Origin of the sequence: Streptomyces sp. NPDC012935 (assembly GCF_042900345.1) — a bacterium.
In the GTDB taxonomy this organism is placed as follows: Bacteria; Actinomycetota; Actinomycetes; order Streptomycetales; family Streptomycetaceae; genus Streptomyces.
The window spans coordinates 55180-107997 of record NZ_JBIBBC010000025.1 but is presented as its reverse complement, the minus strand read 5'-3'; the positions used below and the strand labels follow the sequence as shown (position 1 = coordinate 107997).

The 52818-nt window shown below is 68.9% G+C and carries 54 protein-coding genes (1 of these 54 only partly in view); 25 read left to right on the top strand and 29 right to left on the bottom strand.

The annotated features are described in order from the left end of the window. The 3 genes from ACFY5C_RS37990 to ACFY5C_RS37980 all read left to right on the top strand — a co-directional run. Positions 1 to 423: phosphate uptake regulator PhoU (locus ACFY5C_RS37990; RefSeq protein WP_389453849.1), on the top strand; the 423-nt coding region annotated here is incomplete at its 5' end. A 737-nt stretch (positions 424 to 1160) separates the two neighbouring features. Further along, positions 1161 to 2129 (top strand): alpha/beta hydrolase, encoded by a 969-nt coding sequence (locus ACFY5C_RS37985; protein ID WP_389453846.1) that lies wholly within the window; start codon positions 1161 to 1163, stop codon positions 2127 to 2129. Between the two features lie 151 nt (positions 2130 to 2280). Beyond that, the gene (locus ACFY5C_RS37980; protein ID WP_389453843.1) at positions 2281 to 2991 is read left to right on the top strand and encodes a DUF899 domain-containing protein; all 711 of its coding nucleotides are present in this window, start codon (positions 2281 to 2283) and stop codon (positions 2989 to 2991) included. A gap of 1366 nt (positions 2992 to 4357) precedes the next feature. Here the strand turns inward: ACFY5C_RS37980 and ACFY5C_RS37975 are convergent. Then, on the bottom strand, positions 4358 to 5263 hold the full coding sequence (locus tag ACFY5C_RS37975) for a helix-turn-helix domain-containing protein (protein WP_389453840.1): 906 nt from the start codon (positions 5261 to 5263) through the stop codon (positions 4358 to 4360). A gap of 450 nt (positions 5264 to 5713) precedes the next feature. Between ACFY5C_RS37975 and ACFY5C_RS37970 the strand changes: the two genes are divergently transcribed. After that, positions 5714 to 6661, top strand: a complete 948-nt coding sequence (locus tag ACFY5C_RS37970; protein ID WP_389453837.1) for a restriction endonuclease — start codon at positions 5714 to 5716, stop codon at positions 6659 to 6661. 917 nt (positions 6662 to 7578) lie between these two features. Then, a complete protein-coding gene (locus tag ACFY5C_RS37965) occupies positions 7579 to 8964 on the top strand; it encodes a HEPN domain-containing protein (RefSeq protein ID WP_389453834.1) in 1386 nt (461 codons plus the stop codon). Positions 8965 to 9348: 384 nt separating this feature from the next. Here the strand turns inward: ACFY5C_RS37965 and ACFY5C_RS37960 are convergent, their stop codons facing one another. From ACFY5C_RS37960 to ACFY5C_RS37950, 3 genes are read right to left on the bottom strand one after another with little or no spacing between them, the layout of a single operon-like run. Continuing rightward, positions 9349 to 9732, bottom strand: a complete 384-nt coding sequence (locus ACFY5C_RS37960; RefSeq protein WP_389453831.1) for a hypothetical protein — start codon at positions 9730 to 9732, stop codon at positions 9349 to 9351. After that, positions 9726 to 10154, bottom strand: a complete 429-nt coding sequence (locus ACFY5C_RS37955) for an ATP-binding protein (RefSeq protein WP_389453828.1) — start codon at positions 10152 to 10154, stop codon at positions 9726 to 9728. Before ACFY5C_RS37955 ends, ACFY5C_RS37960 begins: the two co-directional genes overlap by 7 nt. 46 nt (positions 10155 to 10200) lie before the next feature. Beyond that, positions 10201 to 10608, bottom strand: a complete 408-nt coding sequence (locus ACFY5C_RS37950; protein ID WP_389453858.1) for an NUDIX hydrolase — start codon at positions 10606 to 10608, stop codon at positions 10201 to 10203. Between the two features lie 107 nt (positions 10609 to 10715). Here ACFY5C_RS37950 and ACFY5C_RS37945 point away from each other — a divergent pair, with 107 nt between their 5' ends. The 6 genes from ACFY5C_RS37945 (at position 10716) to ACFY5C_RS37920 (ending at position 16366) form a co-directional block, all read left to right on the top strand. Beyond that, complete coding sequence (locus ACFY5C_RS37945) at positions 10716 to 11504, top strand: GntR family transcriptional regulator (RefSeq protein WP_389453825.1); 789 nt, start codon at positions 10716 to 10718, stop codon at positions 11502 to 11504. Between the two features lie 166 nt (positions 11505 to 11670). Beyond that, positions 11671 to 12027: a hypothetical protein gene (locus ACFY5C_RS37940; RefSeq protein ID WP_389453822.1), complete on the top strand. Its 357-nt coding sequence runs from the start codon at positions 11671 to 11673 to the stop codon at positions 12025 to 12027. Continuing rightward, complete coding sequence (locus ACFY5C_RS37935; protein ID WP_389453819.1) at positions 12027 to 14165, top strand: replication initiator; 2139 nt, start codon at positions 12027 to 12029, stop codon at positions 14163 to 14165. The genes ACFY5C_RS37940 and ACFY5C_RS37935 overlap by 1 nt, the downstream gene beginning before the upstream one ends. Then, entirely contained in the window at positions 14158 to 14385 is a 228-nt protein-coding gene (locus ACFY5C_RS37930; protein ID WP_389453816.1) for a helix-turn-helix transcriptional regulator, read from the top strand. The genes ACFY5C_RS37935 and ACFY5C_RS37930 overlap by 8 nt, the downstream gene beginning before the upstream one ends. Next, positions 14385 to 15641 carry a tyrosine-type recombinase/integrase gene (locus tag ACFY5C_RS37925; protein WP_389453813.1) on the top strand — a complete coding sequence of 419 codons (1257 nt, stop codon included), beginning with the start codon at positions 14385 to 14387 and terminating at the stop codon, positions 15639 to 15641. The genes ACFY5C_RS37930 and ACFY5C_RS37925 overlap by 1 nt, the downstream gene beginning before the upstream one ends. Before the next feature lie 536 nt (positions 15642 to 16177). Beyond that, complete coding sequence (locus ACFY5C_RS37920; protein ID WP_389453810.1) at positions 16178 to 16366, top strand: hypothetical protein; 189 nt, start codon at positions 16178 to 16180, stop codon at positions 16364 to 16366. Between the two features lie 86 nt (positions 16367 to 16452). Here ACFY5C_RS37920 and ACFY5C_RS37915 read toward each other — a convergent pair whose 3' ends face one another. Continuing rightward, complete coding sequence (locus ACFY5C_RS37915; RefSeq protein ID WP_062723775.1) at positions 16453 to 17214, bottom strand: phosphoglyceromutase; 762 nt, start codon at positions 17212 to 17214, stop codon at positions 16453 to 16455. A gap of 175 nt (positions 17215 to 17389) precedes the next feature. Between ACFY5C_RS37915 and ACFY5C_RS37910 the strand changes: the two genes are divergently transcribed. Continuing rightward, positions 17390 to 18652, top strand: a complete 1263-nt coding sequence (locus ACFY5C_RS37910; protein WP_389453807.1) for an MDR family MFS transporter — start codon at positions 17390 to 17392, stop codon at positions 18650 to 18652. A 104-nt stretch (positions 18653 to 18756) separates the two neighbouring features. Here ACFY5C_RS37910 and ACFY5C_RS37905 read toward each other — a convergent pair whose 3' ends face one another. Then, positions 18757 to 19200, bottom strand: a complete 444-nt coding sequence (locus ACFY5C_RS37905) for a DUF2000 family protein (protein ID WP_389453804.1) — start codon at positions 19198 to 19200, stop codon at positions 18757 to 18759. 49 nt (positions 19201 to 19249) lie between these two features. Here ACFY5C_RS37905 and ACFY5C_RS37900 point away from each other — a divergent pair, with 49 nt between their 5' ends. Continuing rightward, positions 19250 to 20056 (top strand): AraC family transcriptional regulator, encoded by an 807-nt coding sequence (locus ACFY5C_RS37900; RefSeq protein ID WP_389453801.1) that lies wholly within the window; start codon positions 19250 to 19252, stop codon positions 20054 to 20056. Here the strand turns inward: ACFY5C_RS37900 and ACFY5C_RS37895 are convergent. The 3 genes from ACFY5C_RS37895 to mshA form a co-directional block, all read right to left on the bottom strand. Further along, a complete protein-coding gene (locus ACFY5C_RS37895; protein WP_389453798.1) occupies positions 20035 to 21690 on the bottom strand; it encodes a glycosyl hydrolase family 28-related protein in 1656 nt (551 codons plus the stop codon). The two genes, ACFY5C_RS37900 and ACFY5C_RS37895, sit on opposite strands and share 22 nt — an antisense overlap. Before the next feature lie 154 nt (positions 21691 to 21844). Further along, on the bottom strand, positions 21845 to 22345 hold the full coding sequence (locus ACFY5C_RS37890; protein WP_389453795.1) for a YbjN domain-containing protein: 501 nt from the start codon (positions 22343 to 22345) through the stop codon (positions 21845 to 21847). Further along, positions 22338 to 23675: a D-inositol-3-phosphate glycosyltransferase gene (mshA, locus tag ACFY5C_RS37885; protein ID WP_389453792.1), complete on the bottom strand. Its 1338-nt coding sequence runs from the start codon at positions 23673 to 23675 to the stop codon at positions 22338 to 22340. The genes ACFY5C_RS37890 and mshA overlap by 8 nt, the downstream gene beginning before the upstream one ends. 411 nt (positions 23676 to 24086) lie before the next feature. Between mshA and ACFY5C_RS37880 the strand changes: the two genes are divergently transcribed. The 3 genes from ACFY5C_RS37880 to ACFY5C_RS37870 all read left to right on the top strand — a co-directional run bounded on the left by ACFY5C_RS37880 (position 24087) and on the right by ACFY5C_RS37870 (position 27884). Next, entirely contained in the window at positions 24087 to 24905 is an 819-nt protein-coding gene (locus ACFY5C_RS37880; RefSeq protein WP_389453789.1) for a class I SAM-dependent methyltransferase, read from the top strand. 239 nt (positions 24906 to 25144) lie between these two features. Further along, positions 25145 to 26227 carry an NlpC/P60 family protein gene (locus tag ACFY5C_RS37875; protein ID WP_389453786.1) on the top strand — a complete coding sequence of 361 codons (1083 nt, stop codon included), beginning with the start codon at positions 25145 to 25147 and terminating at the stop codon, positions 26225 to 26227. Positions 26228 to 26582: 355 nt separating this feature from the next. After that, on the top strand, positions 26583 to 27884 hold the full coding sequence (locus ACFY5C_RS37870) for a PP2C family protein-serine/threonine phosphatase (protein WP_389453783.1): 1302 nt from the start codon (positions 26583 to 26585) through the stop codon (positions 27882 to 27884). Positions 27885 to 28175: 291 nt separating this feature from the next. Here ACFY5C_RS37870 and ACFY5C_RS37865 read toward each other — a convergent pair whose 3' ends face one another. The 3 genes from ACFY5C_RS37865 to ACFY5C_RS37855 form a co-directional block, all read right to left on the bottom strand. Continuing rightward, the gene (locus ACFY5C_RS37865; protein ID WP_389453780.1) at positions 28176 to 28508 is read right to left on the bottom strand and encodes a DUF2516 family protein; all 333 of its coding nucleotides are present in this window, start codon (positions 28506 to 28508) and stop codon (positions 28176 to 28178) included. Between the two features lie 141 nt (positions 28509 to 28649). Continuing rightward, positions 28650 to 29342, bottom strand: coding sequence for a hypothetical protein (locus ACFY5C_RS37860; RefSeq protein ID WP_389453777.1), 693 nt, complete (start codon positions 29340 to 29342; stop codon positions 28650 to 28652). A 72-nt stretch (positions 29343 to 29414) separates the two neighbouring features. Next, complete coding sequence (locus ACFY5C_RS37855; protein ID WP_389453774.1) at positions 29415 to 30092, bottom strand: helix-turn-helix domain-containing protein; 678 nt, start codon at positions 30090 to 30092, stop codon at positions 29415 to 29417. A 207-nt stretch (positions 30093 to 30299) separates the two neighbouring features. On the opposite strand from ACFY5C_RS37855, the gene ACFY5C_RS37850 reads away from it, so the two are divergent. Continuing rightward, positions 30300 to 31190, top strand: a complete 891-nt coding sequence (locus tag ACFY5C_RS37850) for a GNAT family N-acetyltransferase (RefSeq protein ID WP_389453771.1) — start codon at positions 30300 to 30302, stop codon at positions 31188 to 31190. Here ACFY5C_RS37850 and ACFY5C_RS37845 read toward each other — a convergent pair. Then, positions 31155 to 32072: an MFS transporter gene (locus ACFY5C_RS37845; protein ID WP_389453768.1), complete on the bottom strand. Its 918-nt coding sequence runs from the start codon at positions 32070 to 32072 to the stop codon at positions 31155 to 31157. The two genes, ACFY5C_RS37850 and ACFY5C_RS37845, sit on opposite strands and share 36 nt — an antisense overlap. 452 nt (positions 32073 to 32524) lie before the next feature. Between ACFY5C_RS37845 and ACFY5C_RS37840 the strand changes: the two genes are divergently transcribed. Beyond that, positions 32525 to 33460 (top strand): NAD-dependent epimerase/dehydratase family protein, encoded by a 936-nt coding sequence (locus ACFY5C_RS37840; RefSeq protein ID WP_389453765.1) that lies wholly within the window; start codon positions 32525 to 32527, stop codon positions 33458 to 33460. 158 nt (positions 33461 to 33618) lie between these two features. Continuing rightward, positions 33619 to 34509, top strand: coding sequence for an NAD(P)-dependent oxidoreductase (locus ACFY5C_RS37835; RefSeq protein WP_389453855.1), 891 nt, complete (start codon positions 33619 to 33621; stop codon positions 34507 to 34509). Here the strand turns inward: ACFY5C_RS37835 and ACFY5C_RS37830 are convergent. After that, positions 34463 to 35014: an HAD domain-containing protein gene (locus ACFY5C_RS37830; RefSeq protein WP_389453762.1), complete on the bottom strand. Its 552-nt coding sequence runs from the start codon at positions 35012 to 35014 to the stop codon at positions 34463 to 34465. The genes ACFY5C_RS37835 and ACFY5C_RS37830 overlap by 47 nt on opposite strands. 202 nt (positions 35015 to 35216) lie before the next feature. Between ACFY5C_RS37830 and ACFY5C_RS37825 the strand changes: the two genes are divergently transcribed. Next, positions 35217 to 36056, top strand: a complete 840-nt coding sequence (locus tag ACFY5C_RS37825) for a nitroreductase/quinone reductase family protein (RefSeq protein ID WP_389453759.1) — start codon at positions 35217 to 35219, stop codon at positions 36054 to 36056. 22 nt (positions 36057 to 36078) lie between these two features. On the opposite strand, the gene ACFY5C_RS37820 is transcribed toward ACFY5C_RS37825, so the two are convergent. Both ACFY5C_RS37820 and ACFY5C_RS37815 read right to left on the bottom strand, forming a co-directional pair. Then, on the bottom strand, positions 36079 to 38082 hold the full coding sequence (locus tag ACFY5C_RS37820; RefSeq protein WP_389453756.1) for a HelD family protein: 2004 nt from the start codon (positions 38080 to 38082) through the stop codon (positions 36079 to 36081). Between the two features lie 51 nt (positions 38083 to 38133). Then, positions 38134 to 38772 (bottom strand): TetR/AcrR family transcriptional regulator, encoded by a 639-nt coding sequence (locus tag ACFY5C_RS37815; RefSeq protein WP_389453753.1) that lies wholly within the window; start codon positions 38770 to 38772, stop codon positions 38134 to 38136. A gap of 146 nt (positions 38773 to 38918) precedes the next feature. Between ACFY5C_RS37815 and ACFY5C_RS37810 the strand changes: the two genes are divergently transcribed. Continuing rightward, a complete protein-coding gene (locus ACFY5C_RS37810; RefSeq protein WP_389453750.1) occupies positions 38919 to 39080 on the top strand; it encodes a hypothetical protein in 162 nt (53 codons plus the stop codon). Positions 39081 to 39108: 28 nt separating this feature from the next. On the opposite strand, the gene ACFY5C_RS37805 is transcribed toward ACFY5C_RS37810, so the two are convergent. Next, entirely contained in the window at positions 39109 to 40194 is a 1086-nt protein-coding gene (locus ACFY5C_RS37805) for a phosphotransferase (RefSeq protein WP_389453747.1), read from the bottom strand. Between the two features lie 231 nt (positions 40195 to 40425). Between ACFY5C_RS37805 and ACFY5C_RS37800 the strand changes: the two genes are divergently transcribed. Next, complete coding sequence (locus ACFY5C_RS37800; RefSeq protein WP_389453744.1) at positions 40426 to 41220, top strand: HAD family hydrolase; 795 nt, start codon at positions 40426 to 40428, stop codon at positions 41218 to 41220. Here the strand turns inward: ACFY5C_RS37800 and ACFY5C_RS37795 are convergent. From ACFY5C_RS37795 to ACFY5C_RS37785, 3 genes are all read right to left on the bottom strand, one after another. Next, complete coding sequence (locus tag ACFY5C_RS37795; RefSeq protein ID WP_389453741.1) at positions 41189 to 42061, bottom strand: GntR family transcriptional regulator; 873 nt, start codon at positions 42059 to 42061, stop codon at positions 41189 to 41191. The genes ACFY5C_RS37800 and ACFY5C_RS37795 overlap by 32 nt on opposite strands. A gap of 327 nt (positions 42062 to 42388) precedes the next feature. Continuing rightward, positions 42389 to 43123, bottom strand: a complete 735-nt coding sequence (locus tag ACFY5C_RS37790; RefSeq protein WP_389453738.1) for an HAD family hydrolase — start codon at positions 43121 to 43123, stop codon at positions 42389 to 42391. A gap of 29 nt (positions 43124 to 43152) precedes the next feature. Continuing rightward, complete coding sequence (locus ACFY5C_RS37785; protein ID WP_389453735.1) at positions 43153 to 44031, bottom strand: winged helix-turn-helix domain-containing protein; 879 nt, start codon at positions 44029 to 44031, stop codon at positions 43153 to 43155. A 153-nt stretch (positions 44032 to 44184) separates the two neighbouring features. On the opposite strand from ACFY5C_RS37785, the gene ACFY5C_RS37780 reads away from it, so the two are divergent. Beyond that, positions 44185 to 44373, top strand: coding sequence for a hypothetical protein (locus ACFY5C_RS37780; RefSeq protein ID WP_328426642.1), 189 nt, complete (start codon positions 44185 to 44187; stop codon positions 44371 to 44373). Between the two features lie 38 nt (positions 44374 to 44411). Here ACFY5C_RS37780 and ACFY5C_RS37775 read toward each other — a convergent pair whose 3' ends face one another. Further along, positions 44412 to 45329, bottom strand: a complete 918-nt coding sequence (locus ACFY5C_RS37775; RefSeq protein WP_389453733.1) for a winged helix-turn-helix domain-containing protein — start codon at positions 45327 to 45329, stop codon at positions 44412 to 44414. A 175-nt stretch (positions 45330 to 45504) separates the two neighbouring features. Between ACFY5C_RS37775 and ACFY5C_RS37770 the strand changes: the two genes are divergently transcribed. Continuing rightward, complete coding sequence (locus ACFY5C_RS37770; RefSeq protein ID WP_328426638.1) at positions 45505 to 45684, top strand: hypothetical protein; 180 nt, start codon at positions 45505 to 45507, stop codon at positions 45682 to 45684. 225 nt (positions 45685 to 45909) lie between these two features. On the opposite strand, the gene ACFY5C_RS37765 is transcribed toward ACFY5C_RS37770, so the two are convergent. Together ACFY5C_RS37765 and ACFY5C_RS37760 are read right to left on the bottom strand one after the other, a co-directional pair. Then, positions 45910 to 47175: a GNAT family N-acetyltransferase gene (locus tag ACFY5C_RS37765; protein WP_389453730.1), complete on the bottom strand. Its 1266-nt coding sequence runs from the start codon at positions 47173 to 47175 to the stop codon at positions 45910 to 45912. Between the two features lie 151 nt (positions 47176 to 47326). Then, the gene (locus tag ACFY5C_RS37760; RefSeq protein WP_389453728.1) at positions 47327 to 47938 is read right to left on the bottom strand and encodes an aerial mycelium formation protein; all 612 of its coding nucleotides are present in this window, start codon (positions 47936 to 47938) and stop codon (positions 47327 to 47329) included. 159 nt (positions 47939 to 48097) lie between these two features. Here ACFY5C_RS37760 and dtd point away from each other — a divergent pair, with 159 nt between their 5' ends. Further along, positions 48098 to 48523 carry a D-aminoacyl-tRNA deacylase gene (gene dtd, locus ACFY5C_RS37755; protein WP_389453726.1) on the top strand — a complete coding sequence of 142 codons (426 nt, stop codon included), beginning with the start codon at positions 48098 to 48100 and terminating at the stop codon, positions 48521 to 48523. Between the two features lie 47 nt (positions 48524 to 48570). Here dtd and ACFY5C_RS37750 read toward each other — a convergent pair whose 3' ends face one another. The 6 genes from ACFY5C_RS37750 to ACFY5C_RS37725 form a co-directional block, all read right to left on the bottom strand. Then, complete coding sequence (locus tag ACFY5C_RS37750; protein ID WP_389453723.1) at positions 48571 to 49536, bottom strand: YgfZ/GcvT domain-containing protein; 966 nt, start codon at positions 49534 to 49536, stop codon at positions 48571 to 48573. A gap of 10 nt (positions 49537 to 49546) precedes the next feature. Further along, complete coding sequence (locus ACFY5C_RS37745; protein WP_389453720.1) at positions 49547 to 50026, bottom strand: Fur family transcriptional regulator; 480 nt, start codon at positions 50024 to 50026, stop codon at positions 49547 to 49549. Positions 50027 to 50042: 16 nt separating this feature from the next. Further along, positions 50043 to 50618, bottom strand: a complete 576-nt coding sequence (locus ACFY5C_RS37740) for an FABP family protein (RefSeq protein ID WP_389453718.1) — start codon at positions 50616 to 50618, stop codon at positions 50043 to 50045. Between the two features lie 243 nt (positions 50619 to 50861). After that, entirely contained in the window at positions 50862 to 51800 is a 939-nt protein-coding gene (locus ACFY5C_RS37735; RefSeq protein ID WP_389453715.1) for a hypothetical protein, read from the bottom strand. Then, positions 51797 to 52702 (bottom strand): hypothetical protein, encoded by a 906-nt coding sequence (locus ACFY5C_RS37730; RefSeq protein ID WP_389453712.1) that lies wholly within the window; start codon positions 52700 to 52702, stop codon positions 51797 to 51799. The genes ACFY5C_RS37735 and ACFY5C_RS37730 overlap by 4 nt, the downstream gene beginning before the upstream one ends. Continuing rightward, positions 52699 to 52818, bottom strand: partial view of a hypothetical protein gene (locus ACFY5C_RS37725; protein WP_389453709.1) — the 3' portion only. It continues 594 nt past the right edge of the window; the window shows 120 of its 714 coding nt (coding positions 595-714); the start codon falls outside the window, past its right edge — the gene reads right to left on this strand; it ends in the stop codon at positions 52699 to 52701. Before ACFY5C_RS37725 ends, ACFY5C_RS37730 begins: the two co-directional genes overlap by 4 nt.

The window sequence follows — 52818 nt, the reverse complement described above, 5'->3', positions numbered from 1 at the left end:
GGCGACCTGGCCCAGCACGTGGCGAAGCTCACGCGGCTGCGCTACCCGGAGCGCGCGATTCCGCAGGACCTGCACGCCACCATCCTGGAGATGGGTCAGCTCGCGCAGCGCCTGATGGCGAAGGCGGCCGAGGTGATCGTCACCAAGGACGTCGACCTCGCGCTCCAGCTGGAGCAGGACGACGACGCGATGGACCTCCTGCACCGCACCCTCTTCCAGCACCTGCTGGACGAGCGCTGGAAGCACGGCATCGAGACGGCGGTCGACGTGACGCTGCTCGGCCGCTACTACGAGCGGTACGCCGACCACGCGGTGGCCGTGGCCAAGCGTGTGGTGTTCCTGGTGACGGGTGAGCACGCCGATGAGCTGCAGCCCGACATCCAGCCGGACATTCAGCGAGTTTCGGACGCCGAGGGCGCCTGAGGCGCACTGGGCGGGCCGGGTACGCCGGGCGGGCGGGGCGTGCGGGAGTGCGGGGGCCCGGTCGGGGCGTGCGCGCAAGCCTCCGTGCGCCGTTGATGCGCCCAGCGGGGCGGGCATGGAATGGGCACAGGCACCAGCCCCGAGGAGGCACCATGGCCGAATCCCCCAGCACTCCCGGTACGACGCCCGACCCCGCCCAGGTACGCCCGACCGAACAGCCCGCCGACATCAGGAGCCTCCCGCTCGTCGCCGCGTGCGGCTGCGGCTCCGGCTGCGGGTGCGGGTGCCAGTCGGGGAATCCTTGCCAGTGCGGGTGAGGGTGACGTTGAGGGTGTAGGACGCGGAGGTAGCGCGGCGTATGGCGCCGCGGATCTGCCGCGGATCTTGTGTGTGGCGGTCAGGGCTCCGGTGCGGATTTTCGCGGCGGGGCCCATTGCCGTAGTGGCGGCCGCGCATGCACCGGGTTCGCGGGGTGGCCTGGCGCGGGCCGGGCCGGGCCGGCGCAGCGGGCGTGGACGGTGCCGAATACGCCTGTCCCTGCAGGCCCTGACCCTCGTCCGCCTCCGGTCGAGGGTTGCACAACGCGCGTCTAGGATGGGGCATATCGCCCCATCGAGGGCCAGACCGGGGCTCCGCCCAGAGCCCGGGCCCAGCGGCGGCTTCGACGCCCACAGGGCAGTCACTACGCGTCCGCCGCTCTTTACTTTGGGCTTCTCCGCACTGCCAGGAGCATTGCCATGACTGCTCAATCCGCCTCGATCATCCTGGAGCGCCCGGCGCAGGAGCTGGCCGACGCGACCTCGCACCATCCGTTCCTGTACGAGCTGAAGCCGGCCGAAGCACGCAAGGTCCTCGACGACCTGCAGGCCGCGCCGATCGACAAGCTGCCGGTCGACGAGGAGTGGATCACCGTACCGGCCTCGGTGGGCGACGTACGGGTGCGCATAGTCAAACCGCAGGGCGCCACCGGCACCCTGCCCGTCGTGTTGTACATGCACGGCGGCGGCTGGGTCCTGGGCAACGCCGCCACCCATGACCGCCTGGTACGGGAGTTGGCGGTCGGCGTCAACGCGGCGGTGGTCTTCGTGGAGTACACGGCCTCGCCGGAGGCCCACTACCCCGTGGCCATCGAGCAGGGCTACGCCACCGCACAGTGGATCAAGCGTGAGGGAGCGTCCAAAGGCCTTGACGCCGGGCGCATGGCAGTGGCCGGCGACTCGGTCGGCGGGAACATGACGGCCGCGCTCGCCCTGATGGCCAAGGAACGCGGCGACGTCAGCTTCGTGCAGCAGTCGATGTACTACCCGGTGACGGACGCGGCCATGGACACCGGGTCCTACGAGCAGTTCGACACCGGCTACTACCTCAGCCGCAAGGCCATGGAGTGGTTCTGGGACGCCTACACCACCGACCCGAACCAGCGCGCGGAGATCACCGCCTCTCCCAACCGCGCCACCACCGAGCAACTCGACGGCCTGCCGCCCGCCCTGCTGATCGTGGACGAGGCCGACGTGCTGCGCGACGAGGGCGAGGCCTACGCCGCCAAGCTGCGCGCAGCGGGTGTCCCGGTCACGACGGTGCGCTACGACGGCGCGGTGCACGACTTCATGATGATCAACTCGCTCAGCGAGACCAGGGCCACCCGAGCAGCCGTGGACCAGGCCATCTCGCTGCTGCGCGATGCCCTCGGGACCGCCGCCCGCTGACCGGACATGGGCGGCTGCACGGCGCTTGTCCGACGCCGTCGCACGCATGGACATGCGCGTCCCCGGTCGGGCGCGCAGAAGCGTCAGCATGACCGTCGCCCGTGGTGGCGATGGACGACGCCCGCACTCCCGACTGGAACTCGAGGAAACCATGACTCTGCAGCCGATCGTCCCGCCCGATGAGTGGGAGGCAGCTCGACAGGAACTCCTGGTCGAAGAGAAAGCGCTCATGAGGGAGCGCGACGCCCTCGCCGCGAAGCGTCGGCGGATGCCGTGGATGGCGGTGGACAAGGAGTACCGGTTCGAGGGCGCGGCCGGCGGACTGAGCCTGCTCGACCTGTTCGAGGGTCGTCGACAGCTGATCGTGTACCGGGCGTTCTACGCACCGGACGTGACGACGTATCCGTCGACGGGCGGCTCATATCCGGAGCGGGCGTGCGACGGCTGCTCGTTCCTCGCCGACCAGGTGGCGCACCCGGCACATCTCAACGCACGGGACACGACGTTGGCCTTCGTGTCGCGTGCACCGCAGGCCGACATTCGAGGGCTGCAGGAGCGCATGGGGTGGCAGCTCATCCCTTGGTACACCCTGACCGACGGCTTCGACACCGACTTCGGTGTCGACCAGATGCACGGGACCAACGCGTTCATCCGCGACGGCGACCGGATCTTCCGCACGTACTTCGTGTCCGACCGGGGCGACGAGCAGATGGGCAACACCTGGAACTACCTCGACATCACGGCGCTCGGACGACAGGAGGAATGGGAGGACTCACCGCAGGGCTATCCGCAGACGCCGCCGTATCTCTGGTGGAACTACCACGACAGGTACGGCGCGACCCCTATTGCGGAGGGGGATTAGGAGCCCAGGGCCCCCTCAGTGGGCCCAGGCCGTGAAAACGCCCCCGATCCGCGCCTATGCGCAGGTCGGGGGCATGATCACAAAAGCTACTTCTTCTTGCCCTGGGTCTTGTCGGGGATCTTGGTGAGCTGGATATTTGCTGTTCAGGGGCAGTGGGACCGTGCACCTGGTGGTCGTCATTGGTCGTCATTGGCCACTGTCGAGCGGCCTCGGACGGCCCAGAGACGGCCCAGCCAGCACCCTCATGAGCGTCGGCTTACCGCGATACGCAGCGCCTCGAACCAACCCATGAAGAGCCACCTCAGCCACCAGAACCAACCTCTGCGCCTACGTTGCGGCTGTGGTTCCGGACGCGCCGGCATGCGCGGAAGTTGGGGAGGAGTAGAGACACGTGGGCTTCGGCTTCGCCGGCCTCCACCACCGTGCAGATGGCAGTAGCCGTTCCATCCGGCCGGGTTTCCGCACGCTCGTCCCTGCCGTGTCACCCCAGCGCAACGCCCCATGAAGCGAGTCTGGCAGAGCCTGCGCGGGCAGGGGCGACTGTGGGGCAACTGCTTGCGGGAGCTACGGAGCCTCACACGCGGAGCCATCAGCTTGGGAAGCTGCGGGCATTCGCCGCTGGTTCAGGGGATGACCTTGGCAAACGGTAGAGCTCGGGCTTCCTCGGTGACTGCAGTGTTCACCGTGATTCCCCTCTGTTCCCCGCTCGATCTGGTGCGCTCGTGGTGCGCGGCGGCTGCACAGCTTGATCAGATTGCGTCATCAGGCCAGTCATCTCGGCATCGGTTGCCTTAGGCCAGAGACGCACAATGAGCGGAGCTGGCGAAGGGCCAATCAGTGGGTACGGTCACCGAGATTCATCCGGGTTCCACTGACGCGTTCGGTTCGTAGAGTGGCGCGCTGCACGTGGACGCCAGTAACCACGCCCGCTCTACGGTGGTGAGTCGGGAGCGGGGCCCCGAGGACCAGCCTCGGAGCCCTGGGCTCTGTCAGTGGTGCTGGGTCCACCAGATCACCGCACCCACAAGGGCGGTACCGCAGGCCGTGGCGATGCCCCGGACCAGTCCGAAGCCCGCGGTGCGGGCAAGGGCCCGCAGAGTGCGGCGACACCTGCGGGGGTGAGCCTTCGCGCTGGTGGCATGGATGTGGGTCGACCAGGTGGCGTAAGAGCCCGTAGGCTCGGGGAGATGCATGCTGATGGTTTCCTCCTTGGGAGTGGGCCGTCGGTTCTTCACATGGGCGGCTCCCTGCGGGAACAGGGGGCCGTCGCCTTCTGAGGCGGCGGCCTGTGCCGCATCTGGCTCGGACGGTGCCGGCCAGTGTCTTCGGCGCCGGTTGCGGTGTGTCGCTCCGGCGGGTTTGCGTGTCATGCTCCGCGCCTCGTGAATACGAGGCGCGGAGCGTTGAGATGCTTCGCGTGGCTGAGGGCGGTGGCGAGGATGCCCTCGGGGGTGAAGGCGCGTGCTTCTGCTTCGCGATCCTTTTTGTTGATGTTGATGTCGTATGGCGGCTTGAGGACGTAGAGGGTCCGCTCGGCGCGGCCGGTCGGGGACTCGCCGGTCAAGAAGGCCTCAGACATGTACTCGAGGAGGAGTCCGGCCTTCTTGAGATCGGCGATGCCGCGGCTGACGGTCGCGGGGGAGATCCCGTACCACTTCGCGAAGTCCTTGTTCTGGGGGAGGGCGAAGGCCCTCTTGCGCAGGCTCATCGCGATCAGCAGCATTCCCTTAGCAGGCATGCTGAGGGTGTTGTGGAGACCCTGCTCCCAATACTCGAAGGGCAGTTTGAAGTAGATGTCCTTGCGTGAGCCGCCCGAGGGGACCGTGTACGGGTCCTCGGAGCCGTCTTCGAGCCGCTTGGTGATGCGGGTCTTCCGTCCGTCGGCGGCAGTACTGATCAGCTTGAGCTGCTTCAGCTTGGCCAACTGTCGGGAGACGGCAGCACTTGCTGACCCGTTGGTCGCGAAGGAGATGCCGGTGGCGCGTCCCCACGTCTCGTACCGCTGAGTCACCCCGAAGTCACCACCAGCGGTGATTGCGTGGATCAGCAGGTAGAGGTCGAACGCGGCGGGGCTTCGGAGGAGCTTAGGGAGCGGACCCGGTTTCTGTCTCAGCACCGGTCCTGGTTCGGTGTCCTGGACGAATGCGCGCCGGATGGGGACGGCGCGGCCGTGGCGCTTGGAGTCCTTGAGGAGCATGCTGATGGTGTCGTCCTGCGAGACGGGTATGTTCCGGTCGATCACGCTGAGTTCGGACTTCTTGGCGAAGGTCATGCCTGAGATTGTGCGGTCTGCGGGCGGCCGTTTGCGTCCGGGTTTCCCTCCAGTTGGCGCGCCCTGACGACGGGTCAGCGAACGGTCTATGAAGGAAATTAAGAAAATGACACAGATATAAGCAGTGTCTGACCTCTACAGTCCAGGTCAAGCGCGCACAGGATCGAGTGATCGTTAACGCCTCAGAATTTGATCTATAACTCGTTTGGATCCTGACCTCTTCTAACAGTGTCGGAGTACTCTGTGCGGTTCGCAGGGACGGACGGGGCTCCGGCGAGGCGTCCCGGCGCCAGCTGCCCATCCTCGGCCTAGATCCTCGTGGTGCTGGCGCGGGGCGGATGGTGGGTCATCGAAGCCCTCTGGGATCAAGCCCTGTCATACGGGCTGGTCATCGACCAATCGCGCGGTACCGTGATAGGTCGGTCATCGTGCTTAAGGAGGAGGGGGACGGTGCCGCAGCCCAACAACCGCAGTAAGGCCATCCGCCCGGCCGCATACACAGCACTCGTCGAGGCGCTGACCACGATCTACTGGAACAAAGACCCTTTTGAGCTGTACGTCCGAGCGATGTTGGGGGACCACAGTGAGCTCCTGGCGCAGCTGAGCTTCCAGTCGTCCACCAAGCGGGAAGTGTCCGGCCAGTTGGTCAACCTGCTGCAAGCCAATGAAGCCCGGTACCTCGACCTTACGGTCGCACTCATGCTCGACATCGCCGACATGGAGACCTTCCCTAACCTGACTTCCCAGCAGGATGGCGAAGAGAAGGTAGCCAAAGCGACGGCGGCCGTAGCGGAGTTGAGGCGTTGGACTGCCAAGCAGCGTGAGGTCATCGCGGAGCATGAGGCACACGCGGTCGCCATCGCCGAGAGCGCCAAGCAAGCCCAGGACGGCCGAGCGCTTGCCCAGGCTCATGAGGGGTTGAAGCAACGGTTCATCGTGATGCACTCGGCTACCAACCCGCAGCAGCGGGGGCGGGACTTCGAGGGCTTCATCAACGAGTTGTTCGCCCTGTACGACCTGGAGCCGCGGGCGGCATACAGCTTGGACTATGAGCAGATCGATGGTGCGTTCTCTTTCGACACTGACCACTACGTCCTCGAAGCTAAGTGGTGGCAAGAAGCCATCGGCCGTCGGGAGCTGGACGTCTTCAAGAGCAACATCGAGCGTAAGGGCAAGAACACCCTCGGCCTCTACATCAGCATGAGCAACTTCACCTCGGACGCCCTGGCGGTTTACAGCCTCAGCACGCCGTTCATCACGATGGATGGGGGCGACTTCATGGCTGTGCTCGACCAACGCGTCCGCCTGGACGAACTGATGCGCCGCAAGAAGCGCCACGCGAGCGAGACAGGGCATTGCTTCCTACCCGTTTCCAAGATCCTCTCTGAGTCGGACTGAGCACTCCGCATCCTGCCGGGCCGGATGGCACCAGGAACAGGTGGCAGCACTGCCCACCATCCGTTTGTGCTGTCCGCTCGCCAGCCTGGGACTTGCAGCCCAGCGTCGATTACACGAGCCTCATGGACAGTTGAGTCAGAGGCGGACAGGCCTCGCTGGATCAACCACTCAGGCTCTGAGGATCGCGTTTGAATCCTGTGGCCCCGGTGTACATGCCTGCCTGCTGGGTGCCGAGCAAGGAGGCATCAAGCCCCCGCAGCGCTCAGCTTGGTTCTTCTTCGGGTGGTCGCTGGGCTGACCTGCGGCGGGGTGGCTACGGGGGTCTGGCTAGCCGACGACCCAGTCCCCGCCATCCCCCGCGGTTCCCCGCATGATCTGGCACGACTTCGTCCCGAACTACCGGCAGGATGGTATTGAGGTCTGGTGGGCTGGTCAGTTGTCCGATGGGAGCCGCTGACGGTTGCGCTCTGGGGACGCCGGCCACGGACTGGGAAGATGGGCCGCTGCTTGGTGGGGGGACATCAGATCGAGCACAGCCAGGCTGGTTCAGCCATACGACGCACAATGGTCCGCCATCCCATCTATCGTGACTTTCTGTGCCTTCTCGACATCAAGTGGCGTCGACGGGCATGTATACCCCGACGGGAGCTGATGGGGAGGCACGTTGGGCAGCTTCGTTGATGATGGGATGCCGGTCTCGCGCGAAGGCTGGCCCGACGGGGTCTTGGAGGCTCTTGAGCCGTTCACACAAGGCGATTTCGTCAACTTTCCAGACCTCGTGTTCCATCGAGCTCGTACAGTCCCGTCACGCGTACGAGCCGGAGCTATGCAGAGGGATCTGAAACAGCAATCCCTGTGCGGCCGATGCGCCGCGTGACGATGTGGCTAGCATCGCCTGCAGAAAAAGGAAGTAGGTAATGGCGTCTATGGACCACTCTCAGCATGAAGGAATTTGGTGGCTTCCTGAACAAGACATTCCTGGGCGTCCGGGCACTCTAATCCTCGACCGTGACGGGGTTCATCTAAACCTTCATGGGGATCTGCAAATAGAAGTCAAGGCGAAAAAGGGGTCGTCTAATTCGGGCCTAGATTTGACAGAGCACCCGGTGATCCACGGGGAGACGCGGAATGAAGTGGAAGTCACCCTATTTAACGCTCGGAAACAGAACACCTCGCACCGGTTAATTGGAGAAACGAGCTATCGCCCCGAACTGGCACTCCTGGGTAGCCACGTGCTGGATCCGAAGTTTTCTGAGGTTAGGGCAGAAATAGACCAACTTGTCGATTGGATGGATGCGCCGCCACTTAGTGAGCAGATGAAGGGAGGTCGCCCATCATTTGGTTCTCTTGACCTACTTCAGGCGCGAACGAATGACGCCGACGTTAGGGTTTTTGTTCATACGCCGGGCAGGTATTCTCGCAGACGAGTAAACGTCGAGCAGAATTGCCAGGTATCCATTGTTTCCGATGGGCCAATGGACTGGCGCAGCATGATTGATTCCCGGATCAAGCCCTTTCATGATTTCTTGATGCTAGCGCTAGGTACGCCTCTTGCCATGAATGGACTGTATCTTCGACCGTGGAAGAGTCGAGAAATATGTACGGCTTACATGCAGAGGCGGTACCTTAAACCTGGTAAGGAGTCGCTCACCGAAGGTTGGTGGAATGCCCCGGCGAGACTGGCTGGGGTGCCTACCCTTCTGACGGCGGAAGATCGAGACGTAAACTTGCCGGAACTCGTTTCCCGCTGGTACGAACTGCACAATGAATTGCGCGACGTAATGTCCCTTTTGATGGCTCCCTTCTATGCTCCGTTCATCTATTCGGAACACAGATTTGCATCTTACTTCCAGGCCTTGGAGGCGCTTCACGCCAAGTTCTACGAAGCAAGAGACACGGGCAAGGCGCTCCACGCTCAGCGTGTTGAAAAGGCCATAAAAGCGATGGGGGGTAAAGGTCTAGAAGAGGATACTCTCAGCTGGGTTAAGAATGTTCTTACGGGACGCAATGACAAGCCGCTGCGGCGACGAGTGCTGGAAGTGGTTGAATCAACTGAAGATGTGGGTGATTATATTCTCGGTGTCGCTCCGAACTTCGCAAGGAATGTCGTGCTGGGGCGTACTGCAGTTTCCCACGGAGGTGCCAAGCCTGTGGCCTCAGAAAGTCAATTCTGGCATGGCGAAGTACTGCTCTGGGTGATGCGGACTCGGATTCTTACCGAATCGGGTGTGCCGCACGTTTATAAGAAAGCGGTCAAGAAGGATGACTTCCGGTATGCGGTCAATCAGATTTCTGAAGTTTGAGTCGGCTCTCAAGAACTAAACCTGTACTAGGCAATTGAGGTCGGCGGAGCGGCTTTGGGGTGGCGCTGCTTTGGCGCGAGTGATCTTGGCCCCGTAAGCTTGCGGCGCGTCGGGCAGTCTGTGGACCTGCCCGGTAAAGCACGACGTTGGGGCCATGATCTGCGAGGCTCGCGCCAAAGTGGCTCCGTAAAGCCGTGGAGCCGACCGCCCCAACCACGATTTACCCCTTCTCTGGCATCAGATGGCTGATTGCTGTGTGCGCGGCACGGGCGCCGGCCGGGCTGGAGCGGGGCGGAGACAGGAGCGCAGGCCCGGCCGGGGGCCGGGCCGCGTGCCGGGGAGCGGAGCGAGCCGCCTTGAACCAGTAGAGAAAGTTGTAACTCACTAGGTCTGCTGGGGCTTGAAGTCCTCAGTGCAGGCTGGGAGTTCAACGCCCTGGCGGTGCGCCAATGGCAGGAAGAGCGCCGGGCGGATGGTCCATGTCACGCAGGTGTCGGCCTGGCTGACCCTCACCTTGCAGGGCTCTGCCCGTAGCAGCGCCTGCCTCGTCTCGACGCGGCCGTCATAGAGCCAGTCCCACGCGTCGTCGCAGGCCTCCGGGTCCAACATGGGCGTAATCGTGCGGAGGATGATCGCGACCCATCGGTCTGCCTGAACCGCCGTGTCGGCGCCGAAGGACGCGACGAATGCCGGAGGTTGGCCGCCCGTGACGTCTTCGGTCCAGCACTCGCACCAGAAGCCGCGTCGGAGCTCTGCCGTCGTCAGCATGGGTGGGCTCCTCGGGATGCGTCGGTGAAGAGTTCCGCGGTGACCGTGTGGCCGTGGTCGCTGTCGTGGATCACCACTCGGTGAGCCAGAGTGCCGATCAGGGCTATGCCTCGGCCGCGTTCGGCTCCCTCCTCCTGGCGCTCTGCCTTCGGGGCCGTGTCCGTACCTCCGTCGTCCGTCACCGAGACCGCGACCACCTGAGCCGAGACGGCGACGACCAGGTGGAAGCTGCCGGAGTCGCGGCCGCTGGCGGTGTGGAGGAGGGCGTTCGTGCTCAGCTCGCTGACGATCAGTACGGCGTCCTCGGCTAAAGGGGAGCCACGCAAGATGTCGCGGGTCCATCGGCGGGCCCTGCTCACCTCTTCCGGGAAACCTGGGCAACTGAGCCCCCAGACCCGGGCTGTACTCGTATACTCGTGCATACAAGTTCCTTCGTGCTGGTAGGCCGCCATGTGCAGCGGGTTCGGGCTAGACGAGTTTCACGCCGTCATGGGCGCGGATGGCCGGCGGGGACGTTGCGTCGAGTGCGTCCAGGACGCGGATCGCGTACGCCTCATCGGCCAGCTCGGCGACTTCCTCGCGGGTGGCCCAGCGCAGGGCGCGGGTCTCGTCGCCGGTGGTGGGCGTGCCGTCGGCGGCTTCGCAGCGGAAGACCAGGGAGACGATCAGGCCCGTCATGTTCTTGTAGACGCCGGTGAGGGTCGCCGGGAGGGCGATCTTGATGCCGGTTTCTTCGAGGACTTCGCGTTGCAGGGCCTCGGGGATGGTTTCCTCGCGTTCGAGGACGCCGCCCGGGGGCTCCCACTTGCCGTTGTCGCGGCGCTGGATGAGGAGGGCCCGGCCCTGGTCGTCGACGACGACTCCGGCCACGCTCACGGAGTGCGGGCGTTCAGTGCTCACGTTCCTCGGCCCTCTCGGATGGCTAGGCTCTCCACCGTAGCAACAACACTCGCCCACTCGTCTAGATACCTAAAGGAGTACACGTGAGCCCTCTTTCTTCGGGCCTCCTAGGTGATCTCGACCCCACGAGCGATCGTGCGGTCTTCCGGCAGATCGCCGACCAACTGCGGGAGGCGATCGACCGTGGGCGATTCCGCGAGGGCGAAAAGCTGCCCTCCGAGGCTGAGCTGGTGGACCACTACGGGGTATCCCGGATGACGGTCCGCAATTCCTTCTCCATCCTCCAGGGCGAGGGCCTGGTGCACGCCGAGCACGGCAAGGGCGTCTTCGTCCGGCCCCGGCCGCCCGTCCGGCGGCTCGCTTCCGACCGGTTCGCCCGGCGACACCGCGAACAGGGCAAGTCGGCCTTCATCGTCGAGGCCGACGCGGCCGGCAGTCACCCCCAGGTCGACAGCCTTGAGGTCAAGGAAGAGAAGGCCAGTCAGGACATCTCCACCCGGCTGGGCTCCGTACGGCGTGTGCTGGCCCGGCGTCGCCGGTACCTCCTCGACGGGCGGCCGGTCGAGTTCGCCACCTCCTACCTGCCCCTCGACATCGCCCGCGGTACGCAGATCGCCGAACCCAACCCCGGCCCCGGCGGTATCTACGCCCGCCTCGAAGAGCTGGGCCACCGCCTCGACCACTTCGAGGAGGAGATCCGCGCCCGGATGCCCTCGCCCGCCGAGGTGAAGACGCTCCGGCTGGCCGCCGGTGTGCCGGTCATTCACCTGATCCGGACCGCCTTTGATACCGAAGGGCGAGCCGTGGAGGTCTGCGACACCGTGATGGCGGCTGACGCATACGTGCTGTCGTATCAGCTTCCGGCGACCTGATCGTCATGGTTTGCGATGGTGCGCGGGGCCGGTTCTCGGACTCGTACACCTCAACAGGCATACTCGTATAGACGAGTGGGCAAGTTGAGTGGCAGTGATCCACGCGAACCCGGAGATCGGGTTCGCAGGTCGCTACATGTATAGACGAGTAGATAGGGGAAGTTCCTTGCGTACCATCCGCGTTGAGACCGCCGCTGCCACGATCCTGCTGACCGAGGCTCCCGAGCCCAAGGTCCGCGACCGGCAGACCGGCGAGATCGCGAAGGACGCCGTCAGCGGTGAGGCGCTGATGACGATCGGCGTCGTATACATCGAGGACGGCGAGTCCTCGCTCATCAAGGTCACCGTTCCGGAGGGCGGTGTCTCCGAAGGGCTGGCGCTCGGTGCGCCGGTCTCGCTGCCTGGGCTGGTGGCCCGGCCCTGGGAGTCCGTGTTCAACGGGCAGCAGCGGCACGGCATCGCCTACCGGGCCGCCGCCGTCACCCCGGCCGCCTTCCCGGCCTCCGCTGGGGCCGCTGCCTGATGGCCGACATAGTGACGCTTCTGGAGGTGGGTGGTCCTGTCGCCGCGCTTGGCGGCGGGGCCGCCTACGCCCGGGCCAAGCACCCGGCGGCGTACTGGTCCACGGTCGGCTTGCCGGTATCCACCGCCCGGCTGCTCGGCTCGTACAGCTCGGTCATGGAGGCGTGCGGTCTGACCGTGGCTCCCTCCCGGCTGCGGGCGCTCGCCGTCAAGGCCACCACCCGCCGCGAGGTCCGGCCGGTCCCGCCCCGCCGGGGCGTCATCCGACCTACCTCGACCGGCTTACGGCTCCGGCTCCGCCTCGCGCCCGGACAGGAACCCGCAGACGTCGCCGCCTCGGCCGAACGGCTGCGGCACGCCTGGGGCGTTCACGCGGTGTACGTCAGCACCGTGAAGCCGGGTGTCGTCGAGCTGCGGCTCGTCGGCTACGACGTCCTGCTGCAGGTTCGAATGCCTCGCAAGCTCCCTGGCGGCTCGCTGAAGGTGCCTGTCGCCCTACGAGAGGACGCCACACCCTTCGTACGCGACTACCGCACCGTCCCGCACCAACTCACCCTCGGCGCAACGCTGTCCGGGAAGTCCATGTACCTGCGCCACCTGATCGCCGGGCTAGCACCGCAGCCCGTCGCTCTGGTCGGCATCGACTGCAAGCGGGGTGTGGAGCTGGCGCCGTTCGCGCCCCGACTCTCCGCGCTCGCTACCGACCCGGATGAGGCGGCCGAGCTGCTGCCGGTGCTCGTCAAGGAAATGGAGGACCGATACGACCTGATCAAGACCCGGCAGGGCATCGCCCCGAACGTCCCGGACGAGGAGATCACCTCCGACATCTGGGGCCTGCCCGAGCACGAACGACCCACCCCCATCGTCCTGTTCGTCGACGAGGTCGCCGAACTCTTCCTCGTCGCCACCAGAAAAGACGAGGAACGTCGCGACGAGATGGTCACCCAGCTCATCCGCCTCGCCCAGCTCGGCCGCGCAGCCGGCCTCTACCTGGAGGTGTGCGGGCAGCGCTTCGGCGCCGAACTGGGCAAGGGAGCGACCATGCTCCGGGCCCAGCTGACCGGCCGCGTCTGCCACCGCGTCAACGACGAAGCCTCCGCCAAGATGGCCCTCGGCGACATCGCCCCCGAAGCCGTCGCCGCCCACCCCCGCGTCTTCGCTACCTTCACCGCCCCCGGCTTCGGCCCCGTCCACAACCGCCGCACCGACGGCCGCCCCTGCCGCTGCGGCGCACACCACGACCAGGACGACGACGCTCTCGGCACTCCACTCGACCCCGACACCTACGACTACGAAGCGGCCGTCCTCTGGAACGCCCACGCCGGTCAGCTCTGGCGCCGCTTCTCCACCTATCTCCGCCGGGAGGTCGCCAAGCGGGCCGGACTCACCCAGCGGGCCTTCGGCCAGCACGCGCGCGTCTCCTTCGCCAAGGTCGCCGAGTATCAGAAGCGCGGCGCAGTCCACTTCCACGCGGTCATACGCCTCGACGGCCCGGGAGGCGGCGACACTCCACCCCCGCCCTGGGCCACGGCCGAGCTGCTCACCGACGCCATCCGCACCGCCACCGCCAAGGTCGGCGTCGACGGCCCGGTCATCGACGACCGCACCCACACCTTCACCTTCGGCCGCCAACTCGACGTCCGCACCATCCGATCCGCCGACTTCAACGACGGCCAGGAGCTGACCGAGCGGGCCGTGGCGGCGTACATCGCCAAGTACGCGACCAAGGGTGCGGAGACGGCGACGGGAGCTCTCGACCGGCCGCTGAAGTTCGCCGCCGAACTCGCCCAGCTCGACATCAGCGACCACGCCCGCTGCCTCATCCGAACCGCCTGGACCCTCGGCGCACGCAAGAGCCTGGAACACCTTCGCCTCCGCGCCTGGGCCCACATGCTCGGCTTCCGCGGCCACTTCTCCACCAAGTCCCGCCGCTACTCCACCACCCTCGGCGCCCTCCGCGACGCCCGCGCCGAATGGCGCCGAGCACAAGCCGCAGCCACCAAGGGCCCCGAGACCGGCACTACGTACATCCTCGCCCACTGGGCCTTCGCCGGAACCGGCCTGTCCCCCGCCGAAGCCTGGCTGGCCGCATCCCTCGAACCCGCCCCCGGAACAGAAGGAGAACCCACCCGTGGGTAGCCGCAGACTCTCCCTCGCCGACCCTCGTCCGCTGCCCTCGCGCTACCTCACCCCTGAGGACCTGGTCGAGATGTTCGAGCTGCCCAGCGTCGAGACGGTCTACCAGTGGCGACGCAAGCGGACCGGCCCTCGTGGCTTCCGCGTCGGCCGGCATCTCCGCTTCGACCCGGCCGACGTGCTGGCTTGGGTGAACTCCCAGCGTGAGGGAGCGGCCGCCTGATGGCCGGACACATCCAAGACCGCTGGTACAGGACAGAGATCGGGACGGACGGCAAGACGCGGAAAGTGAAGGCCGAGCGCTACGGCTCGGGCATGCGCTACCGGGCCCGCTACGTGGGGCCCGATGGAACCGAGAAGTCGAAGAGCTTCCCAGATCGGCAGAAGCGGCTCGCTGAACAGTGGCTGGCTCATACCGAGGCGGACATGGCTCGGGGGCAGTACATCGACCCGCGCGCAGCCAGGATCACCTTCCAGCAGTATGCGGAGGAGTGGGTCACTCACGCGCCAGACCCGAACACTCAGGCGTCGATGGAGTCACAGCTGCGGTTGCACGCGTACCCGTACCTGGGGACGCGGCCTCTCGGTTCCTTCCAGCCTGCGCACATCCGTGACTGGCTGAGGCAACTCAAGGAGAACGGGGTCCATGGGTCGTATGCCCGGACGATCTACTCCAACGTGCGCGCGGCGCTCAGCGCCGCCGTGGACGACGGGCACCTTCCGCGGAATCCGTGCGCCGCTCGGTCTGTACGGCCGCCGACCGTGGACGACAGACGAGTCACACCATGGACGCCGGAGCGTGTCTTCGCCGTCCGGGCCGGCATGCCTGAACGCTTCCAGGCCATGGTCGACCTGGGCGCCGGATGCGGGCTGCGACAGGGCGAGATCCTCGGAGTCGCGGTCGACGCGATCGACTTTGAGGCGGGCACGCTGCACGTGGTCCAGCAACTGAAGCTGAGCCGAAGCAAGGCCGTCTTCGCACCACCGAAGGGTGGCAAGCTCCGGGACGTACCGCTTCCCGGGCCTGTCGCTGATGCGCTTCGGGAGCACATGAAGCGGTTCCCGCCAGTCGAGATCACCTTGCCCTGGAAGGTAGCTGGCGGGCCTTCGGTGACCAAGCGGCTGATCTTCACCGGGCCTCGTGGCGGACATGTCTGGCGTACGTCCCTCAACGAGGAGGTGTGGAAGCGGGCGCTCGCTGCGGCCGGGGTCATCCCCGAGCGGCAGCCCGGTAAGTCGTACGTCGAGTCCCGCGAGAACGGCATGCACGCCCTTCGGCACTTCTACGCCTCGGTGCTCCTGGACGCGGGGGAGAACATCAAGGCCCTCGCCGAGTACCTGGGCCACTCGGACCCCGGGCTAACCCTCCGGGTGTATGCACACCTCATGCCGTCCAGCCAGGAGCGCACCCGTAACGCTGTGGCCTCTGTCTTTTCCCTTCACACAAACCGCTCATCCGCTGAAATCATGGACGACTGAAAGTGTAAATGTCATCCGTGAAAGTTCCCTCGGATTGGGAGTCCTCGCGAAATCATGGACGACTGAAAGTGTAAATGTCATCCGTGAAAGTTCCCTCGAGTTGAGAGTCCTCGCGAAATCATGGACGACTGAAAGTGTAAATGTCATCCGTGAAAGTTCCCTCGGGTTGAGAGTCCTCGCGAAACTAAGCTGGCCGCCTGGCCGCCCGCCCACCTGGCCGCTCGGCCGCTCGGCCGCTCGGCCGCTCGGCCGCCCAGAAACCGAATCAACGGTTCGACGGTTTTCTGGTTCGACGGTTCAATGGATTCTTGCGTGCAAGGTAAGGGCACGCTTACCGGGATCGTCAACCCTCAGCGAGGTCGTCAGGAGAAGCCGGTATGCGACTTAGGGGCGAGGCGTACCCGCTTTAGCTGCGAGTTTGTTATTCCCTCGCACGGTAAGTAAGGTCTTGTCACCGATATGCCGGAGAGGTCGCCCGTAGGGGGGCGACCTCTCCTTTCCATGGGATCGGTTATTGCCTACAGAACGGACAACGCATGACCCGCATGGAGAAGGCCATGGTGCCACGCCGAGGCCTCCGCATCGACCTCACCCTCCACCCCCTGCCGTTCCCGCTCGTCGGTCTCGGCGGCGCATGGCTGGGCGTCCAGGCCGGGGCTGACGTAGCCATCGCCGCTCTGGTGGCGCTCGTCGTTTCGGTTCGCATAAAGATCACCCGCCTCTAAGCGCCACGGCCCAGCGGCGGCCCCAGCACAGCAACGAGCCCCCTCCCGGCGGAGAAGCCGCAGGCAGGGGGCTTGTTCGTGGGCGCTTACTTCTTCTTGCCCTGGTTCTTGACCGCCTCAATGGCCGCCGCAGCAGCCTCCGGGTCCAGGTACTTGCCACCCGGCGTCACCGGGTTGAAGTCGGCGTCGAGTTCGTAGTACAGCGGGATGCCCGTCGGGATGTTCAGGCCCGCGATGTCGGCGTCGGAGATGCCGTCCAGGTGCTTGACCAGGGCGCGCAGCGAGTTGCCGTGGGCGGCGACCAGGACCGTGCGGCCGGTCAGGAGGTCGGGGACGATGCCGTCGTACCAGTACGGGAGCATGCGGACGACGACGTCCTTCAGGCACTCCGTGCGGGGGCGCAGCTCCGGCGGGATCGTCGCGTAGCGCGGGTCGTCCGACTGGGAGAACTCCGTGCCGTCCTCGAGCGGCGGCGGCGGGGTGTCGTAGGAGCGGCGCCACAGCATGAACTGCTCCTCGCCGAACTCGGCGAGGGTCTGGGCCTTGTCCTTGCCCTGGAGGGCGCCGTAGTGGCGCTCGTTCAGGCGCCAGCTGCGGTGGACCGGGATCCAGTGGCGGTCGGCCGACTCCAGCGCGAGCTGGGCCGTGCGGATCGCCCGCTTCTGGAGGGACGTGTGGACCACGTCGGGCAGGAGATCGGCGTCCTTCAGGAGCTCGCCACCGCGGACTGCCTCCTTCTCGCCCTTCTCGTTGAGGTTGACGTCCACCCAGCCGGTGAACAGGTTCTTCGCGTTCCATTCGCTCTCGCCGTGGCGGAGGAGGATCAGCTTGTACGGTGCGTCGGCCATGCGTCCGAGCGTAATCCACGGCTTTGGCAGGGTGCGCCCCGCGCCCGAAGGGCGGACGGTTGACGGGATCTGTTAATCCAGTGGCCTCGTCCACGAGTGCGCTTGTAAGTTGCGGCTGCCTACTTAGCCACTTACATCCGGTTGCGTGCATCCGGGTACACCCGGGGGACCCCCTATGCCACTCGCCGCCCTGAGACGTGCCACCCGGGAGACCGTCTCCGGGCTCCCCCGCGAGTTCTGGTGGCTGTGGACGAGCACGCTGGTCAACCGGCTCGGGGCGTTCGTCGCCACCTTCATGGCCCTGTACCTCACCCTCGACCGCGGGTACTCCGCCACGTACGCCGGTCTCGTCGCCGCGCTGCACGGGCTCGGCGGCGTCGTCTCGTCGATCGGGGCCGGCGTCATGACCGACCGGCTCGGGCGGCGCCCCACTCTCCTCGTCGCCCAGGCCTCCACCGCGGTCTCCGTGGCCGTGCTCGGCTTCGTGCACCATCCGGTGGCCATCGCCGCCGTGGCGTTCGTCGTCGGTGCCGCCTCCAACGCCTCCCGGCCCGCCGTGCAGGCGATGATGGCCGACATCGTCCGGCCCGAGGACCGGGTGCGTGCCTTCTCCCTCAACTACTGGGCCATCAACCTCGGGTTCGCGATCTCCTCCATGGCCGCCGGGTTCATCGCCGAGGTCAGCTACCTCGCCGGGTTCCTGATCGAGGCGGGGATGACGGCCGCCTGCGCGGTCGTGGTGTTCGTCAAGCTGCCGGAGTCGCGGCCCGAGCGCACGGAGACGGAAAAGGCGGGCGAGGACGAGGTGCGGCTCGGGACCGTACTGCGCGACCGGCGCTTCATGGGCGTCGTCGGGCTCTCCTTCCTCGTCGCCCTGATCTTCCAGCAGGGTGCGGTGGGACTGCCGGTGGCCATGGGCGAGGCCGGGTTCTCCGCTGCCGACTACGGCCTCGCCGTCGCCGTCAACGGTGTCCTGATCGTCGCGCTGCAGATCCCGGTCACCCGGTTCATCGAACGCCGGGACGCGGGACGGATCCTCATCGTCTCGTCCCTCCTCGCGGGGTACGGCTTCGGCCTCACCGCCTTCGCCGGGTCGGTCGGCGTCTTCGCGCTGACGGTGTGCGTGTGGACGCTGGGCGAGATGCTGAACGCGCCCACCCAGACCGGCCTCGTCGTCCGCCTCTCCCCCGCTCAGGGGCGCGGGCGCTACCAGGGCATGTACACCATGTCCTGGTCGGTCGCGGCCCTGGTCGCACCCCTGATGTCCGGCCTCGTCATCGACCGTTTCGGCGCCGAGTGGCTGTGGGGGCTGTGCGCGGTCGTCGGGACGGCGGCGGCGATCGGGTACGGCACCCTGATGCGCCGGCTGCCCACGGAGGAACCGGCCGCCGCCGGGTACCCGGCCGACGCCGAGCCGGAGGTCAGCCCGGCCGCCTGAGAACCCGGCCACGCGGGGCCCTGGGGATGCCGGCGGAGGCTCGACGATGCAGAAGGGGAGCCGCGGACACGATGCAGGTGGAGCCCCGGAAATGCAGCCGGGCCTCACGGATGCATCCGCGCCCCCTTGATCACCTTGTCCACCGCGTTCCTCGGCCCGTACACCGCCAGCCCCACGAGATCCAGCTCGTCCGTCGGCACCGCCCGCACCGCCGCCCGGTTGTCGCGGTCGTTGCCCGTGGTGAACAGGTCGGACGTGAAGACCGCGCGCGGCAGCGACCGGGACAGCGCCCGCGCATGCGCTGTCGTCAGCGCTTCCTTCGTGCCCTCGAAGACCAGGACCGGCTGGCGGAACATCGGCAGGTAGGGCACGCCGTCCCCGTCCTCGTACGGCTCGCCGACCACCTCGGGAAGCTGCGTCCCCAGGCCGCTGACCAGGAACGCCGTGACGTTCAGCCGCTGCCAGGTCTCCAGGTCCGCGCGCAGCAGGACGGCGATCTTGGTGTCGAAGCGGACGGGTTCCGGGGTGCTCGTGCTCGTGTCGTTCATAGGGCGAGACTGGCGGCCGCCGTCCACCTGCGTCTTGTACGTTCTTTGCATGGCCGCCGCACGGGATCGCCAGGAAGTCTCCGCGTGGCGCCCCTCCGTCCCGGGCGTCACCGAGGTGTTCCACGCGCACTTCACCGAGTACGCGTACCCGATGCACGTGCACGAGGCGTGGACGCTGCTCATCGTCGACGACGGAGCCGTGCGCTACGACCTCGACCGGCACGAGCACGGCACCCCGCACGACACGGTGTCGCTCCTCCCGCCGCACGTCCCCCACAACGGCTCCCCCGCCACCCCGCACGGTTTCCGCAAGCGGGTGCTGTACCTGGACGGGACCCGGCTGGGAGACGACCTGATCGGGCCGGCCGTGGACTCCCCCGACCTGCGCGACCCCGTCCTGCGGCTGCGCGTCGGTCAGTTGCACACCGCCCTCGCGCAGACCGGCGACGAGCTGGAGGCGGACAGCAGGCTGACCCTCATCGGCGACCGGCTGCGTGCCCACCTGCGGCCCGGGACCCTGAAGGACAGCCCGCGGCGCGACCCCGCCCTCGCCCGCCGGCTGCGCGAACTCCTCGACGAACGCGTCGTCCAGGGCATCGCCCTGGACGAGGCCGCCGGGCTCGTCCAGGCCCATCCCACCCATCTCGTACGGTCGTTCAGCGGCGCGTACGGCATCGCCCCGCACCAGTACCTGATGTCCCGCCGCGTCGACCGCGCCCGCCGGCTGCTGCTGGAGGGCCGGTCGCCGGCCGATGTGGCCGCCGCGACCGGGTTCTACGACCAGTCCCATCTCACCCGGCACTTCCGGAAGCTGGTGGGCGTGCCACCGGGGCGCTATCGCAGCAGCTCGCGCTGAGCGTCGTACAGGTTGCGCGGGCGCACGACGTCCGTGGTGCCGTACAGCTCCAGGCGGGAGTGCAGGTCGCCCGCGAAGTCGGGGACGTCGATCTGGTCGAACTCCCTGACCTCGTTCAGGCCGACGGTGGCGGAGTACGGCGCCAGGCCGTCGAGGCGGATCATGCCCGCGCGGCCGTTGGTCACCCGGACGTTCCAGTGCGTGAAGCGCGCTCCGAAAAGCGGGCCCGCGCTCGCGTCGCCGCCGTGGCGGCCGTCGTTGTGGACGGTGATGTCGGTGCGGACGTTGGCGAAGGGCAGGCCGCGGTGGCTGTCGAACGTGCCCATCCGCATGTCGCCGCGTGACCAGACGTTGTGGGAGGACAGGCCCTCCACGTTGATGCCGTGCAGCTGGGTGCCGGAGGGGGCCGGGGTCGTGCGGGCCTCGATCGTGAAGTCCTCGATCAGGTTGTCGTGCGAGCCCTCACGGCAGAAGTAGGGGTGGTGGCTGCCGCGGCCCGCCACGCGCGTGTGCCGGAGCGTGCAGGCGGAGGCGGCCACCAGGCCGAAGCCGTTGTCGACGTGGCGAACGGTCACGTCGTTTGCCCAGCAGTCGTAGGCGCACTGGAAGACGACCCCGTTGTGGCCCTTGTCGAGGAGGTGGGGTTGCTGCGGTGTCTCCGTCGCCTCCAGGGTCAGGCCCTCGACACCCGATCCCGTCAACTCCTGTACGTGAGTTGTCAGTTGCGGGTTCCACTCGGGGCGTACGTCGAGCGGGAGCGGGCGTTCGAGGGTGACCTTGCGGCCGTGGATCCGGGCTATGCGGACCGGCCATTCGTAGGGGACGTACGACGTCAGTTTCGTCTTGTCGTCCCAGGTGTACGCCTCGGCGCCCGGGCCGCCGCCGCACATGTGCTCCAGGAGGGTGTGGCCGGCGTCGTCGGCCAGGCGGAGGAGGACCAGGGCGCCGGGGTGGAGGGCCGACGGGTCCGTGACCGTGACCGTCCGGTCGCCCTGCCGTGCGGGCTCGACCCTCGTCAGCGGGCGCCACTCGTCGCGCCGGTTGCCCGTCCAGCCCTCGAAGGGCCAGGCCTTCGCCCTGATCGCGGCGACCAGGGAGTCCCAACGGGCCGTCGGGGCCAGCCAGATGAGGCCGCCGGCCCAGGACCAGGACGACTTGTCGCCGCCGTAGCGGGAGCCGTATACGCCGATCAGCTCGGTGAGGTTCTTCGTCGCGAAGAGCGTCGTACGGCTGCTGCCGGCGCCTCGGAGGACCACGTTCGAGTGGCCGATGCGGATCACGTCGTCGATGCGGAACGTGCCGGGCGGGATGGTGACCGTGCCACCGCCGGCCCTTCCGGCGGCGGCGATGGCACGGTTGATCGCGGGGGCGGAGTCGGTCGTGCCGTCCGCCACAGCACCGAAGTCGCGTACGTCGGCGACCACTCGGGGGCGGGGGAGGCGGCGCGCTCCTCCGCGGTGACCGGCCCTGCCGATGTAGGGGATCTGGGGGTGGGTGAGGGGGGTGCGGGTGAACTCGCGCCAGAGGGGCGGGATTTCTGCGGGGACCGCGTGTGCCTTGGCGGTCGTCGCGCCGAGCGCCAAGGCCGTGGTCCCGATGAGCAGGGTCCGTCTGGTGAGATGCGCATTGCCCATGTCCGTGCCCCTTCCATGCGGCTCTTCATGGATGTGAACAGCGTTCAGAAGTGCGGTGGGCGTGAGCATGCCACGGCCCCTTCGGGGCGGGGAAGGGGTCGTGCGGGGTCAGTTGGTGCGGACCTTTACGGCCGGTCCGCTGTGGACCGCTACGTCAGTCGGTCGGGCGCCGGGTCAGATGGGTGAACGCGTCCAGATTCCGCGTCGACTCGCCCCGCGCGACGCGCCACTCGTACTCCTTGCGGATCGCGGACGCGAAGCCCAGCTCGAGGAGGGTGTTGAAGGCGCCGTCCGCCGCCTCCAGGACCTGGCCGAGGAGGCGGTCGATCTCGTCGGCGGTGACGGCGGCGAGCGGCAGTTTGGCGGTGACGTAGACGTCGCCGAGCGGGTCGACGGCGTAACTCACGCCGTAGAGCTTGAGGTTGCGCTCCAGGAGCCAGCGGTGGACGCCGGGCTCGTTCTCGTCGGGGTGGCGGATGACGAAGGCGTTGAGCGACAGGGAGTGGCGGCCGACGATCAGGGAGACGGTCGTCGAGAGCTTGCGGGTGCCGGGGAGCTTGACGACGTAGGTGCCGGGGGTGGGGGTCTCCCACTCCAGGTCGGCGTCCTTCAGGGCTGCCTCTACGACCTGCGATGCCTTCTGTACGTCAGCCATGGTGGGAGCGTACGCGACGCCGGTAGGCCTGGGTCGCGGCCGTGTAGACGTCCGCCGTGGCGGCCGCCGAGGTGTCCCAGCCGAAGGACTGGGCGTGCCGGGCGGCGGCCTCGCCCATCCGCGGGGACAGGTGCGGGTCGTCGGCGAAGGCACACAGCACGCGCGCGTAGTCGGCCGGGTCGTGGCCCTGGACCAGGAAGCCGGTACGGCCGTCCCGGACCGCCACCGGCAGGCCGCCCACCGCGGCCGCCAGCACGGGTGTGCCGGCCGCCTGCGCCTCGATGGCCACCAGACCGAAGGATTCGCTGTACGACGGCATGACCAGCAGCGATGCCGCCCTGAACCAGTCCGCGAGCTGCTCCTGGCCAACGGGTGGACGGAACCGTACGACATCCGCGATGCCCAGCCTCGCGGCCAGCTTCTGCAGGCCCTCGGGCTTGGCGAGGCCGCTGCCGCTGGGGCCGCCGACGATCGGGACGTGGATGCGGGAGCGCAGCTCGGGGTGCTCGTCCAGGAGCACGGCCACCGCGCGCAGCAGGATGTCCGGGGCCTTCAGGGGCTGGATGCGGCCTGCGAAGAGCGGGATCAGGGCGTCCTGCGGGAGGCCCAGGCGGGCGCGGGCGGCGGCTCGGCCGTCGGCGGGCGAGAAGCGGGTGAGGTTCACGCCGGGGTGCACGACGGCGACCTTGTCGGGGTCGGCGGCGTAGTGCCGTACGAGTTCCTCGGCCTCCTCGGCCGTGTTGGCGATCAGGCGGTCGGCGGCCGTGACGATCTGGGTCTCGCCGATGACGCGGGCGGCGGGCTCGGGGGTGTCGCCGTCGGCCAGGTTGGCGTTCTTGACCTTGGCCATGGTGTGCATGGCGTGCACCAGGGGGGCGCCCCAGCGCTGGGCGGCGAGCCAGCCGACGTGGCCGGAGAGCCAGTAGTGGGAGTGGACCAGGTCGTAGTAGCCGGGGCGGTGGCCGGCCCAGGCCTGCATCACGCCGTGCGTGAAGGCGCACAGCTGGGCGGGGAGGTCCTCCTTGTTGAGCCCCTCGTAGGGGCCCGCGTCGATGTGGCGGACCAGGACGCCGGGAGCCAGGTCGACGGTGGGTGGGAGGCCCGTGGCCGTCGTACGCGTGAAGATCTCCACCTCGATGTTGATCGCGGCGAGGCGCTGCGCGAGCTCGACGATGTAGACGTTCATGCCGCCGGCGTCGCCGGTGCCGGGCTGGTGGAGCGGGGAGGTGTGCACGGAGAGCATGGCGACGCGGCGGGGGCGGCGGTGGAGCCTGAGTCGCGAGGGGGCCGCCGGGGAGCGGTGCCTGAGCCTGCTTACGTACTGGCTCACGTGGCGTTCCTCCTTGGCTACGGGCATGCCTGATTGAGGGTGCGAGCGCCCTCCAAGGCGGTGCAACGCCGGAGGGAGGGGTTCCCATTCCTGGTGGGGTGGTTTTTGCCGAGGTATTACCGGGGGTCGCTCAACTGTTCGGGGCTTGGGTGCGTGGGGGGTGGCTGGTGCGGATGCCTGCGGCGGCCTGTGGCGGATGGGTGGGGGTGCGCGTCGCGCCTGGTGATTCGTCGTGGGTCGGGGCCGCGCCGGGGGGTGTCCGTCCTCGGTCGGGCGGTGGCGGTCGGGCAGAGACGTGCCGTTTCTTGACGCCCGCCGCTGCGGGCGGACACCCCCCGGCACGGCCCCTGCTCGCCGTTGCGCCGGTGCGGGTGGCGTTCCGCCTGATGTCGGCCACTTACCCTCGTATGCATGACATCCCGCGCCTTCGCCCGCCCTGTGGGCACTGTTACGCGCGGGACCACCAATCCGAATCGGCTGCGCCGTATGGATCGGTGGATCGCCGTCACGCATGGCGCGGAGCTGCGGCGGGCCGGTGATGCCGTCGCGGTCGACCTCGGGTACGGCGCTGCGCCCTGGACGGCCGTGGAGCTGCTCGGTCGGCTGCGTTCCGTCGCGCCACGCGCGCGTGTGGTCGGCGTGGAGATCGAGCCGGCGCGGGTCGCGGCGGCGAAGCCGTACGAGCGGGATGGGCTTGTCTTCCGGCACGGCGGGTTCGAGATCCCCGTCGCGCGGCGGCCTCTGCTCGTGCGCGCCGCCAATGTGCTGCGGCAGTACGAGGAGGATCAGGTCGCCGGTGTGTGGGAGCGGCTGTGTGCCCGGCTTGCGCCGGCCGATCCGGTGACCGGGGCGCGTGGCGGGCTGCTCGTCGAGGGGACCTGCGACGAGATCGGGCGCAGGCATGTGTGGGTCGCGCTCGGGCCGGAGGGGCCGCGTACGGTCACCTTCGCCACCCGGCTGGGCTCGCTGGAGCGGCCGTCGGACCTCGCCGAGCGCCTGCCGAAGGCACTGATCCATCGCAACGTCCCCGGCGAACCGGTCCACGCCTTCCTGCGCGACTTCGACCGCGCCTGGGCTGCCGCGGCGCCCTACGCGTCGTACGGCGCACGCCAGCGGTGGATCCGGGCGGTGCGGGACCTTACGGCCGATTGGCCGGTGACGGACGGGCCGGTGCGGTGGCGGCAGGGTGAAGTGACGGTGCGGTGGGAGGCGTTGGCGCCGGCGGGCTGATTCGGGCCATCAGTGCCGGGGCAGGCCCGTGGCGTCAACCGACTGGGCCCAACTCCCCCGCCTGACTCGCCATGCCGTGGGGAACGATCTCCGGGAGTCGTTCGTCACAAAGCCGGGGAGATCGGCGTGACGCGGAAGGAACGGGGGGAAGCAGACCTCTGTCACTTTGCGCGTCGCCGTGGCACGATCCCCCGGACGTTCGTATGTTACTGACGGGACATCAGTTTGGGGGAAGTGGTATGGGTTCGGGCAAGCGCGGCCTGATCGCGACAGCTGTGACCGTCGTCTGTGCGGTCACCGTACTCGCGGCGCCAGGCACGGCCTTCGCGGCGCCCTCCCCCACCCCGAGCGCCCCGCCCTCCTCGTCGGCGCCGGCCACCGTGTCGAACGAGGACCTCGAGGCCGTTCGCAAGAAGCTGGAGAAGCTCTACCACGCCGCGGCCGTCGCCACCGACGAGTACAACGCCGCCGAGGAAGCCGCCGAGAAGCAGTCCGCCGAGATCGTCTCCCTGGCCAAGAAGATCGTCAAAGGTCAGGAGAAGCTCGCCGAGCTGAAGAAGCGCGCGGGCGCCGCGGCCGCCGCCCAGTACCGCTCCGGCGGGCTGCCCGACGAGGCGCACTTGATGCTCAGCGACGACCCGCAGGCGTTCCTCGACGGCACCGGCCGAGTCCTGCAGGGCCAGCGTGCGACCAAGGGGCTGCTCGCGGAAATGACCCGCACCCAGCAGGACTTGGAGCAGTACGCCAAGGACGCCTCCGCCCAGTGGCGGAAGCTGGAGTCGGGCCGCAAGGCCAAGGCCGCCGCCAAGAAGAAGATCAAGAAGCAGATCGCGGCGGCCGAAGAGCTCGAATCCCAGCTGGAGGAGGAGGAAAAGGAACGCCTCGCCGAGCTGGAGAAGCAGGCCGCGTACAAGGCCCAGACCGCCTGGCTGGACTCCGGCATCCTGAAGGACATCAAGGGCAAGGCCTCCGAGAAGGGCCGCGAGGCCCTCGAGTACGCCACGGCCCAGCTCGGCAAACCGTACGAATGGGGCGCCGAGGGCCCGAAGACGTACGACTGTTCCGGCCTGACGTCACAGGCCTGGGCGAGCGCCGGGCGCGGGATTCCGCGGACCTCGCAGGAGCAGTGGAAGCAGCTGAAGCGCATCGACATCAAGGACATGCGCCCCGGCGACCTCATCATCTACAACGCCGACGCCAGCCATGTGGCCATGTACGTCGGCGACGGCGCCATCGTCCACGCCCCGCGCCCCGGGCGGACGGTGACGGTCGCGGGGGCCGGCTCGATGCCGATCCTCGGAGTGGTTCGACCCGATGCGTAAGCGTTGGGGCGACTTGCGGTGTCTGGGCCGTACGGGTGAGCCCTGCGGGTGGACATAGGCACTTATAGCGGGCGGTTCAGGGGACTTGTGACCGGCGACTCGTGACCCGCGCCACGTGACCCACTCCACGCGGCACCGGCACCAAACCGTGCAGCGACGTGACCTTCGTCATCCCCGCCCCTCGGCCGCCCTGTCCAACTGCGGTACGGAACGCGGCATATGACAGTGGCCAGCTTCCATACGACGTGCCCCACACCATTCCGCTGCGGCGCCGACACCCGCTATGGTCCCCGTCGGTGGATCGAGGTCCCTCGTTCCCACCATGCCCTCGGGGGGAGGGAAGGAACTCAAGACGATGCCCGTACCCATACCGCGGCAGAGAGCGATCCCGGCCGTGGAGAGTGGTCAGGCGCCGGCCGCATCCCCAGGCGGCTCCTCCATGGAAGAGGCTCCGCGTAAGGAATCAAAGGTCGAGAACAACACCCACACCAATCTGACGCTGCTGCTGATCGAGGACGATCCCGGCGGCTCGACGGTCGTGCCCGAGATGCTCGACGCGGCCGGCAAGCCGATCCGCGTGCGCACCGCCCGCAACCTCACCGAGGCCGGACGGCTGCTCACCGACGACGTCCACTGCATCCTGCTGGACCTCGAGCTGCCCGCGCCCGGCCGGACCGGCGAGGACGACGAGCTGGGTGTGCTCAAGCACGTCCTGGAGCTCGCGCCCCGGCACGCCGTCCTCGCGCTCACCGCGTCCGGTGACGCCGAGCGCGGTGCGGAGGCCGTGCGCGTCGGCGCGCAGGACTACCTCTTCCGGGACGAGCTGGACGGGCGGCTGCTGAGCCGGGCGATCCGGTACGCGGTGGAGAGGAAACGTTCCGACACGGCCGAGCGACGGCTGGCCGAAGGCCGTCTGCGGGCCCAGGAGAACCGCCGTCTGGAGCGCGGCCTGCTGCCGACGCCCCTGCTGGAGGGCTCCTCGCTGCGGTTCGCCGCGCGCTACCGTCCGGGGCGGTCACGTGCCCTGCTGGGCGGTGACTTCTACGACGTCGTGCGCACCGCGGACGGCACGGTGCACGCCATGATCGGCGACGTCTGCGGCCATGGGCCCGACGAGGCCGCCCTCGGTGTGGAGCTGCGGATCGCCTGGCGGGCGCTGACGCTGGCAGGGCTGTGCGGGGACCAGCTGCTCGGCACGCTGCAGCAGGTGCTCGAGCACGAGCGGGCCGACGACGAGATCTTCGCGACGCTCTGCACGGTGGACATCGCGCCGGACGGTCGGCGGGCCGGGCTGTGCCTGGCGGGTCACCCGTCTCCCCTGCTCGCCCGGCCGGGGCGGGCTGCTCGGCTGCTGCCCCACGACAACAACGGGCCCGCGCTCGGGCTGCTGCCCGGGGCCCGGTGGCCTCGCATGCAGGTGGAGCTGGGCGCGGAGTGGAGCCTGATGCTCTACACCGACGGCCTCATCGAGGGTCGGATCGGCGAGGGCCGGGAGCGGCTGGGGCAGGACGGGATGGTGGAGATGGTGCGCCGGCAGCTCTCGGAGGGGCTGCGGGGCGAGGCGTTGCTGCGGGCCGCCGTCAATGAGGTCCGGGACCTCAATGGGGGCGAGCTGGCGGACGACGTGGCGGTTCTGTTGCTCGACCGGACGGTGTGAGCGGGGGCGCGCCGCGGGTCGGCGAGAGGCGAGAGGCGAGAGGCGAGAGCCGGGGGGCGCCGCGGGTCGGCGAGAAGCGGGAGCCGGGGGGCGCCGCGGGTCGGCGAGAGGCGAGAGCCGCGGGTCGGCGAGAGGCGGGGGGCGCCGCGGGTCGGCGAGAGCGGGGGCGCGCCCCGGGGCTCTGTCGTCTGCCGACTGCAGGTGCGTTGTGGCTGGTCGCGCCCACGCGGCGGCGGCGCAGCTCGATACAGCCCCGCGCCCCTTACGGGGCGCTGCCGCTCGGGCTGTTGATCAGCGGCCGCCGTTCCACGGGCCGTAGGGGCCGTCGCTGCTGGAGCCCTTTCTGCTGCGGCCCCCGCCCGGCAGGCCCTTGATCGCGGGGCGCACGTCCACCATGTACACGATCGTCGCGATGAGGCCGATGATCGGCAGGAACGACAGGATGTTGAAGATCAGGTTCACCACGAAGGCGAGCCCGAGGATGAGCAGCCAGAACGGCTTGGTCTTCTTGTCGGCCGCTCGGTAGGCGTCCTCGCGGCGCGTGGCCGCGTCGATCAGCGCGAAGCCGCTGAAAAGGATCAGGGCCATGCTCAGCAGCCACATGAACCCCGCGAAACCCTGCATCAGCACAACGTCCACCACCCGACTCGGCTCATATCTACGCGCTCACCGTACCCGCAACGGCAAGTCGGCTACCCGAACAACGGGCCGAGCACTCCGTAAGTGCCCGACCCGTGTTCTACGGCCCCTTTTCACCCGTCCGCGTTACTTGGCGGGCGGCGTCGTCTTCTTGGCGACGGGCTTGCGTGCCGGAGCCTTCTTGGCCGGGGCCTTCTTCTCCGTGGCGGCCTCGGCGGCGGGGGCCGGCACGGCGGGCTTGGCTTCCGCCTTGTCCTCCTTGACCTCGACCGGCTCGGCCTTCGGCTCGACGGCGATCGCGAGCTCCTCGATCTCCTCGGCGGCCTCACCACGCCAGGTCTTCACGGTCTGCTCGCCGTGCTCGGCGACCTTCTCGTAGGTCTCACGGGCCTTCACGGCGTACTCGGCGGCGACACCGATGGTGCGCAGCGCGAAGTCCTGGGCGCTCTCGCCGAACTTCTTGAGATCGGCGTCGAGGCTGCTGCCGAGCTTCTTGACGTCCGCGTCCAGGTTGCTGCCGAACTTCTTGAAGTCGGCGTCCAGGCTGCTGACGAACTCGTTGACCTTGGTCTGGAAGCTCTCCTGCGCCTCCTTGGCCTTGGCGCCTGCCTCCTTGGCGCGGGCGGTGGCCTTGTCCTGGACGGCCTTCGGGTCGGTGTTGCGAACGGCCTCGAACCGGGCCGGCGCCTGGGAGCGCAGCTGCTCCACCAGGCTGGGCACCTTCCGGGCCTGCTGGAGGGCCAGGTCGGCGGTGCCGGCGGCGAAGTAGAGCGGGGTCGGGTCGCTGAGGGTCTTACGCAGGTCGTCGGTGATGGCCATGGTGGGTGGTCCTCCCGGGTTGCTTTCAGGTGAGGGTTTCGGATCCCGCGGTCGGCCTGCCGGTGTGCGTGGTCAGCCGGCCGACTGCCGGGGGTTGTTCGGGTTCTCCGGGTCGGCGTCACTGCCGTCGGACGTATGGGTCTTGCGAGCACGGCGCGCGGCGGACTTACGGCCGCCGTCCTTGGCATCGCTGCCGTCCGCGCGGGTCTTACGGCTGCGGCGTACGGCGGCGTCACTGCCCTGAGCGTCCGCCGCGTCGTCGCTGTCGCCGTCGCTGTGCCGGGAGTCCACCGCGCCGTGGTCCGTCGAGTCGGCCTCGGCCAGCTCGACGGCTTCGACCGCCTCGATCACCTCGGCGGCCTCATGTGCCTCGTCGGCATCGTCCGCCTCGGCGGGTATCCCGAACCCGTTCTCCTTGCGGAACGATTCGTAGATCTGGAGCAGCACCTGCTTCTGCCGCTCGTTCAGCGTGGGATCGGCGATGATGACGGCACGCGTCTCCACCTCGTCCCGGTCCCGCTCGGCATCGAGGATGCCGGCCCGCACATACAGCGTCTCGGCGGAGATCCGCAGGGCCTTGGCGACCTGCTGCAGCACCTCCGCGCTCGGCTTGCGCAGCCCGCGCTCGATCTGGCTCAGATACGGATTGGACACCCCGGCGGCATCGGCGAGTTGCCGCAACGACAGCTGCGCGTTGCGCCGCTGGTCGCGCAGGTACTCACCGAGATTGCCGACGTTGAGCGATGCCATGCCTCCACCTTGCCCCACCCTCGCTAACTTTTGCAAGCACCCGCTTGCAAAAGTGCGCCACGCCACGTGACGGCCACTCAGATGGGTCACACCGTCGATGGCCGACCGCTGCGGGGCACTCCCGGCACCCTGCCTCCATGCCGCACAGCTGCCCTGTCCTGGCTGAAAACGACGGGGTCCACCTACAGGCACGCGGAATCATGAAGCATGCGACCGGATGGCTGGCACCTCACCGAAGACGTCGATGACTTCCTCGCCCGAGCCGGAGGCTTCCTGCGCTCGCGGCCCGGCCCGCACGTCATGCAGTCGACGTGGGCCGACAGAGTGCGGACGCGTGGCGCGGACGCCTTCGGCACCGAAGCCCCGCTCTTCGGCACGCTGGAGCAGGCGGGCGAGGTCCGCGCGACCTTCTACCAACTCCCGCCCCGCGCCATGGGCCTCTCCCCGCTCTCGCCCGAGCAGGCCGACTCCCTCGCGGCCCACCTGGCCGCCCTCGGGCACTTTCTGCCCTCCGTCAACGCCGACCACGGCACCGCCGCCGCTTTCGCCGAGGCCTGGCAGCGGCACACCGGGGCGACGGCGAAGCTCCGCGACACCCGGCTGCGCCTGTACCGCCTCGGCACACTCACCCCACCGGAGCCGATGCCGGCGGGCCGGGGCCGCGTCCTGGGCGAGCAGGACCTCGAGCAAGTCATGTTCTGGTGCGGCGAGTTCGCCAAGGCCGTCGGCGAAGTCGTCTCCATCGACGCCGGCTCCTGGGCAGGCACGCGCTTCGCCGACAAGCGCTACACGCTCTGGGAGACCCCGGACGGCACTCCCGTCTCCATCGCGGGCATGAACCCGTTGATCGGCGGCCAGATCCAGGTGGACATCGTCTACACCCCGGACGACCTGCGCGGTCGCGGCTACGCGGGCGCCGTGACGGCCGAGGTGAGCCGGGCCGCGCTGACCGCGGGCGCGCAGGACGTCGTGCTGTTCGCGGACCTGTCCAACCCCAAGAGCAACGCCCTCTACCAGCGGCTCGGCTACCGCACGCTCACCGACTGGTCCGCGTACGACTTCTCAGGCCCCGGTGCGCAGGCCGCGCACCTGGGGTGAGAGCAGGGCGGCCGTGGTGGCCAGGACGATCAGGGCCGCGCAGCCCGCCAGGGCCCTGTCGGTGCCCACTGCGGCGGCGACGGGGCCGGCGACCAGCAGGCCGAGCGGGGCGAAGGCCAGGGAGCCGAACCAGTCGTAGGAACTGACGCGGGACAGGGCCCGCTCCGGGATCTCCCGCTGGATGGTCGTGGCCCACAGCACGCCGAAGACATCGCTTGCGATCCCGGCGCCGAACATGGCCGTGGCGATCAGCCATACCGGGGCTTCGGCGCCGAGCAGGGCGATCGGCAGGGCGGCCGGAAATGTGCACAGCACGCCCACCAGAACCGGACGCTTCACCCGCACCCGGGCGGCGAGTCCCGCGCCGGCGACGGTGCCCACGGCCTGGGCCCCCACGATCACCGACCACGCCCGCGCCCCGCCCAGGTGCTGCTCGGCGGTCAGGGGGCCGAGCACCCCGACGTTGGCGTTGAGCGCGGCGACGACGACGGCGTACTGGGAGACGACGACCCACAGCCACTGCCGGGAGGCGAACTCCTGCCACCCCTCTCTCAGATCGGCCCAGCCCGACGCCCTCTTGCGCTGCCGCGCGGCCACCCGCAGCGGCGCGATCAGCGCGGCACTGACGACGAAGGACGCCGCGTTGAGCGCGAGTGCCCAGCCGGCGCCCACCAGGGCCACGGTCACCCCGGACAGTGCCAGGCCCAGCAGGAGGGAGCTGTTGGTGCCCATCCGCAGCAGCCCGTTGGCCCGTTGCAGGCGATCCGCGGGCACGATCAGCGGTACGAGGCCGTCCATCGCCGGGGCGAACATCGCCGTCGCCGTGCCGGCCGCCACCGCGAGCAGGCACATCGCCGTCAGCGGTGCGTGTCCGGTCAGCAATGGCGGCCGGCCCCCCGTATGCCCCCGCCCCGACCGCATCGGCCAGGACCATCAGCCTCGACCGCGACATACGGTCCGCGATCACCCCGCCGGCCAGGACGAACACCAACTGTGGCAGCGCCTGGCAGGCCACCACCAGGGACAGCCGCCCTGCACCGGCGCCCGGCAGAGCAAGCACCGCGAACGCCAGCGCGACCCGGGCGAAGCCGTTGCCCAGCACGGAGACGACCCGTGCGCAGGCGAGCCGGACGAACTGCGGGTCGCGCCACAGCGGCGCCGGAACCGAAGACACTGTCACGGGCCCGGCACCCTACGGCGGCCACGACCGACGACCGGTCCGAACCGGCCACAGAGGTGAACACCCGCATCCGGTCGACCGCCATGTCACAGAACGGGCGGCCGGCTCGTCCAAGGTTTCGTGGACGTATTCCGGAATCGGGACGGTGAGTGTCATGCGGGTGTTCGTGGCAGGCGGGACCGGGGTCATCGGGCGGCGGCTGGTACCGCTGCTCGTGGCGCGGGGGCATCACGTGACGGCCACGACGACGAGCGCGGCCAAGCTGGGTCTGCTGAAGGAGATGGGAGCGGACGGGGTCGTCATGGACGGGCTCGATGCCGCGTCGGTCCGCGAGGCGGTGGCGGCGGCGCGGCCGGACGTGATCGTGCACCAGATGACGGCGATCTCCATGCCGCATTCCGGCAAGCCGGACATCAAACACTTCGACCGTTGGTTCGCCACCACCAACCGGCTGCGCACCGAGGGAACGGACCATCTGCTGGCCGCCGCCGAGGCGACCGGCGTCCCCCACTTCGTCGCGCAGAGCGCCGCCATCTGGAACGGCATCCGTGAGGGCGGCTGGGTGAAGACCGAGGAGGACCCGCTGCCCGTGGAGACGGGCAGGCTGCACGCGCTGGCCGAGGGCATCCGCCACATCCAGGACGTCGTCCTCCAGGCCGACGGGACAGTCCTGCGCTACGGCGGCTTCTACGGTCCGGGCGCCACCGACGACCAGGTCGAACTCGTACGCAAGCGGCAGTTCCCGCTCGTCGGGGGCGGCACCGGCTACTGCTCCTGGGTGCATCTCGACGACGCGGCGAGCGCCACCGTACTGGCCGTGGAGAAGCAGGCGCGGGGCGTGTTCAACATCGTCGACGACGAACCGGCACCGGCAAGCGAGTGGCTGCCGTATCTGGCCGACTGCGCGGGTGCGAAGCCGCCGCTGCGGGTGCCGAAGTGGCTGGCGCGGCTGCTGGCCGGCGAGGTGGTGGTGCTGATGATGACCGAGGGACGCGGGTTCTCCAACGCCAAGGCCAGGAGGGAGCTCGGCTGGGAGCCGCGCTATCCCTCGTGGCGCCAGGGGTTCCGGGCGGAGCTGGCGCGGTCGTAGCCGCGGGCGCCGATACGCACTTTTTTGTGCGTACTTGGCAGCGTGCTTCCGCCGTCCGACCCTGGAGACAGGTGATCGACTTCCTGACCCCCGCGGTCGTCCACCGCGCCCGTCGCCCTGCCTCTTCTTCCTCAAGGAGCTCCATCGTGGATACGTCCATGCCCGCATCGTCCGCCGTCACAGTGCTCGGTCTGGGGCCGATGGGACGGGCGCTGGCCGGCGCCTTCCTGGCTGCCGGACTGCGGACCACCGTGTGGAACCGCACGCCGGGCAAGGACGGGGAGCTGCTCGCCCGTGGGGCGATCGGGGCGCGGTCGGCGGCGGAGGCGGTCGGTGCGAGCGAGCTGGTCGTCGTCTGCGTGGTGAACTACGACGCCTCCGACGCCGTCCTGCGGCAGGACGCCGTGACCGGCGCTCTCAAGGGCCGTACGGTCGTCAACCTGACGGCCGACACCCCGGCCCGCGCCCGGGACACGGCCGCGTGGGCGGCCGCGCACGGCATCCGCTATCTGGACGGCGCGATCATGACTCCGGCCACGACCATCGGGGCGCCCGACGCGGTGTTCCTGCACAGCGGCCCCGAGGACCTCTACCGCGAGCACCGGCCCGTCCTGGACGTGCTCGGCGGCACCCATACCCACCTGGGCGAGGACATCGGCCGGGCCGCCGCCTACGACGTCGCCCTGCTCGACATCTTCTGGACGGCCATGTCGGGCTATGCGCACGCACTGGCCGTGGCGCGGGCCGAGGGCATCACCGCCCGGGAGCTGGCCCCCTTCGCGCAGGGCATCGGCGCGATCCTGCCGCCGCTGTTCGACGAGCTCGCGAGTGACGTCGACGACGGCACCTACTTCGGTGAGCTCAACCCGATCACGTCCGCCGTCTCCTCCATGGCCCACATCGTCGAGGCCTCCGAGTCGCACGGCATCGACGCGGGCGTCATGCGCGCGGCCGAGGGTCAGGCCCGCCGGGTCATCGGGCTCGGGCACGGCACGGACGGTTTCATCCGGGTGGCCGAGCTGCTGGGGCACCGCTCCCAGGCGGGGTGACCCACTCCTCCAGTACGTCGAAGTCCCGTTCGGTGAGCCCGTAGCGGTGGTCGACCCGGTGGAGAAGAGCGGGCGCGGCATGGTGGGCGGCCACCCAGGCCCGGTCGGCGTCGGTGATCTCGTCGTCGACCCAGAGGAAGGGCCGGCCGGCGGCCCAGGACACCAGGGGCCGCGTCTTCCAGTGCAGGCCACGGGGCCGGCCGAGGCCGTCCCCGGAACCGGGCTCGTCGTCGTCCTCGTCCGGCCAGTCCATGACCGGCAACGCGGGCAGGCCCAGCCACGGGGCGATACAGGTGTTCGCGTCGTCCAGCCAGGTCGTGGCCCACACCAGCTCGCAACCGAGGCCGGCGAGCCGCGTCAGACGGGCGCCGAGTGCCGGGTCGATCCGGGCGAGGAGGGGGTGGTCGGCACTCTGCGGCAGGGCGCGGACCGGCTCGTACAGCTGGTACGGCCGTTCCGCCCCGAAGGGGATCAGCGTTCCGTCCACGTCCAGGAAGAGAAGCATCAGAAAAAGGATCTACCCCGGCCGGGGTGCTGCGCTACTGTCGGCTCATGACTGCCGGGTCGGCCTTGTGCCGTGATCGAGTTGGGTGTTGCCCGGCCTCTGAGTGAGGCTGCGGCGGCGGGCCAGGAGCCCGCCTCTTTCTCTTCGCCTTCCATCCGCACGAAATCCAGCGACGGAATCCAGCGACAGAGAAAGAGAGAGAATGCCCAACGACTTCAATCAGCAGGTCATCGACGAGTTCCGGGCCAACAAGGGCCGCGTCGGCGGCTACTTCGAGGGTGCCCGACTGATCCTCCTCACCACCACCGGCGCCCGCACCGGCCGCCCGCACACCACCCCCGTCGGCTACCTCCCCGACGGCGCCGACCGCGTCCTGGTCATCGCCTCGGCCGGCGGCGCCCCCAGCCACCCGGCGTGGTTCCACAACCTCCTCGCGAATCCTCAAGTCACCGTCGAGAGCGGCGCGTTCACGTACGAGGCGCGGGCGGTCGTACTCGACGGCGAGGAGCGTGACCTGGCCTTCGCGCGGGCCGTGGAGGCGGATCCGGGCTGGGCGCAGTACCAGGAGAAGACGCGGCGGGTGATCCCCGTGGTCGCCCTGCACGAGATCGCCCAGGACGGCCCTCCGAACATCAACGCCTCCTCCATGGGCGAGGCCGTCAAGGTCGTCCACGACGCCTTCCGCCGCGAACTCGCCCTGATCCGCGAGGAGATGGCCAAGGGCGGCGCCACCCTGGGCGCCCAGCTCCGCGTCAACTGCCTGACCTTCTGCGCCGGCCTGCACAACCACCACACCGGCGAGGACGTGGGCCTGTTCCCGTTCCTGGCAGACCGGCACCCCGAGTTCGCTCCCACCCTGGCCCGCCTCGGGGAAGAGCACCAGCGCATCGCCGCCCTCGTCGAGGATTTGCGCCTCGCCGTGACCGCCGACCACCCGGACCCCGCCACCGCCCGCGGCGAGGTGGAGCGCCTGACGGCGGAGCTGGAGGCGCATCTGACCTACGAGGAGGAGCAGTTGCTCCCGGTCCTGGGCGCCGCCTAGGGCAGCACGGGAGGCCGCGCTCTCAGAACGGCAACGGCCTCCCGTGCACCACCTCCAACCCCGCCACCGCCCGCGTCACCACCACGTACAGCCGCTGCAGTCCCCGCTCCTCCGCGGCCACGATCGCCGCCGGCTCCACGGCGACGACATGGTCGTACTCCAGCCCCTTCACCACACTCGCCGGTACGACGGTCACCCGCGCGCCCAGGTCGTCCGCGCCCCCCGCCGCGATCCCGGCCCCCGCCAGTGCCTCCCGCACCCGGTCCGCGTCCGCGTCGGCCGCGACGACCCCGACCGACCCCTCCCGGTCCAGTGCGTCCCGTACGGCTCCGACGACCGCGCCCAGCAGATCGCCGTCGGCCTGCCGGAACCGCAGCTCCCCGTCAACGCGCAGCGAGCGAGCCGCCGGCACCTCCACATCCAGCCGCTCCAGCAGCCGGTTGGCCAGCGCCAGCACCGCCCCGGGCACCCGGAACCCCGTAGTGAGCGGCACGACCACCGCGTCCGGCTTCCCCAGCTGCCCCAGCACGCTCTGCCACGACCGCGCGGCCCACGGCGTCGTCCCCTGCGCCAGATCCCCGAGCACGGTCACCGACCCGAAGTCCGCCCGCCGCGCGATCGCCCGGCACTCCATCGGCGACAGATCCTGCGCCTCGTCCACGACGACATGGCCGTACCCCTTCGGATGCTCGACAAGCCCCGCGACCTCGTCGAGGAGCACGAGATCGGCGGCCGACCAGCGCGCCGACTTCCACGACCGGGGCGGCTTCGCCCACAGCAGCGCCTGCTGCTCGCCCGCGTCCAGCAGCCCGTCTGCGGCCTCCCCCAACACCCCGGGGTCAGCGAGCAGTTGAGCCACAACCTCCTCGGGCCGCACCCGGGGCCATACGGCGTCGACGTACGCCCCGACCGCCCGCGCCCGCGAGATCCTCTGCACCCACGCGCTGCTCCGCGGCCCGGCCCGCCGCTCGGCCTGCTCCTGGATGCGCCGCACCACCCGCGTACGCACCCGCTCCCGGCCGACGCCGTACGGCGGCCCCTCGGCCCGCACCCCCGCGACGATCCGCAGCAGCTCGTCCTCCGGAACCCGCCACCGATACGAACCGTCGGTCAGCACCAGCGGGTCGACGCGGGGCGGTCCGCCCACCCGCAGGTACAGCGCCCGCCGCAGCACCTGTGCCATCCGGACGTCGTGCTTGAGACCGGCGGCCCTCTCGTCATCCACCCCGGTGACCGGCTGCCGGGCGATCTCGTCCCGCAGCGTGGACTGCCGTACGCCGGTCTCGCCGAGGGCGGGCAGCACCTCGGAGATGTACGACAAGAAGGTCGGGTTGGGCCCGAGGATCAGCAGGCCGCCGCGCCGGAAACGCTGCGGATGGGTGTAGACCAGGTACGCGGCGCGGTGCAGGCCGACGGCGGTCTTGCCTGTGCCGGGAGCGCCCTGCACACACACGGAGACGGCGAGGTCACCTCGTACGAGATCGTCCTGCTCGGGCTGGATGGTGGCGGCGATGTCGCGCATGGGCCCGACGCGGGGCCGTTCGATCTCCCGGGCGACGATGTCGCTGACGCGCGACTCGCCCCGGTCGAGGTGTTCGTCCTCCAGGCCGGTGAGGTCGGCGGAGTCGCCGCGGCTGCCGGGTGCCCAGCCGAACCGTCGCCGTACGTCGACGCCCTGCGGGTCGCGTGCACTGGCCTGGTAGAAGGCGCGGGACACGGGAGCCCGCCAGTCGACGACGAGGGGCGGGGCGGCGACATCCTCGCTGATCCGCATCCGCCCGATGTGCAGCGCCTGCCGATCGGCGTCCAACCGCCCGAAGAACAGGGGTCCTTCGGGCAGCTCCCGCATCGCCTTCGCCCGGCTGCGCAGCCGGTACCCGAGCACCTCGGCGTCGGCACCGGAGGCGGCGACGTCCTCGGCGGTGACGACCTGCTCCTGGGCGCCGTCGACCATGGCGGCGAGGGCGGTTCGGCAGCGGTCGTGGTGGGCGCGTTCCTTGGCGAGCTCGTGATGCAGTGACGTCATTCCAAGGAGCGTACCGAAATAACGTGACCGAGTTAAATTTTTTACCGAGCCTCAGACAACATCGCCTCGAACCGCGGCAGGCAGGCCCGCCTCCAACAGCCCGAACGCCCGCTCGGCCGCCGCCACCGCGTCCCCCCGCACCTCGGCCGCCCGCTCCCCCGCAGCGATCCGACGCCAGTTCTCCTGCGCGAGAATCCGCTGCACGGCAACGATCTGCCCGGCGGCCAGCCGCCCGTCCAGCCCGCCACCCAGCGCCTCTGCGAGCGCGGCCTCGGAACGCTCCAGATAGCCGTACAGGCGGGCCGCCAGCGCGGGTGTCCCGTACAGCAGCGACTGATAGGCCAGCACGTCGGGATGATCGTTGAGCCCGGTGATGGGGTCACACCGCTCCAGCCCGTCGAGGAAATGCCGCCGCAACGCCTCGACGGGCGAGGCGCTCCCCTGCCGCACCACCCGGGCTGCCTCGCCCTCGTGATCGGCGAACCGGTACAGCACGAGGTCCTCCTTCGCCGGGAAGTACCGGAACAACGTCGGCTTGGAGATCTCCGCGGCGGCGGCGACCTCTGCCACGGAGACGGCGTCGAAGCCCTTCTCGAGGAAGAGGCGGATGGCGGTGTCGGAGACGGTTCGGTACATCCGCTGCTTCTTGCGCTCGCGCAGGCCGGTCGCGCTGGCGCCTGTGTCACTCATGCGGCGAGCCTACGCACGAGGGCGGCGCGCCGCGTTCCAGAGCGTCTCGAAGAACTCCCGGCGGCGCATGATGGCCCTCCGGGCGTGGTCGCCGTCATCGACGGACCATCGGGTCAGCGGGGAGTCGTACCCGGTGAGGTCCCTCGGTGAGCCTGCGGGTCCTGGTGCCGGACTTCACCCAGCCGATCGAGGTCCCCGGACTGCTGGACACCGACGGCCAACGCCCGTGGGTGGAGGACCCGTGGCTGGCGGACCGCCCCCAGCCGCTGCACCTCTGCGTCGAGCCGCCGCATCACGGCGTCGCGTAGCTCCTCGGTCTCTCCACGCGCCGCGTGGTCAGGAATCGGCGGCGGAAAGCAGGGACCGCTGCCGGCGCACGAGGGCTGTCATGATCTCCGGCTGACTCGGCACCCCGGTCAGCCCGAGGGGCTGGGCCGCCGCGGACAGGATCCTCTGCAGCCTCCGGGCAGCCAGCGGCAGAGCCAGCCAGTTGAAGCCCGTTCCCTCGCTCAGCGACAGCGACACACGGATGACGTCGGTGAAGACCGACTGTGCCCGCTTGAAGTCGAGAAGCGAGTCCAGGTCCGTTTCCAAGCCGTACGCGCCGTCGGGATTGATGCGCTCGACGACCCGGCGCCAATCCTCGGTCATTCGGTGCCGCTGGTCCTTCGGATAGCGCATCAGATACAGATGGGTGGCGAGGTCGTAGAGCGGATCGCCCAGCATTGCCAGTTCCCAGTCGATTGTCCACAGTTCGCCCTGGGAGTCGACCACGAAGTTCTTACGGTGCAGGTCCGCGTGCAGCAGGCAGAAAGGGCGCTGCTTGAGTCCCGCCACGTGCTTTCTGAGGTGGGTGAACGAATCCGGCCGCACACCGAGTTCTTCGAAGAGTGCACCGAACTGCGCGAAGTTCTTGAGGTAGACCTGCTCCTCGATGAAGACGATCAGGCGCTCCAGGAACCCGTCAGTGTCGCCGTCCGCGGCTCGGTCCTCGAGCCGGCACCGCCTCGGCACGTCTTCGAGCCTGGAGGGCCCGATCCGTGCCATCTGCCGGAAGAGTTCGACGATCTGGTCGAGGACTGCATCGGGAACACGTCCTCCCGCCCAGCGGCGGGCGGGAAGGGTCCGCCCTTCGATGAATCCCTGAAATCCCATACCCGCGACGTCCAGGACCTCGGGGATGCGCGTGAGCTCCCCCTGCAGGGCGCGCAGCAGTTTCTCCTCAGACTCGAAGCATCGCCGGTCGAACCAGAGGATCTCGGAACGCGGCTCCCGGACCTTGACGATCTGCGTCCCGTCCAGCAGCCGCAGCACGTAGGTCTCGTGGTGGTACCCCTTGAGCGGGCCCGTGACCACGCTCGAGTCCCCGCCACTCATTTCGGCGGCGAGTTGTCGAGCGTCGGACACTGCTTGGGGTGACATTTGCCGGGTTCAGCCCATTTCGGTGGAGCCCATGGGGTAAGAGGAGACGCACGTTACTCCACCGGCACCGCGTAACGGTGCAGAACCCGACGCATTCCACGCCGCCGGTCCCCGGCATGGGCGAACCGGCGCACTGGCGAGCGAGCAACTGAGCTGATGCCCGTGCCCCGGCCGGGTCGTTGGTCACGACAGCCCGCGGGAGCCACGACCCCGGTGAGCGCGAGGAGGCCCATGGCTCAGGTCACCGTCGACCAGGCAGACGTACGGCGCCTGCTCGCCGCCACGCGCGCCGTGCTGTTCGACTTCGACGGTCCCGTCTGCCGGTTCTTCCCTGAGTCCACGCAGGAGGTGGCGAGACAGATCAAGCAGGCAGCCCGGCAGGACTGGGGCACCCTCGACCCGGGCGTCGAGGCATGCGACGACTCCCACCAGGTACTCCGGCCCTTGTGGCGGATATACGAGCGCCTGTGCGGCCGGGAGACCCCGGAGCGCCCCAGCCGCCGTCCGCTCGATCGCGCCGAGGAGATCATCGCCGAGCAGGAGTCCAAGGCCGTCGCCGGCGCGGTTCCGGTGCCGGACATCGGCGAGCTCGTGAAGCAGCTCCGTGAGCTCCGTGTTCGCCTGGTAGTCGTCAGCAACAACGCCCGGGGCCCGATCCTGACGTATCTCGGACGGGTGGGGCTGGCCTCCGAGTTCGAGGCGGTGTTCGGCCGGGACCCGCACGACGCACGGCTCATGAAGCCGAACCCCCACTGCGTGCGCCGTGCCCTCGCCCATCTCTCGCTTCCCCCAGCCGCCTGCCTCATGGTGGGGGATCAGCCGACCGACCTCATCGCGGCCCGGGCAGCCGGGACGCCGTTCCTCGGCTGGACGCAGGACGAAGTCCGAGCCAAGGAGATGGCACGGGAGGGGGCGGACGCCGTGGTCTCCTCATATCGCCCCGTGACAGCAGCGGCACGCAAGCTGCTTGAGGAACGCCGTTCGCCGGACTCGGTCAGCCTGCGAGGAGCTTCCACGCAGACGTGAACCAGTCCTGCCTCCTGGATACGAACTCGGTGCCCTGGGACGTGGGATCGTCGTCCTTGACGTAATGCGTGAGCCCGGCACCCAGGCCGACCACGTCCGGGGCCTCGACCTCCTGGCCGTCGTCCAGTTCGAATGTTCGCAGGTAGACCTCGTACGGGCCTTCCAAGGCCTGCTGCTGGTTGACCAGGTAGAGCTTGGAGTACGGGACCAGTCCAATGTGACGGACCTCGAACTCCACCGAGGGCCCTACTTTCATGGCCCGCAGATCACCGACCAAGCCATGCAACGTCGCCGTGTGCCGACGCCTGAGGTCCAGATATCGCTGCTTCAGGATCTCGTCGTGGTCGGGGTTGCCGGTACGCCAGTAGGGCATGGTCAACCACTCGGCAGGCAGCAGCACGCGCAGCGCGATCCGCAGCGGGGAGATCTGCCCCACCTGGATCCTCTCGGCCTGCGCGCGGATGTGCGCGCCCAGGGACTCCGACGTCAACGTGAAGACGTCCAGCGTGACTTCGTCCTGCTCGAAGGCCTCAGCGATGAGCGCCCCCAATGTGACGGCACGGCCGGAACGTGTGTCGTTCGTGGGCGAGTGGATCCGCTGCTGCCAGATCACCCGGGATCCGCTGCCCTGGCGCGATTCGATCCAGTGCTGCTCGCTCTTCAGCTCCCTGAGGGCCCGCTGCACGGTGTCGCGGGAGACGTCGAACTCCTCGGCCAGCTCGCGTTGCGATGGGAGGTTCGAGCCGAACGGGTACCTCCCGCTCGTGATTCGAGCCCGCAGCTCTGAGGCGACGCGCTCGGACTCCTTGCCGCCAACGCTGGTGGTGGTGCCGTCACTCACACCACGACGGTACTCCGACTTGGCTGCTCGGGTTAAGGGATCAGCGAACTCGGGCACATCCAGATTAGTCAACCAGTCCAATTGGACTGAAATTTGATCGCTTGCTGGAAAGTTGACGCTAGGGGGAGCCATGACCGCGGTCCAACTGGTGCTGGGCATATTCCTTATGGGCATGAACCAGCTGGTGCAGTCGCAGTTCGGAGCGCTGGGGGTGCTGTTGCTGCTGCTCCTCGGAATCGGGATCCGGACCCGCAACACGGCCTGCTTATGGGTGGCCGCCGTGCTCGCCGTCCTGCTCCTGGCCCAGTCCCCCGGTCCAGCGCAGCCTCAATCGGCTCCCGGCCGAGGAGCACTCCACAGAATCTCCAGCACCGGCTGCAAGGAACCCACGATCACCGTGGCCCCCGCATCCTGCAGCAACTTCTCCTTGCGGCCGTTGCGCGCGTAGCCGAGGAACGGGACTCCGGCGGTGTGGGCAGCCTGACAGTCCGTGGGGGCGTCGCCGATGAACAGAGCGCTGGACGGCGCTGCTCCCATCGCGTTCAGGGCGCGGTGCAGGGAGCGCGGGTTGGGCTTGAGGTACTGAAGATCCTGGCTGCGGCCGTAGATGTGGGGACGGAAGCAGTCGAGCAGGTGACGGTCCTCCAGGTAACTGCGCACTACCCGAGGCGAGTTGTTCGTGGCGATCGCCAACCGCGCGCCCACCCCCGTCCAGGTACGGATCAACGGGTCGGCGAACGGAGTGGGCATGGCCAAGGGCACGGCCCGCAGTTCCTCGTGGGTGAGACGTTCCTCCAGCTCCGCGACGAGGTCGCTGTCCGGGTGGCGGAGGTCGACGGCTCGTAGGACCACGTGCGGGTCCGCGGTGCCCCGCTCGCTCTCGTGGAGCAGCCCGTGCAGCCCCCGCCCCTCGAGCCACTCCACCAGCTCGGCCGCCACCCGCTCCGCCGAATGCCCCGCGAACAGCCGGCAGATCGGGCCGTCGAAGTCCCACAGCACGACGCGGGCGCGCGTGATCAGTTCGCGGAGTCGTTCCGTGTCGTTCTCGGTCTCTGCTGTCACCTGTTCAGTCTGCTTCGTATCAGAAGTCACTAGGAGAGTGTCAGGTCAGTGGTGATGGTTTCCCAGAGGGCGTCGAACCACTTCTGGGATTCCTCCACGAACGCGGCGTCGCGCTGCCCGGCCTGCTTGACGAAGGAGAAGAGCAGGGACTGGGAGCCGAGCGCGTCGTACATGTCCAGGGTGCGGCTTTCGTACTCCTCCTGGCGTTCGGTGAGGACGTAGTAGCCGATCAGCGCTTCGTCGCCGTTGAGGAGGTAGAGCTTCACCGGGGGTGTGAACGGCAGGGCGCGGAAGGTGACGTGGACGTCGATGCCGTGGGTGGAGCGGACGGCCTGGAGATTGTGGCGCAGCACCTGGGCCTGGGCGTTGCGCATCGCCAGCCAGCGTTCGTGGACCGGGTCGTCGTCGCCCCGTCCGTCCACCAGGACCGGAAAGGCGAGATGGATGTCCCGGGACGGCAGCAGGAGCCGGACGTCGATCGACTCGGGGTGAACAGAGCCCTCGTGGATCAGGCGGAGGGGTTCACCGAGGGCCAGCATCAGGGTTTCCGAGGTGTGGCATACGACGTCCACGCTGACGTGGGGTGCGGCGAAGGCCTCCGTCAGGCGGGGGGCGAGGCTGACCATGGTCGGCTGGGGGGCGCCCCGGGTGGGGGCCGGCAGGGCGATACGCGGCGGGCTGCCCTTGCTGACGTTGGTGAGGAGGCCGTCCTCCTGTAGTGCGCGCAGGGCCTGGCGTACGGTGCCTCGCTCCACGCCGAACTCCTCGGCCAGCTCGGCCTGGGTGGGCAGGCGGTCGCCTGCCTTGAGCTCTCCGACGCGGATCCGTTCCCGCAGGATGTCGGCGATCTCCTGCGGCGAGAGTCTCCTGCTGCCGTTCACTGCCACGTTCTCCTGGGTCACGACCAAACGCTACAACTCGCGCCCATCTATGGGCAGTTGTTTGTAGCTTGTTTCAAAGTAGGGGCCAAGTGGGGACAACTTAGTTGGAGTTGGTTCCAAGTTGGTTGAGTTGGCGGAAGTAATCCTTCCATCCCCAGAAGCCCGAAGGGGGAAACACAGATGCCCGTCCTCGCACTCCTCTCCGCCGTGTTCGTCGTCGGCGTCGAGCAGACCCTCCAGTGGAAGTACGGTGCCACCGGCATCATCGGCCTGCTGCTGCTCACCATCGGCATCAAGGCCAAGAGCCCGACCGTCAGTTCGATAGGGGCCGTCGTCCTCGCGATCCTGCTTTCGGGTCCCGCCCTATGACGCCGACAAACACTCAGGTCAAACACTGTGGGGGATGATCAGCTCGTGAGCTGCAGCTCCGAACTGATCGTCTCCCACAGCGCGTTGAACCACACATGCGACTGCTCCACGAATGTCGTGTCCCGCAGCCCGAACCCCTGCTCGAAGGCGAACAGCGGCGACTGGATGCCGGGGGCGTCGTACATCTCCAGGTGCTGCTGACCGATCTCCACCTCGCTGCGCGCCAGCGTGTAGTAGGCGAAGAGCGCCTCCGTGCCGTTGAGCAGGTAGAGCTTCACCGGCGGCGTGAACGGCAGCGCGCGGAAGGTGACGTGCACATCGATACCGTGCGTGGCGCGCAGCGCCAGCAGATTGTGCCGGAGCACCTGGCCCTGGGCGTTGCGCTGGGCGAGCCAGCGCCGGCGCAGCTGTACATCGGCGTCGTCGGCCGAGCCGTCCACCGGTGTCGGGAACGCAAGCGAGATGTCGCGGCTCGGCAGCATGACACGGACGTCGACCTTGGCCGGTTTCAGCTGTCCGGCGTGGATCTGACGGAGCGGTTCGCCCATGGCGAGCGTGAGGGAGACCGAGGTGAGGCACAGTGCGTCGATCTCGACGTGCGGGGCGGCGAAGGCGGCCGCTATCCGCGGGGCGAGGGCCACCATGGTCGGCTGCGGTGCGGCTCCCGGGCCGGTCAGCGCCCTGCCCAGGTCGGGGGCGACGGTCGCCGGGGCCCCTTTGGACACGTTGGTGAGCAGATGCTCCGACTGCAGGATGCGCAGCGCCTGCCGCACGGCTCCGCGCTCGACGCCGAACTCGTCCGCCAGCTTGGCCTGAGTGGGCATGCGCTGGCCGGGCTGCAACGCGCCCGAGGTGATGCGGGCGCGCAGCTCATCGGCCACGTCCCGATGTGACTTCTGTGGCCGCTGTGAACTCTTCCGCCCAGTGACGGAGGCGTGTTTCGGCTCCACGACCAAACACTACAACTTCCCGCCATCTTTAGGCAGTTCCAGGGATGGTGGTTATGAGTCGCTTCCAAGCGGTCATAAGTACAGTGAAGTTGGTCGCCAACTTGAGCAACATGGTCAAACTTCAGGAGGGTTGGCCACCAGAGTCGGTTCTGTCGACCATCGTCCCCGAGAGGAGACCGGCATGCCGCTCATCTACCTCGCCGTCGCCGCACTCGTCATTGGATTCGAGCAACTCATCCAGTGGAAGTACGGGCCGATGGGCATCATCGCCTTTCTCGCCCTGACCATCGGTATCAAGGCCAAGAACACCATGATCGGCGGCATCGGCGCGGTGATCCTCGTCATGCTGCTCGCCCACTAGGCCTTCCTGCGAAGGCCCGGTGACCAGGTTCGGCCGTCCGGTCTCCCTTCCGGAGGGGAGCCGGGAGCCCGGTCGGTCAGCACAGCCACAACTTCACATCGACAACCGAATACCGACCGCACAGCCACAACCGCGCGGCCCAACCGGATACGGGCGCACAGCCCACCACCACAACTGAACAGCTCGCTACGGATGAGCAGACCTGTCACCGGCCGAGAGGAGGCCTCAGAAGATGTCCGGGCACCAAGGTCGCCTGGACGTACGCAGCAGGGCGTCGGCCACCCGGGCGGCGCCCGCTCGTTCTTCCCGGACCCGCCCCAGCGCGGTGAGCCGTACGGCGGACTCGTCACCGAGCCAGAGTCTGCCCAAGTCGGCCACGTCGAGGGTGAGTTCGGGAGCGGCCGTGGTCGGCGTGCAGGAGGCCCCGTCGGTCGACGCCTCCAGCAGGTAGCGTCCGCCCGCCAGCCCGCCCCCGTCCACGACCTCCAGCACCAGCGACCCCTGCCCCTCGTACGTCCGCGCCTCCAGCGCCCGTACGACATCCAGGATCCGTACCCACAGCCAGTCCGCCAGCGTCGTGACCCTGGCCGCCCGCGGATCGGGGAGGTAGAGGGGCAAGAGGTCGTCGGGAGCCCGCCAGCCGCTCTTGACCGTCGTGATCCAGTCGATCGAGCACAGGTAGCGCCACAGGGCGCGCTCGGCGTCCGGGGTCGCCGCGATGAGCCAGTTCACGGTCGCCGTGTTGAGCGGCTGCTTGCCGTCGCCCCAGTGGTCGTCCGCCTTGTACGACGCCAGCCCCTGGACCTCGCCGCCCGCCGAGCGGTACACGGCGAAGAAGGGCTCGGTCCACGGGGACCTGTCCAGGCGCAGCACCCCGGTGCTGACCTGCCACCACCGCTCGCCCCGGTCGACGGCACCCGGCTGCGCCCGGCGCACCCGCTCGAACAGCTCCGGGCCGATCTTGCGTACGTCCGCGCCGTCCACGATGTCGATACGGCCGCCGTCCTCGGGGCCGGACCACCTCGGGTCGAGGCCGGTGCGGGGGACGTCCACGGTCCACTGGGCCGTGGACGTGGCGGGGCCGAAGCCGTAGCGACCGTAGATCCGGTACTCGGCGGCGATCAGGGTGGCGACGACGTCGCCGCGGTCCTTCGCGGCGGCCAGGTCGTGGGCCATCATGCGGGTGAGCAGGCCGCGGCGACGGTGGGTGGGGCTGACGGTGACGTTCGAGATGGCGTCCGCGGGGACGGGGGCGCCGCCGACCGCGGTGATCTCCTGTGCGAAGGAGCGGAAGGTCGCCACGCAGCGGCCGGTGTCGAAGGCGCCGAGGGTGCGGGACGGGACGATGTACGACGCGCGGTCGGCGATCTCTGTCTCGGCGACGTCGGGGCTGCGCAGGAAGCCGGTGTTCAGGGCCCGGATCCAGTCGGGGATCTCGGCCTCGGTGATCGGGCGGACGTCTATGGGGGTGGGAGGTTCGGGACGGCTCATGGGGTCACGGTAGGTGGGCGGGCGTGGGGTGTCGCCGGGTTTTCCCCGCCCCCGCCGCCCCTTCCCAGCCCGGCGCCACAAGGCGAAGCCCCCTCCGCGTGGGTGGGGGCTCGCCTCAGGCGCCGGACCTCAGAATGCTCCGGCCGGCGTGCTACGTCAGCAGGTCGTCGACCTGCGCCTCACCGTCCCGGTACCGCCGCGCGATCTCCGCGCTGCAGTCGTCGGCCGTGCGCTGCAGGCGTTGGCGACGGCGGGACACCTGCTGCTCGTAGCGGACGAGGCGTCCCATCGCGGTGTTCAGTTCGGCGTCCGTGCGGGCCTCCAGGTCCGACAGTTCCACCTCGGCCAGCATCTCGGCCGCCAGCAGCCGGTACTCCTCGCTCTGCGGGGTGCCCAGCGTCACATGGCGGGCCGAGGAGCGGTGGCGGGCCGGGGCGTCGGTCAGGATCTCCGAAAGGCGGTCGACGACGGCCGCCGCGCCCGCCGGCGAGCGCCGTGCCACCTCCGCCCGCAGGATGTCGATCCGCCCCTGCAGCAGCCGTCGTACATAACTCAGGTCCGCCTCGTCGCGCTGGGCGTCCCGGCGCAGGGTGCGCAGCTCGGGCAGACTGAGTGCGGTCAGGTCGTGCTCGGGCGGTTCCACGGGCAGCCGCGGCCCCGGATCCTCGGCCGTGCGCTGGGTGGGCGGCCGCAGGCCGTCCAGCTGGGCCGCGTGGTTCAACACGACAGCCCCTGGAGGCTGCCCTGAACTCGGTGTGCTCATATGCCTCTACCGTCCCCTCGACCGGCGTGTGGAAGCATGGTGCCATCCCAACTGGCCGCAATGTGACCGAGTGCCCCCGAACGGGCCCAGATGGGGGGTTAAGGATCAAAAAAGAAACCCCCAAAGAGGCCACTCCCCCGCACACGGCATGATGGCCGCATGCGAGCTGTGGTGCAGAGGGTGGACGGCGCGAGCGTCGTCGTGGACGACGAGACGGTCGGGGAGATCGACGGCCAGGGGCTGTGCGTCCTCGTCGGTGTCACACACGAGGACACCAAGGAGAAGGCGGCCCAACTCGCCCGCAAACTCTGGTCGATCCGCATGCTGCAGGACGAGAAGTCCTGCAGCGACATCGACGCCCCGCTCCTCGTCATCAGCCAGTTCACCCTGTACGGCGACGCACGCAAGGGACGACGGCCCACCTGGAACGCCGCCGCACCGGGCGATGTCGCCGAGCCGCTCGTCGACGAGGTCGTAGCCCAACTCCGCGCTCTGGGCGCGACGGTGGCGACGGGCCGGTTCGGGGCCAGGATGCGGGTGGGCTTGACAAACGACGGCCCGTTTACGGTACTGATCGAAATCTGATCACCAGCTGATCACTTCCGATCGAGATCCGGTCGTCGCTGCCATCCTCAGGGCTCGACCACCGTCTCCTGGGCCGCGGCCGTCGTGTCCGCCATCAGCGGCGCGTCCACCGGCACGTTCCGCTTGACCAGCGCGAGCGCGACCGGGCCGAGCTCGTGGTGCCGTACGGACGTCGTGATGAAACCGATCTTGCGGCCGTCGGGGCCCTCGTCGGCGAGCCGGATCTCGGTGCCGGGCGTCGGCAGGTGCACCTCGCTGCCGTCGAGGTGCAGGAAGACCAGCCGGCGAGGCGGCTTGCCGAGGTTGTGGACGCGGGCGACGGTCTCCTGGCCGCGGTAGCAGCCCTTCTGCAGATGCACCGCGCTGCCGATCCAGCCCAACTCGTGCGGGATGGTGCGGTGGTCGGTCTCGAAGCCGAGGCGCGGGCGGTGGTGTTCGACGCGCAGCGCCTCGTAGGCGAGGATTCCGGCCGGCGGGCCGGCCTTCTCCGCGTACGACTCGAGGTCGGCACGCGGGAGGAACAGGTCGCGGCCGTACGCCGTCTCGCGTACGACGCCGCCCTCGGGCACCTCGGCGATGGACCCGGCGGGCAGGTGCACGACCGCGAACTCGGCGGTCCGGTCGGCGACTTCGACCTGGTAGAAGAACTTCATCGACTCCAGGTACGCGATCAGCGCATCCTGTGTGCCGGGCTCGACATGGGCCCAGACCGTCGTGCCGTCGTCGACCAGGTACAGCGCGTGCTCGATGTGGCCGTGCGCGGAGAGGATCAGCGCCTCGGTGGCCTCGCCCACCGGGAGATCGCTGACGTGTTGCGTGAGCAGCAGATGCAGCCAGCTCAGCCGGTCCTGGCCGGTGACGGCGATCACTCCGCGGTGCGAGAGGTCGACGAATCCGGTGCCGTCGGCGAGGGCACGCTGCTCGCGGAACAGGTCGCCGTAGTGGGCGGCGACGCCTTCGTCCACGCCCTCGGCGGGCACGGCACCGGGCAGGGTCAGCAGGGGGCTCTTCATGGGCACAAGCCTACGACTCGGTAGTTGAAGTCTTGCCGTTCGAGCCCTCGGCCGAACGGTCCGGTCGGCCTGCGCGCTCCGCACAGTCCTTGCAGCGGCCGAAGATCGCGAAGTGCTTCATGTCCGTGTCGAACCCGAAGGTCTCGCGCAGTTTCGCCGTGAAGTCCGCGGCCACCGAGACATCGGCCTCGATCACGTTCGTGCAGTCGCGGCAGACCAGGTGGAGGTGATGGTGCCGGTCCGCCAGGTGATACGTCGGCGCGCCGTGCCCGAGGTGGGCATGGCTGACCAGCCCGAGCTCCTCCAGGAGCTCCAGGGTCCGGTACACGGTGGAAATGTTGACCCCCGACGCCGTCTTCCTCACTTCCACGAGGATGTCGTCGGGGGTCGCATGCTCAAGGGTGTCCACGGCTTCCAGGACAAGCTGACGCTGAGGCGTCAGCCGGTAGCCGCGCTGCCTGAGGTCGCTCTTCCAGTCGGTGCTCACCACACCCAAGAGTCTAGGACTACTTGAAGAAAGCGATGCCGTCGTCCGGCATGTCATCGGGCAGGGCCTTCGCCCAGCGCTCGACGTCCTCCGGGGTGACGACCTTCTTCAGGTGGGCCGACATGTAGGGGCGCAGCTCGACCTCGGGGGTCTGCTTCTCGCCGACCCACATGAGGTCGCTCTTGACATAGCCGTACAGCCGCTTGCCGCCGGTGTACGGGCCGGAGGCGGCCGTACGGGCCACCGCGTCCGTGACCAGGTCGATCTGCGGCTTCTTGGCGGCCAGCTCGCCGTACCAGATCTCGACGACGCCGTCGTCGCGGACCATGGTGACCTCGACCTTGCGGTCGGCGTCGATGCGCCAGAAGCCGTACTCGGACTCCAGCGGCTTCACCTTGTTGCCGTCGTTGTCCAGCACCCAGGTGTGGGACCGGTACTCCAGGAAGTCCCGGCCGTCGTGGGTGAAGGTGACCTCCTGCCCGAAGTTGCACTTCTCGGAGCCGGGGAAGTCGTGCACGCCCGCGCCCGCCCAGCTGCCGAGCAGGAAGGCGAGGGGGACGAGGTCCTTGTGAAGGTCGGACGGGATCTCGATCATGAGCAGCTCAGAAGTCTCGTACGTCGGGTGATGGGGATCAGCGCTGGCCCTGGTACAGCTTCTTCACGGCCAGCCCGGTGAAAGCGAGGACGCCGACGCAGACCAGGACCAGCAGGGCTTCGAAGAAGATCTCCACGGGGTTGCTCCTCGATTGAGCGGAGAGTGTGCGGTACGTACACAGGGCCGGGCCCCAGCTTACGCGGCCGGGGACCGGCCCTCCGTGTGAGGTGGGCCCTCGCGGGATCAGCCGAGCAGCTGGCTCTGCAGGACCACCGTCTGCTGGAAGGGGATGGCCGCGGCACCGCCCTTGCGGGACTGCACGACCAGCCCCAGGACGTCACCCGACACCAGGTACGCCTGGCGGACCTGCTCGGCGCCGTACGGCTTGGCCTCGGCGTAGGCGTAGTGCCGTACCTCGGTGACCGCGGCCTCGGCGGGGAACTCCTCGTCCGCGTGCACCTCGGCGGCGCCGCGCAGGGCGTGCTCGGGCGAGTCGTAGCTGGTGAAGTGGTCCTGCTGGAGCACGTCGGCCACCTGGGCGGACTCGAACTGCAGCAGGTAGATCCGGGTGTGCGTGCCGTCCGGGGTGGTGAAGCCGCGGGCGGCGATGTGCCGCAGGGCGTGGTCCTTGAGCACCTGGGCGAGGGCGTCCCGGTCCTCCGCCGACTCGTATGCCGCCAGGAAGTCCTTCGTCGCCAGCCAGCCGTTGCGTCCGCTCAGCTCCTTGTCGGCCTTGTCCGTCCTGGCCCCCGCGGGCGCCGGCAGCAGCAGCTTGCGCAGGTCCGCGTGGTGCAGGGCGGCCGCGTTCTCGTCGGCGAAGGGTCCGGGGCTGCCGGAGGGCAGCGGCGGCTTGGTGATCGCCGGGTAGGCCCAGCGGCCGTCCGCCTCGGTCTCGAGACCGGGTACGTCCGTACGCTCCATCCGCGTGATGCCGTACGCCGTCGAGGCGCCTACGGCGGCGAAGACGACGACGGTGGCGGTCCAGCGCAGGACGGCGCGCAGGACGCGGCGATCCTTCTTCACCGGAGTCACCGGAGTCACTGGGCTCTCCGGGCTCACCGGGCTCTCGGGGCTCACCGGGTTCACCGAAGTCACCGGAGGTACGGCGAGGGCCGGCGGTGCTTCCGGCATCGGCGGTGCGTCGGCGACGGGCGCCGTCGCGATGGGCTGCTGCTCGGTCATACGGCCTTCCCCGGGTCGTCGATGCGGTCGAGCTGTCGGGTGACGAACATCCCGATGCTGTTCAGGTCGAGCGGCCGGATGCCCGACGCGGTGGCGCTGATCAGCACGTCTCCCGAGTAGGCCGCGCAGAACACCCGGTCGAGCTTCTCGTCGTCGACCTTGGGCGTCAGGAAGCACTTGGCGTTCTTGTGGCCCTCGATCTTGGGGCCCTTGCGGAAGATGCCGATGGCGGAGAGGAACTCGTTCTGGGCGGTCGCGACGTCCCGTGCGTCGCCGCGGCTCTCCATCCGCGCCAGTACGACGCTGACGGAGAACGCCGTCTTGTGGTGGACGTCGTAGGGGTCGGCGTTGTAGTAACTGCGCATCGCCATGCCCTCGATGCTCCGCTTGTCGAGCTCCTTCTCCAGCTTCCGCCGCTCGCTGCGGGGCAGGTCCTTGAACGACTCCCTGCGCAGGGCGGTGGCCTGACGGCCGCTGAGCTCGGCGTCGGAGCCGAACTCCCCGAGGTCGGGCCCGCGGGTGTAGCCCTTCTCGTCGTACGGCAGCAGCAGGCCTGCCAGCCCCGTGGCCGTCTGCTTCGCCTCCGCCTTGTCGCCGGCCGCGGCGGGCTTCGGGAACTTCCAGGTCGGCGCGCCCGCGTCGCGGTCGGCGTTCTGGACGGTCACCACGGTGTAGCCGGCACCGCCGACGACGGCACCGAGCAGCAGGACGGTCCCGGCGAGGGCGGCGATGCGCGCGGCACGCGGCCGCTTGGGGCCGGGGCTCGCGGGAAGGTGCTCGGGGCTGGAGAGGGTCTCGGAGCCGGAGAGGATCTCGGGGCTCTCGGCGCTCTCGGAGGCCGGCAGGGCCTCCGGGCTCTGGAGTCCCTCTGGGCTCCGGGCCTCCTCAGGTGTCTCGCTCACAGCCGGCCCACCTGCCGCTTGGCCAGGTCCATGATCTTCTCCTTGGGGATCGGCTTGCTGTCGTAGACCCAGATGTCCATCGCGATGTCACCGCGCCAGGCGTGCGCCTCGGCCGA

Coding starts and splice junctions, on each gene's coding strand:
- ACFY5C_RS37900 (WP_389453801.1), top strand. CDS start 19,250: ATGGCCGCCGCACGGGATCGCCAGGAAGTCTCCGCGTGGCGCCCCTCC.
- ACFY5C_RS37835 (WP_389453855.1), top strand. CDS start 33,619: ATGCCCGCATCGTCCGCCGTCACAGTGCTCGGTCTGGGGCCGATGGGA.
- ACFY5C_RS37740 (WP_389453718.1), bottom strand. CDS start 50,618: ATGATCGAGATCCCGTCCGACCTTCACAAGGACCTCGTCCCCCTCGCC.
- ACFY5C_RS37960 (WP_389453831.1), bottom strand. CDS start 9,732: ATGCTGACGACGGCAGAGCTCCGACGCGGCTTCTGGTGCGAGTGCTGG.
- ACFY5C_RS37805 (WP_389453747.1), bottom strand. CDS start 40,194: ATGTCACCCCAAGCAGTGTCCGACGCTCGACAACTCGCCGCCGAAATG.
- ACFY5C_RS37850 (WP_389453771.1), top strand. CDS start 30,300: ATGCGACCGGATGGCTGGCACCTCACCGAAGACGTCGATGACTTCCTC.
- ACFY5C_RS37975 (WP_389453840.1), bottom strand. CDS start 5,263: ATGACCTTCGCCAAGAAGTCCGAACTCAGCGTGATCGACCGGAACATA.
- ACFY5C_RS37935 (WP_389453819.1), top strand. CDS start 12,027: ATGGCCGACATAGTGACGCTTCTGGAGGTGGGTGGTCCTGTCGCCGCG.
- ACFY5C_RS37760 (WP_389453728.1), bottom strand. CDS start 47,938: ATGAGCACACCGAGTTCAGGGCAGCCTCCAGGGGCTGTCGTGTTGAAC.
- ACFY5C_RS37895 (WP_389453798.1), bottom strand. CDS start 21,690: ATGGGCAATGCGCATCTCACCAGACGGACCCTGCTCATCGGGACCACG.
- ACFY5C_RS37855 (WP_389453774.1), bottom strand. CDS start 30,092: ATGGCATCGCTCAACGTCGGCAATCTCGGTGAGTACCTGCGCGACCAG.
- ACFY5C_RS37860 (WP_389453777.1), bottom strand. CDS start 29,342: ATGGCCATCACCGACGACCTGCGTAAGACCCTCAGCGACCCGACCCCG.
- ACFY5C_RS37955 (WP_389453828.1), bottom strand. CDS start 10,154: ATGCACGAGTATACGAGTACAGCCCGGGTCTGGGGGCTCAGTTGCCCA.
- ACFY5C_RS37865 (WP_389453780.1), bottom strand. CDS start 28,508: ATGCAGGGTTTCGCGGGGTTCATGTGGCTGCTGAGCATGGCCCTGATC.
- ACFY5C_RS37765 (WP_389453730.1), bottom strand. CDS start 47,175: ATGAGCCGTCCCGAACCTCCCACCCCCATAGACGTCCGCCCGATCACC.
- ACFY5C_RS37880 (WP_389453789.1), top strand. CDS start 24,087: ATGACATCCCGCGCCTTCGCCCGCCCTGTGGGCACTGTTACGCGCGGG.
- ACFY5C_RS37985 (WP_389453846.1), top strand. CDS start 1,161: ATGACTGCTCAATCCGCCTCGATCATCCTGGAGCGCCCGGCGCAGGAG.
- ACFY5C_RS37925 (WP_389453813.1), top strand. CDS start 14,385: ATGGCCGGACACATCCAAGACCGCTGGTACAGGACAGAGATCGGGACG.
- ACFY5C_RS37750 (WP_389453723.1), bottom strand. CDS start 49,536: ATGAAGAGCCCCCTGCTGACCCTGCCCGGTGCCGTGCCCGCCGAGGGC.
- ACFY5C_RS37735 (WP_389453715.1), bottom strand. CDS start 51,800: ATGACCGAGCAGCAGCCCATCGCGACGGCGCCCGTCGCCGACGCACCG.
- ACFY5C_RS37815 (WP_389453753.1), bottom strand. CDS start 38,772: ATGAGTGACACAGGCGCCAGCGCGACCGGCCTGCGCGAGCGCAAGAAG.
- ACFY5C_RS37905 (WP_389453804.1), bottom strand. CDS start 19,200: ATGAACGACACGAGCACGAGCACCCCGGAACCCGTCCGCTTCGACACC.
- ACFY5C_RS37830 (WP_389453762.1), bottom strand. CDS start 35,014: ATGCTTCTCTTCCTGGACGTGGACGGAACGCTGATCCCCTTCGGGGCG.
- ACFY5C_RS37980 (WP_389453843.1), top strand. CDS start 2,281: ATGACTCTGCAGCCGATCGTCCCGCCCGATGAGTGGGAGGCAGCTCGA.
- ACFY5C_RS37840 (WP_389453765.1), top strand. CDS start 32,525: ATGCGGGTGTTCGTGGCAGGCGGGACCGGGGTCATCGGGCGGCGGCTG.
- ACFY5C_RS37915 (WP_062723775.1), bottom strand. CDS start 17,214: ATGGCCGACGCACCGTACAAGCTGATCCTCCTCCGCCACGGCGAGAGC.
- ACFY5C_RS37820 (WP_389453756.1), bottom strand. CDS start 38,082: ATGACGTCACTGCATCACGAGCTCGCCAAGGAACGCGCCCACCACGAC.
- ACFY5C_RS37890 (WP_389453795.1), bottom strand. CDS start 22,345: ATGGCTGACGTACAGAAGGCATCGCAGGTCGTAGAGGCAGCCCTGAAG.
- ACFY5C_RS37875 (WP_389453786.1), top strand. CDS start 25,145: ATGGGTTCGGGCAAGCGCGGCCTGATCGCGACAGCTGTGACCGTCGTC.
- ACFY5C_RS37825 (WP_389453759.1), top strand. CDS start 35,217: ATGCCCAACGACTTCAATCAGCAGGTCATCGACGAGTTCCGGGCCAAC.
- ACFY5C_RS37800 (WP_389453744.1), top strand. CDS start 40,426: ATGGCTCAGGTCACCGTCGACCAGGCAGACGTACGGCGCCTGCTCGCC.
- ACFY5C_RS37920 (WP_389453810.1), top strand. CDS start 16,178: ATGACCCGCATGGAGAAGGCCATGGTGCCACGCCGAGGCCTCCGCATC.
- ACFY5C_RS37770 (WP_328426638.1), top strand. CDS start 45,505: ATGCCGCTCATCTACCTCGCCGTCGCCGCACTCGTCATTGGATTCGAG.
- ACFY5C_RS37780 (WP_328426642.1), top strand. CDS start 44,185: ATGCCCGTCCTCGCACTCCTCTCCGCCGTGTTCGTCGTCGGCGTCGAG.
- dtd (WP_389453726.1), top strand. CDS start 48,098: ATGCGAGCTGTGGTGCAGAGGGTGGACGGCGCGAGCGTCGTCGTGGAC.
- ACFY5C_RS37910 (WP_389453807.1), top strand. CDS start 17,390: ATGCCACTCGCCGCCCTGAGACGTGCCACCCGGGAGACCGTCTCCGGG.
- ACFY5C_RS37870 (WP_389453783.1), top strand. CDS start 26,583: ATGCCCGTACCCATACCGCGGCAGAGAGCGATCCCGGCCGTGGAGAGT.
- ACFY5C_RS37965 (WP_389453834.1), top strand. CDS start 7,579: ATGGCGTCTATGGACCACTCTCAGCATGAAGGAATTTGGTGGCTTCCT.